The organism is Cognatilysobacter bugurensis, assembly GCF_014652095.1.
Classification (GTDB): Bacteria; Pseudomonadota; Gammaproteobacteria; order Xanthomonadales; family Xanthomonadaceae; genus Cognatilysobacter; species Cognatilysobacter bugurensis.
In genome coordinates this window covers 396,494-440,856 of sequence record NZ_BMYD01000003.1, presented here as the reverse complement: position 1 = coordinate 440,856, position 44,363 = coordinate 396,494, and the positions used below count along the sequence as shown (strand labels likewise).

General features: G+C 66.2%; 35 protein-coding genes and 1 pseudogene (1 of these 36 cut by a window edge). 16 read left to right on the top strand and 20 right to left on the bottom strand.

The window, feature by feature from the left end; translation table 11 throughout:
- On the top strand, positions 1–1,098 hold a 1,098-nt coding region (locus IE075_RS15855), incomplete at its 5' end, for a flagellin N-terminal helical domain-containing protein (protein ID WP_189456633.1).
- A gap of 703 nt (positions 1,099–1,801) precedes the next feature.
- Here the strand turns inward: IE075_RS15855 and IE075_RS11470 are convergent.
- Positions 1,802–3,211: a serine hydrolase domain-containing protein gene (locus tag IE075_RS11470; RefSeq protein WP_189456631.1), complete on the bottom strand. Its 1,410-nt coding sequence runs from the start codon at positions 3,209–3,211 to the stop codon at positions 1,802–1,804.
- A 422-nt stretch (positions 3,212–3,633) separates the two neighbouring features.
- On the opposite strand from IE075_RS11470, the gene IE075_RS11465 reads away from it, so the two are divergent.
- The gene (locus IE075_RS11465; protein WP_229792478.1) at positions 3,634–4,740 is read left to right on the top strand and encodes a serine hydrolase domain-containing protein; all 1,107 of its coding nucleotides are present in this window, start codon (positions 3,634–3,636) and stop codon (positions 4,738–4,740) included.
- Between the two features lie 162 nt (positions 4,741–4,902).
- Here IE075_RS11465 and IE075_RS11460 read toward each other — a convergent pair whose 3' ends face one another.
- From IE075_RS11460 to IE075_RS11445, 4 genes are all read right to left on the bottom strand, one after another.
- Positions 4,903–7,107: an ATP-binding protein gene (locus IE075_RS11460; RefSeq protein ID WP_229792477.1), complete on the bottom strand. Its 2,205-nt coding sequence runs from the start codon at positions 7,105–7,107 to the stop codon at positions 4,903–4,905.
- A 64-nt stretch (positions 7,108–7,171) separates the two neighbouring features.
- A complete protein-coding gene (locus tag IE075_RS11455; protein WP_189456628.1) occupies positions 7,172–7,753 on the bottom strand; it encodes a YfiR family protein in 582 nt (193 codons plus the stop codon).
- A 35-nt stretch (positions 7,754–7,788) separates the two neighbouring features.
- A complete protein-coding gene (locus tag IE075_RS11450) occupies positions 7,789–9,672 on the bottom strand; it encodes a TOL_0244 family TonB-dependent receptor (protein WP_189456626.1) in 1,884 nt (627 codons plus the stop codon).
- A gap of 400 nt (positions 9,673–10,072) precedes the next feature.
- A complete protein-coding gene (locus IE075_RS11445) occupies positions 10,073–10,444 on the bottom strand; it encodes a hypothetical protein (RefSeq protein ID WP_189456624.1) in 372 nt (123 codons plus the stop codon).
- A gap of 108 nt (positions 10,445–10,552) precedes the next feature.
- Between IE075_RS11445 and IE075_RS11440 the strand changes: the two genes are divergently transcribed.
- Positions 10,553–11,500 (top strand): DUF72 domain-containing protein, encoded by a 948-nt coding sequence (locus tag IE075_RS11440; protein ID WP_189456622.1) that lies wholly within the window; start codon positions 10,553–10,555, stop codon positions 11,498–11,500.
- 134 nt (positions 11,501–11,634) lie between these two features.
- Here the strand turns inward: IE075_RS11440 and IE075_RS11435 are convergent, their stop codons facing one another.
- From IE075_RS11435 to IE075_RS11425, 3 genes are read right to left on the bottom strand one after another with little or no spacing between them, the layout of a single operon-like run.
- Positions 11,635–12,663: an ABC transporter ATP-binding protein gene (locus tag IE075_RS11435; RefSeq protein ID WP_189456620.1), complete on the bottom strand. Its 1,029-nt coding sequence runs from the start codon at positions 12,661–12,663 to the stop codon at positions 11,635–11,637.
- The gene (locus IE075_RS11430) at positions 12,653–14,233 is read right to left on the bottom strand and encodes an ABC transporter permease (RefSeq protein ID WP_229792476.1); all 1,581 of its coding nucleotides are present in this window, start codon (positions 14,231–14,233) and stop codon (positions 12,653–12,655) included. Before IE075_RS11430 ends, IE075_RS11435 begins: the two co-directional genes overlap by 11 nt.
- Before the next feature lie 28 nt (positions 14,234–14,261).
- A complete protein-coding gene (locus IE075_RS11425; RefSeq protein ID WP_189456617.1) occupies positions 14,262–15,314 on the bottom strand; it encodes an extracellular solute-binding protein in 1,053 nt (350 codons plus the stop codon).
- A 637-nt stretch (positions 15,315–15,951) separates the two neighbouring features.
- Between IE075_RS11425 and IE075_RS15880 the strand changes: the two genes are divergently transcribed.
- Positions 15,952–16,506, top strand: a complete 555-nt coding sequence (locus IE075_RS15880; RefSeq protein WP_189456615.1) for a LysM and BON domain-containing protein — start codon at positions 15,952–15,954, stop codon at positions 16,504–16,506.
- 587 nt (positions 16,507–17,093) lie between these two features.
- On the top strand, positions 17,094–17,408 hold the full coding sequence (locus tag IE075_RS11415; protein ID WP_189456613.1) for a hypothetical protein: 315 nt from the start codon (positions 17,094–17,096) through the stop codon (positions 17,406–17,408).
- 209 nt (positions 17,409–17,617) lie between these two features.
- Here IE075_RS11415 and IE075_RS11410 read toward each other — a convergent pair whose 3' ends face one another.
- Together IE075_RS11410 and IE075_RS11405 are read right to left on the bottom strand one after the other, a co-directional pair.
- Entirely contained in the window at positions 17,618–20,020 is a 2,403-nt protein-coding gene (locus IE075_RS11410; RefSeq protein ID WP_189456611.1) for a PAS domain-containing hybrid sensor histidine kinase/response regulator, read from the bottom strand.
- 250 nt (positions 20,021–20,270) lie between these two features.
- Entirely contained in the window at positions 20,271–21,560 is a 1,290-nt protein-coding gene (locus IE075_RS11405; RefSeq protein WP_189456609.1) for an RsbRD N-terminal domain-containing protein, read from the bottom strand.
- Positions 21,561–21,826: 266 nt separating this feature from the next.
- Between IE075_RS11405 and IE075_RS11400 the strand changes: the two genes are divergently transcribed.
- On the top strand, positions 21,827–22,288 hold the full coding sequence (locus tag IE075_RS11400) for a hypothetical protein (RefSeq protein WP_229792475.1): 462 nt from the start codon (positions 21,827–21,829) through the stop codon (positions 22,286–22,288).
- Positions 22,289–22,556: 268 nt separating this feature from the next.
- Positions 22,557–23,099, top strand: coding sequence for a GAF domain-containing protein (locus tag IE075_RS11395; protein ID WP_189456606.1), 543 nt, complete (start codon positions 22,557–22,559; stop codon positions 23,097–23,099).
- A gap of 798 nt (positions 23,100–23,897) precedes the next feature.
- Here IE075_RS11395 and IE075_RS11390 read toward each other — a convergent pair.
- Positions 23,898–24,200, bottom strand: a complete 303-nt coding sequence (locus tag IE075_RS11390) for a type II toxin-antitoxin system HicB family antitoxin (protein ID WP_189456603.1) — start codon at positions 24,198–24,200, stop codon at positions 23,898–23,900.
- Positions 24,201–24,360: 160 nt separating this feature from the next.
- Between IE075_RS11390 and IE075_RS11385 the strand changes: the two genes are divergently transcribed.
- Positions 24,361–24,600, top strand: coding sequence for a hypothetical protein (locus IE075_RS11385; RefSeq protein ID WP_189456600.1), 240 nt, complete (start codon positions 24,361–24,363; stop codon positions 24,598–24,600).
- Between the two features lie 517 nt (positions 24,601–25,117).
- Here the strand turns inward: IE075_RS11385 and IE075_RS11380 are convergent.
- Together IE075_RS11380 and IE075_RS11375 are read right to left on the bottom strand one after the other, a co-directional pair.
- Positions 25,118–25,579 (bottom strand): hypothetical protein, encoded by a 462-nt coding sequence (locus tag IE075_RS11380; protein WP_189456599.1) that lies wholly within the window; start codon positions 25,577–25,579, stop codon positions 25,118–25,120.
- A 343-nt stretch (positions 25,580–25,922) separates the two neighbouring features.
- Complete coding sequence (locus tag IE075_RS11375) at positions 25,923–26,228, bottom strand: hypothetical protein (protein WP_189456597.1); 306 nt, start codon at positions 26,226–26,228, stop codon at positions 25,923–25,925.
- Between the two features lie 129 nt (positions 26,229–26,357).
- Here IE075_RS11375 and IE075_RS11370 point away from each other — a divergent pair, with 129 nt between their 5' ends.
- The 3 genes from IE075_RS11370 (at position 26,358) to IE075_RS15795 (ending at position 28,188) form a co-directional block, all read left to right on the top strand.
- Positions 26,358–27,254, top strand: a complete 897-nt coding sequence (locus IE075_RS11370; RefSeq protein ID WP_229792474.1) for an alpha/beta hydrolase — start codon at positions 26,358–26,360, stop codon at positions 27,252–27,254.
- Positions 27,255–27,425: 171 nt separating this feature from the next.
- A complete protein-coding gene (locus IE075_RS15800; protein ID WP_268244933.1) occupies positions 27,426–27,899 on the top strand; it encodes a prolipoprotein diacylglyceryl transferase in 474 nt (157 codons plus the stop codon).
- Between the two features lie 40 nt (positions 27,900–27,939).
- Positions 27,940–28,188 carry a prolipoprotein diacylglyceryl transferase family protein gene (locus IE075_RS15795; protein ID WP_268244932.1) on the top strand — a complete coding sequence of 83 codons (249 nt, stop codon included), beginning with the start codon at positions 27,940–27,942 and terminating at the stop codon, positions 28,186–28,188.
- A 120-nt stretch (positions 28,189–28,308) separates the two neighbouring features.
- Here the strand turns inward: IE075_RS15795 and IE075_RS11360 are convergent, their stop codons facing one another.
- Both IE075_RS11360 and IE075_RS11355 read right to left on the bottom strand, forming a co-directional pair.
- A complete protein-coding gene (locus IE075_RS11360; protein ID WP_189456595.1) occupies positions 28,309–32,319 on the bottom strand; it encodes a PAS domain-containing protein in 4,011 nt (1,336 codons plus the stop codon).
- Positions 32,320–32,935: 616 nt separating this feature from the next.
- On the bottom strand, positions 32,936–33,178 hold the full coding sequence (locus IE075_RS11355) for a DUF6582 domain-containing protein (protein WP_189456594.1): 243 nt from the start codon (positions 33,176–33,178) through the stop codon (positions 32,936–32,938).
- A 270-nt stretch (positions 33,179–33,448) separates the two neighbouring features.
- On the opposite strand from IE075_RS11355, the gene IE075_RS11350 reads away from it, so the two are divergent.
- Together IE075_RS11350 and IE075_RS11345 are read left to right on the top strand one after the other, a co-directional pair.
- On the top strand, positions 33,449–34,381 hold the full coding sequence (locus tag IE075_RS11350; protein WP_189456592.1) for a DUF389 domain-containing protein: 933 nt from the start codon (positions 33,449–33,451) through the stop codon (positions 34,379–34,381).
- 225 nt (positions 34,382–34,606) lie between these two features.
- Positions 34,607–35,377: a formate/nitrite transporter family protein gene (locus IE075_RS11345; RefSeq protein ID WP_189456590.1), complete on the top strand. Its 771-nt coding sequence runs from the start codon at positions 34,607–34,609 to the stop codon at positions 35,375–35,377.
- A gap of 174 nt (positions 35,378–35,551) precedes the next feature.
- On the opposite strand, the pseudogene IE075_RS11340 reads toward IE075_RS11345, so the two are convergent.
- A pseudogene (locus IE075_RS11340) lies at positions 35,552–36,135 on the bottom strand (methyl-accepting chemotaxis protein); the annotation flags it as partial.
- 283 nt (positions 36,136–36,418) lie between these two features.
- Here IE075_RS11340 and IE075_RS11330 point away from each other — a divergent pair.
- The gene (locus IE075_RS11330; protein WP_189456588.1) at positions 36,419–37,900 is read left to right on the top strand and encodes a tyrosinase family protein; all 1,482 of its coding nucleotides are present in this window, start codon (positions 36,419–36,421) and stop codon (positions 37,898–37,900) included.
- A 542-nt stretch (positions 37,901–38,442) separates the two neighbouring features.
- Here the strand turns inward: IE075_RS11330 and IE075_RS11325 are convergent.
- From IE075_RS11325 to IE075_RS11310, 4 genes are all read right to left on the bottom strand, one after another.
- Positions 38,443–39,291: a YsnF/AvaK domain-containing protein gene (locus IE075_RS11325; RefSeq protein WP_189456586.1), complete on the bottom strand. Its 849-nt coding sequence runs from the start codon at positions 39,289–39,291 to the stop codon at positions 38,443–38,445.
- A 265-nt stretch (positions 39,292–39,556) separates the two neighbouring features.
- Positions 39,557–39,838 (bottom strand): WGxxGxxG family protein, encoded by a 282-nt coding sequence (locus tag IE075_RS11320; protein WP_189456584.1) that lies wholly within the window; start codon positions 39,836–39,838, stop codon positions 39,557–39,559.
- A 134-nt stretch (positions 39,839–39,972) separates the two neighbouring features.
- A complete protein-coding gene (locus IE075_RS11315; protein WP_189456582.1) occupies positions 39,973–40,356 on the bottom strand; it encodes a DUF2382 domain-containing protein in 384 nt (127 codons plus the stop codon).
- A 305-nt stretch (positions 40,357–40,661) separates the two neighbouring features.
- On the bottom strand, positions 40,662–42,623 hold the full coding sequence (locus tag IE075_RS11310) for a hybrid sensor histidine kinase/response regulator (protein ID WP_229792473.1): 1,962 nt from the start codon (positions 42,621–42,623) through the stop codon (positions 40,662–40,664).
- 429 nt (positions 42,624–43,052) lie between these two features.
- On the opposite strand from IE075_RS11310, the gene IE075_RS11305 reads away from it, so the two are divergent.
- Positions 43,053–43,409, top strand: coding sequence for a hypothetical protein (locus IE075_RS11305; RefSeq protein ID WP_189456580.1), 357 nt, complete (start codon positions 43,053–43,055; stop codon positions 43,407–43,409).
- Between the two features lie 69 nt (positions 43,410–43,478).
- A protein-coding gene (locus tag IE075_RS11300; RefSeq protein ID WP_189456578.1) for a hybrid sensor histidine kinase/response regulator crosses the window boundary here: on the top strand, positions 43,479–44,363 show its 5' portion. Its footprint extends 621 nt past the window's final position; the window shows 885 of its 1,506 coding nt (coding positions 1–885); it begins with the start codon at positions 43,479–43,481; the stop codon falls past the right edge of the window.

Here is a 44,363-nt window from a genome sequence, read left to right as displayed (position 1 = left end):
ATCCGCGGCATCAACCAGGCCGCCCGCAACGCGAACGACGGCATCTCGCTGGCCCAGACCGCCGAAGGCGCCCTGGGTGAAGTGTCCAACAACCTGCAGCGCATCCGCGAGCTGGCCGTGCAGTCGCGTAACGCGACGAACTCGGCCGACGATCGCCTCGCCCTGCAAAAGGAAGTCACGCAGCTGAAGTCGGAAATCGACCGCGTTGCCAACCAGACCTCGTTCAACGGCACCAAGCTGCTCGACGGTTCGTTCACGTCGCAGGCGTTCCAGGTTGGCGCTAACCAGGGCCAGACGATCACGGTCGAGGGCATCGCCGATGCCAACGTCGCCGCGCTCGGCAGCTGGACCTCGGTGACCACCCAGGGCTTTACCGCGCAACGCGTGGTCAACGTCGGTGCCATCACCGCATCGGTCTCGGACGGCGACAACGTCGACGGCGACGGCAACGGCGCAACCGGCGTGGACCTTGGCCCCGGGTCGTTCACGCTCAACGGCGAGACGATCAGCTTCCGACGCCTCGGCGAGCAGAGCAGCGACACGGTCCTGAAGGCGCAGCGTCTGGAGGACATTGCCGCCGCCATCAACGCGAATTCGAACCTCGCCGCCGCCGGCATCACCGCCAGCTACGACGGCAGCACGCCGGGCAGCGAAACGCTGACGATCGACTCGGGGTCCGCCTCCACTGCCGACATCACCATCTCGGGTGCGAACACCGCGGAAACCGGACTGGCGAACGTAACTACGGCGGATGCGCCCGGTACCGTTCCGGGCACGGCGCAGACGGGCTTCGCCAATCTGGACATCTCGACGATCAACGGCGCCGACAACGCGATCCTCGCGATGGACGCAGCGCTGAACTCGGTCAACGGTGCCCGCGCCGACCTCGGTGCGATGCAGAACCGCTTCTCCTCGGTGGTCAGCAACCTCAACACCACCTCCGAGAACCTGACCGCTTCGCGCAGCCGTATCCGCGACGCCGACTATGCGAAGGAAACCGCCGAGCTGGCGCGTACGCAGATCCTCTCGCAGGCCGGCACCGCGATGCTCGCGCAGGCCAACCAGGCGACCCAGGGCGTGCTGAGCCTGCTCCGCTGAGCCCTACTCCATTGAGGCACGAGTCCGTTCGACCTGGTGGTTTTGCGAAAGGTGTACCGTCGGACAATGTTGGCGCACAACGAATGTCCAACCATAACGACTGGCGGTCGCGACAGCTGCGCCCGGATCATCTCGTGCAGATTCCTCACGCTAGCATCGACATCGCGCGGCACGGGCCTTCGTCGCTGAAACCATAGCCCGCCCGGTCGTAGGCGCATAACCGTGCCTTGCCCTGCAGGATGGGAAGGACGCGATACCAAGTGGATGAAACCGCATGCGTTCCTGCTTCGAACAGGACTGTCCGGTTGTCTTGCCCTGAACACCTCAGGTTAAGCCTGCGACCGTCGCGAAGGAGCACCTGTTGGGCGGCGCGCGCATAACTTTCCGGAATCGGCTCGGGGAGAGGCGCAGCCGTGGCTCGACCCGAGAAGAGAGTGAGGATGAGCAGTGGCGCGAGGGCGACCCATGAATTGTTCGACCGGCGTCTCCTTCAGTCGGGTCGCGTACGGGACGCGGCGCCCGCATCGCTGCTTGAGGGCGATGCTCCGGGACGACATCTCTAGGTACGAGACATGGCGCACTCGCCGCCTCGGGCTGGAAGCACGCCTCTACGGCACCTGCCTGTCCGACGCCCGCTGCCGGCCAGAAGCGGACGGAGTACAGCTGCAGCGATCCGGAGCACAGATTGGCGACCGTGCAGAAGCTACAAGCGCTGAGTTCCAGCCGGCTTGTCTACCCGCGGCGCGAGATCGCCCACTCCTTCGCCATCCGCGAAGAACCGCATCGCGACAAGCGCACCGGCCTCGTCCCGCTCGAGCGTGAAGTAGGTAAAGCTGCCCTGGTAGTAGAACGTGTCGCTCCCCACGGGAATCAGCGGCAACGGCTCGCTTCCGCTGCGCTGTGCGGTCAGCACGCCGTCTACCACCCGAAGCGTCCTGGTCGATTCATCATCGACGCGATAGACCCCTTCGTAGACGCGGAGCGCATCCGAGCCGAGCTCGACCGGCACGACCAGCGGGTAAGGCTTACCGATCGCCGCAGCAGCAAGACGGCGCGCAACCGTGTCAGGGTGGCCTCGGTCGCCGGGGCTGTCGCTGTTGTGCAAGACGACCACCGTCGTCTGCGAATCAGGCAGGTACAGCAGTCGCGACATGTAGCCGTACATGCGCCCGCTGTGCTCAAGCACCTCCTGACCGCGAACAGAACCACGGCCAATGCCGAACCCGTAGTCGCCTTCCTTGCCGCGGCCGGTCGGCGTAACCATCCGGTTGTAGGTCGTGGGCTTCAGCACGCGGCCGCTGTGCAGAGCGCGATTCCAGTCCGCGAGGTCATCGACGGTCGATGCCAGTGCGCCCGCGGCATGGGCCTGCGTCAGGTGGAATTGGACAGAGGGCGCGACCGGTCTGCCGTCCACATGCGTGTATCCGGCAACCACAGCCGGGGCGATCGTCGCATCGGCCGCGTACCCCGTGTCATCGAGGCCATGCGGATCAAGCAGCGCGTCTTCCACGTACGCGTGCCACGGCTTGTGCGTCACTGCCTCGATTACGGCGCCGACGAGCACATAGCCGGAATTGTTGTACTTCCAACCGGCGCCGGGCTGGAAGTCGGGCGTGTGGTGCTTGAAGTAATCGACCAGCTGTTGCGTCGTGAGCTCGCGGCTGACGGCGCCCTCCATCGCGCCTTCGATGGCGGTGAAGTTCTTGATGCCTGAGGTGTGGTCGAGCAACTGCTCGATCGTAATCGCGTCGCCGCCCGGATAGTCCGGCAGGTACTTCGAAAGGGGATCGCCCAGCGCGACCTTGCCTTCGTCGGCGAGCGTCAGCAATGCGGCGGCCGCGAACTGCTTGGTCACCGACGCGATCTGGAACGTGGAGTCCGCTGTGAGTGGCACATCCGCCTCGACATTCGCCTCTCCGCGTGCGCCGCGGAACAAGACCTTGTCGCCCTTCACGACGAGCACAGCCGCACCCGGGCCATCAGCGGGGTACGCCTGTCCGAGCAGCGACTCGGCATAAGCGCCGAAATCCTCCACAGCGGGTTCCGCGGCCCAGGTGGACGTGGAGAGCGCCGACACCAGTGCGAGCGTGGTCAAACGAGGGAAATTCTTCACATCCTGTTCCTTGGGACCGGCACTGCCGTGACCCTGCCGCAGCCTAGCGACCCCAGCGGAGCTGGCACGTGCCAGAGGTCAGTGCAGATCCGCTTCGGGTCGGGTAGCGGATATCTTTCCTGCCCCGCTGCCTTGGGGATCCGCTGCAAGTGCAGCGGCAAGCAGAGTTCGGTCGATCACAACTACCCGGCAGAGCTCTCGCATGTCGGGGAGGCGCAGATCCAGCACTCCCGATCGCTCGACGGACCGCTAACGCAGCCTTTCGTACGCTTCCCTGTCGCGGATATCTGCGTCTTCGACCGAACTGCCTGCGGTCATCTCCGAGACCGCGCATTGCTTCGCAGCGGTGCGTGCATACACGGGCCATATCCATGCGACCTGCGCCACCGATTACCCGTGCCTTCGACGCGAGTGCCCCGCACATGACGCCACTGAAAACCGCGGGCTTGCTGATCTCATTGCTCGCCGTGCTGCCTGCCTGCGCCCGGCAGCCAGCCGCGGACACCACGATGCATACGGAACGTGTCGGCGAGACGATCGCGCGACAGGTCACGGCCGCGCCCGAAACGACCTCCGGCAGGAGGGTGCAGCCAGGCCCCGAACTAGAGGCGGTACTGGCGGGTGCCAGTTCCATCGTGCAGCTCAAAGCGGTGGCGGTCTCCCAAGGCGGGCGCATCGTGGGCACCCGCGGCTTTCGCGGCAGCACGGTGGACAGCCCCACCAACATCAAGTCGGCGTCGAAGACCGTGCTCTCAGCGCTAGCGGGCATCGCCATCGACAAGGGCGTACTGCAAGGCACGGAGCAGCGCGTGGCGGAGGTGCTTGAGCGGGACCTGCCCGCCAACCCGGACCCGCGCCTGCGCAAGATCACCGTGAGCCATCTGCTTTCGATGCAGGCTGGACTCGAGTCGACGTCGGGCGTGAACTATGGTCGCTGGGTCAGCAGCCCGAACTGGGTGCGCGACTCGCTGTCGCGCCCGTTCGTTGCCGAGCCCGGCGGTGCGATGGTGTATTCCACCGGCACCAGCCACCTGCTCTCGGCCATGCTGGCGCGTGCGAGTGGGCGCAGCACGCTGGCACTGGCCCGCGAGTGGTTGGGTCCCCAGGAAGGATTTGCGGTCACGGCGTGGGACCGCGACCCGCAGGGCGTGCACCTAGGCGGCAACAACATGGCCATGAGCACCCGTTCGCTGCTGGCGTTCGGCGAGCTGTACCGCAGCGGTGGCGTCGCCCGCGACGGCACACGACTGCTCAGCGAATCCTGGATCGAGCAATCCTGGCAGCCGCGCACCGCGTCGCGCTATACCGGCGATGGCTATGGCTACGGCTGGTTCCTTCGCGAGCTCGGCGGTCAGCAAGTGCGCTACGCCTGGGGTTACGGCGGGCAGATGCTCTACGTGGTGCCGGCGCTGGACCTGGTGGTGGCGATGACGTCGGACGACAGCAGCGCCTCGGCCAGGACGGGGCACCGCGACGACCTGCATGGCCTGCTGGTCGACATCATGGAGAGCGCCACGCCGGTCGACTAGGGCACGGCCCCGGGGCGCCGCCTGTCCGCTTCGGGTAAGAAGCGGAACCATGCCCTGCTCTGCAGTGTCTGCGTCTCGGCGAGTCCGCTTCCGGCCAATAGCCGACATGGACGACTCGCCTGTAGGCCGGACGGGAGCACCAGCTGGGCTACCTATTCGGCGTCATGGGGCGACGACCGCGGCGCCGCCGAACTGCTCGATGATTACTGCCAACACACTCGGATCGAGCGGCTTGACCAAGTGGTGGTGAAAGCCCGCAGCCATCGTCGCGGCTCGGTCTTCGGCCTGTCCGTAACCCGTGGCCGCAACGAACAATGCGTCATCGGTAGCGGTATTCAGGCGCAGCTGGCTCAGCAGCTCGATGCCGGTCATGTCGGGCAGGCCAATGTCCAGGATGTACATGTCGAACGTCTGGCCAGTGGCGAGCGCCAACGCGTGGGCACCGTCGTACGCGACATGGACGTCGTGACCCATCACCGACAGCCATTGAACGAGCGAGTCGGCTGCATCGACATTGTCATCGACAACCAATACGCGCCGCTGCAGTTGGTTCAGTGCAAGGGCCGGCATTGGGTGTGGAGTCCCGGTCCGGGGCACGATGGTCGGCAACGTCATCGCGAAACAGCTGCCCTGGCCCAGGCCAGCGCTGCTTGCGACGATCGTCCCGCCATGGCGGGTGACAAGCGCATGGACAAGTGCGAGACCAATGCCGAGCCCACCCTGTGAACGGTCCGGTGTCCGCTCGCCCTGCACGAATAGATCGAACACGCGGGGAAGCAGCGCGCTGTTCATGCCAATGCCGGAGTCTTCAACGGAGATCGTTGCTGACATCTGCTCAGGGCGGAGCGCGATCGCGACCTTGCCGCCGGCAGGCGTGTACTTCGCTGCATTGTTCAACAGGTTCGCGACCGACTGAATCAGGCGCGTGCGGTCGCCCGCAACCCACACTTCCGAGTGTGGCGTGTCGACCGTCAGGGTGTGCCCGCGGGTGTCCATTAGCGGGCGGGCCTGTTCGAGCGCGGCGTGCACGACGTCTCTCAGCTCGACGTTCGCTCGTTCGATGTCGATCAGTCCGCGTGTGACGCGCGAAACATCGAGCAGGTCATCCACCAGCGACGACATATGCCGGACCTGGCGACCGATCACCTGACTGGCGCTCCGGACCTTGCCCGGGTCGTGGGAGAGATGCTCGAGTAACGCACTCGCCGTGGCAATCGGCGCAAGCGGGTTCCGCAGTTCATGCGCGAGCATCGCCAAAAACTCATCCTTTCGACGGTCGGCGTCGCGCAGGCGCTCCTCGCTCTCGCGCAGGGCGCGCTCGTTCGCCTTGCGTGTGGTGACGTCGATTGCCGTACCGATGACCCGGACGCATCGGCCATTCGCATCGAACACCGCGCGTCCCTTCGCCGCGACCCAGCGGATGACACCGTCATCCCGGCCGACGGTGCGGTAGTCGACGTCGTAGACCGCACGCCGCACGGGGTCGGCCGCGCTCGCGAACGCAGCGGTCACGCTCTCGCGGTCTTCTGGATGCAGCCCTTGGTAGAAATCGTCCATGGTGACCGGACGCTCAGCGGCGATGCCGAACATCGCCTTGACCCGTGGTGGCCAGAACAGCGTGTTGGCAACCAGATCCACGTCCCACAGGCCGATGTCCGCTGCCTCGGTGGCCAGTTCGAGTTGCTCTTTCGACTCCTCGGCGCGGAGCTGCGCCGCAAGCAGCGCTTCCTGCTGCCGTTCGATGTGCCGCAGCATTTCGTTGAACGCTGCGCTCAGGCGCCCGAGCTCGTCGTCGTCCTGCACGGGCACGCGGGTGGAGTAATCTCCGGTATCCCGCACATGCTGAGCCGCACGTTCGAGCCGCACGATCGGCTCCGTGAGCAGCGGCTGCAGCCGTCGGCCGATCCATACCGCAAACAGCATCGCCAAGAGCGATAACAGCGCGGTCTGCAGCGCGCCCATCAGCGCTTCACGCCGCAGCGCAGTGTCGCGCACCTCAATTTGCAGGCGGCCGTGCAGTCCAGCCCGGTCGTGAACTGGCATGACGAGCACAAAGCCGCCGGGTACCGACCAGCGGCCTGCGCGGTAATTTTTCGGCAGCGGCGCCGGTTCACCACTCGGGTCGAAGGCCGCAAGCAGCCCGCCGTGACGGTCGATCAGGTAGGCCCGCTGGAGGCCTTGGACCGCGCGCAGCGCCTCCAGGGTCTCGCGTGCGAGCTCACGGTCGCCGAAGGCAAACGCGGCACTGGAATACGTCGCCACGATCTCAGCCTGCGAAGCGACCGTGGCAGCGCTCTGCTGCTGCAGATGGCGGTAGTTGCGCACTCCCGCCCACCCGGAGACGACCGCAACGGCGACGCCGCTCACGATGGCAATGATCCACGTGGCTTTCGCCGCGAGCGTCCTCAGGCGCCGCAGGGGGTTCCGCATGTCAGGGGCCAGTCGCGGGACGCGCGAGCGTCAAAAGGCGGGCGCTGATGTCCAGCGACGAGGCCCTGACGGCCGGCGCGTTGACTGCGAACCGCACGTGCCCTCCGTCGAGATACATGCCGAACATGCCCCCCGACGAGACGAAGTCCTGACCAGGCCCAACGGTGAGCACCGGGCGACCCGCCATCGCTGTGGCGGCCGTGCGCGACCAGGCACGGTGACTGCTGCCGACGTAAAGCACGTCGGAGGCCGCGGCTGCCTGCTGGAGTGCACGCACAGCCGCCGGCTCGCTCGGGGGAATCGATGCCAGAGGCAGCAACCGGACGCTCAGGCGCCTGCCGTTGATCGCACCTGCCCGCGTCGCAAGGTCACGCAGCGCGCTCACGTTCTGCGCGGTGCCGAGCACTGAAATGACGAGCGGCCCGTCGCCCGCCTGGGGCCAGCGTGAATAGCGTACGAAGTTCATGACGTATGCCGCGTGGACACGCATTTCGTCCTCGGTGGCGCCATAAGCTCGGCGCGCGCCTGGCCATGCGGACACGACGATCAGCAACGTCCACGCAGCGCGCTGCACCCAGCGCATGGCGCCGGAAGTGGGTTGCACGGGCGTGCTGGATGTCACCAGTCCATCCGAACGTCGACGAACGCAGAGCGGCCGAAGACGCTCTGCGCCAAGCCGTTGGCGGGCTCGATTTCCGCATGCTGCTCGTCGAGCAGGTTGCGCGCGCCGACGCCGAGTTCGAAGCCGTCCGTCGGCCGATAGCTCCAGCGGGCGTCGAGCTGCACATAACCGGGCACGCGCGGTGCGGGCAGCGCGCTCACATGGCGTGCGAACGCCGAAAGCTGGTGGTGCGCGCCCATGCGCCGCGTCATGCGGAGAATCGCCTGATGCTCCGGATCGTTGCCCTGGTCGGTCAGCGTGGCTGCGCCGCTGAAGCCGGGGCGATACTGACGATGCTGGCGGAGCTCCAGCACTCCGGCCGCCACTTCCCAAGTGCTGGTGATGCGGGCCGTCGCCCACGCCTCGCCGCCCCATGTGCGTGCTGTGGCGCCATTGGAGACGTTGACCCCGCCTTCGGGCGCGGGACGGCCGCCACGGAGGTAGTCATACCAGTGATGGAAACCCGCAAACGAGACCGACAGCCAGTCGAACGGCTGCGCCCGGTACCCGAGCTCGACCACCTGCGCCGTTTCTGAGCGGAAGTCCGGGCCGCCCCGAATGAAATACGGCTCGGTCGCCGGGAAGAAGAAATCACGGTCGAACCGGGATGGAGACCGCACCGCTCTCGATGCCGCCGCCCACATGAGGCTGCCTGCATCCGACGTGTATGCCAGGCGCAGCGTCGGCAGTACTTCGACGCCGGTGTAGACGTTGGAATCCAGCCGGACGCCGAGCTGAGTCACCAGGCGCGGCGTCAGTGCGATCTCGTCCTGGACGAACAGATGCGCCCATGCAAGATCACGTCGATCCGGTTGCAGCCTCGCCAGTAGCCCCCGGCTGCTCTCATCGCGCGCGTGGCGGTAGCCCGCGCCCCAGGTCAGGCGATGCGCCCCCGTCTGCAGGGTACGAACCGCTTCGAGCGAAGCGATGCGCATCCGGTCGTCGATCACGAGCGGATCCGTGCGGTGGACCTGATCGACGTAGCCCTGCACCAGCCACTGTGCCTCGGGCGCCGTCCGATGCGTCCAGCGCACCGTCAGGTTATGGCCTTCCGCCCGCAGCGCACCGAACGCACGCTCAGCGGCGCGGGCGCGAAAAACATCGCCCTGCACCCTGAGCTCGGAATCGCCGGCTGCCCAGTCACCGCGGAAGCCCGCCTGGTCCTGTGCCCAGGTGTCCGCGATCGGCTGTCCTGAAGCCGTTGACGTCGCATCCATTTCGCGGCGCTTGCCGTACAGGCGCACTGCACCTTCAGCACCCGCGCGCACGGTATGCCCGGCTTCGATCCCGCGCCCCTCGTCACCCGCCCAGCCCGCGACATAGCCACCGAGCGATTCGCGGACGGGCCGGGTGACAATGTTGATCACACCATTGACCGCGTTCGCGCCCCATGCGGCCGCGCCCGGACCGCTGACCACCTCGATTCGGTCGATGTCGGCGATCGCGACGTCCTGCATGTCCCACAGCACGCCCGCAAACAACGGGGTGTAGATCGGCCGGCCGTCGACCAGCACCAGCATCTTGTTGCTGAGCGACGTCTTCATGCCGCGTGCGGTGACCGCGTAACCGGCAGCGTTGATCTGCGCAACGTGCAAGTTGGGCGCGAGCCGCAGCGCCTCCGGCAGCGTGCGGATACCGAACGCACGGATCTGCTCGCCATGGATCACGTAGATCGACGCCGGGGTATCGGCCAGACGCGAGGCACGCCGTGAGGTCGCCGTCACCTCGACCTGACCCAACTGTTCCAGGCTCAGTCCGAGCAATGCGTCGGCCGGATCGGTGCCCGTAGCCGCCGTGGCGCCGACCGCAAGCGCGACCCCAAGAAAAACAGAACCCAACATGGACGCGCCTGATCGCCGTAACCCATCTAGTTTACCGTCGCGCTACACGTTTTCTTTACAAACTGCTGAAGCGCGTGGACGCGTCTCTGGTTCAGCTTGGTAGCCAGTGGTCGCGGGCTCTCGCTATCCATCAGGCCGCTCATGCAGTCCGGAAATATGCGCTTCGGGTCGGCAACGGACATCGGCCTGATGCAAACCTCAGTTGCACCCGACGCCGACTGTCCGCCCGATCGATGGCAGCCACGCTGCGATCGACCGCCGCACGAGCGCGGCGCGGATCGAGAGTTCCGTAGTCGCGAGACTGCACGGCGAAGAACACGGCCCGAATCGCTGACGCGTTCGCATCAGCCGATCGCGCTGGCCCGGACGAGTGAACACCCCCGCTCCGCCGGCCCGACGCTCAGGCCGCCGTTGCCTGCTCCGGGCCCGCGCCATCGCGCTCGTCCTGCCGAAGCTCCGTATCGAACAACGCACGGGCGCGGCGGCGGGCGCGGGCTTCCGCGGCCGGGCCGAGCAGCGCGACCGTTGCGCGGGTCACGAACGGCACCGGCGCCGGCACTTCGAGCCGGACGGCGACGGCGTACAGGCGCTCGACCAAGCGGTCGGGCTTGTCGGTCCGAACGTCCACCGCCGCGACGCCATCGAGCGGCGTGGCGGCGAGGTAGCCGGCGGCGTAATCCGGCGGCGCGCCGTCCAGAACCCGTGCGGTGCGCCGAATGCCGGCGCGGGCGTCCGTCACGCCTTTCTCGAAAAGCTCGGGGTCGATCGGCACGGGCGCGCTCCTGGTTGAGGACGTGCAGAGATGGGGTCGAAGTGCGCTCGAGCCAATAGGCCCGCCGGCCCTCGCGCCGCCTTGGCACGGCGTCGCTACCCTGCCCGCATGGAGAAGATCCGCATCGGCACCGCGAGCTGGACCGACCCGAGCCTGATCAAGTCGGGCCTGTTCTACCCCAAGGGGGTCAACAGCGCCGAGGAGCGGCTGCGCTTCTACGCGGCGAACTTCCCGGTCGTGGAGGTCGACTCCAGCTATTACGCGCTGCCGAGCTCGAAGAACTCCGATCTTTGGATCGAGCGCACGCCGGACGACTTCACGTTCAACATCAAGGCCTTCCGCCTGCTCACCGGCCACCAGACGCCCGCGAGCGCGCTGCCCAAGGACATCGCCGAGGAGCTTGCGCCCCATTTCGCCGAGAAGAGGAACATCTACTACACGGATGTTCCTGACAGCCTGCGCGACGAGCTGTGGAAGCGCTACGAGCGCGGCATCCGCCCTCTGCGGGCCGGCGGCAAGCTCACTGCGGTGCATTTCCAATTCGCGCCGTGGGTGACGCCTTCGCCCGACTGGAAGCGGCACCTGGAGGAGTGCGTCGGGCGTCTCGGCGACTACCTGCTCGCGTTCGAGTTCCGGAACAAGGCCTGGTACGGATCGAAGGAAAAGGACGAGGAGACGCTTGCGATGGAACGTGACCTGGGCGTCGCGCACGTGACCGTCGACGAGCCGCAGACCAAAAAGGGCCACAACATTCCGCAGGTGTGGGCCGTCGCGTCACCCGAGCTCGTGATCGTGCGACTGCACGGTCGAAACCATGAAACCTGGGACGCGAAGGACGCCAAGGCGGCAAGCGAGCGGTTCAATTACGACTACACCGACAAGGAGCTGAAGGACCTCGGCAAGAAGATCCGCAAGATTGCGGTCGAAGCGCCGGCGCAGGTCATCTTCAACAACAACTACGGCGATCAGGGCCAGCGCAACGCAAAGTCGCTGATGAAGATCCTCGGCAAGCATGCCGAGCAGCGCGAGCCGCCTGACGATCCGACGCTCCTGTAGACCGCAGCTCCGCGCTCGGGCGTCGCGTAACCGCGCTAGGAACGTTCGCGACTACAAAATGTTGGTGCGTTTATCGCCGCTCCGCATCGTCGCTTGGATGTGCCGGAGCGCATCGATACCCCGACTTATTCGCGTCAGGCGAATGCCACGAGCGGACCTTCAAGTGCGATCGCAACCGACGCGCCCTCGGCAGGCGCGCTGGAGCGATGCAGCAGCGCTTTAAGCTCCTGCCCGTCAGCCAGGCGCAGCACGCACAGGAAGGACTCGCCGCGGAACCGGCGTTCGATCACCTGCGCGGTGCAGGTTCCGCCGGACATGACGCGCACGTTCTCCGGTCGCACCAGCACCTCGACTGCGGTGCCCACCGGCCACGCGCCGCCTTTGAACGTTGTCTCGCCGACCGCGCAGCGCACGCGCCCGTTCGCGATGATCGTGCCGGGCAGCAGCGTGCCCTCGCCCACGAAGCCCGCCACGAAGCGCGAGGCCGGGCTGTCGTACAGCGCCGAGACATCGCCCCACTGCTGCAGGCGCCCCTCGCCGACGAGGCCGATCACGTCGGCCATCGCGAACGCCTCGCTCTGCGAATGCGTGACCAGCAACGCGGTGGTGCCGGTGCGCTTGAGCGCGGCGCGCACGTCGCGGGCAAGCCGGTCGCGCAGCTCGGGGTCCAGGCTCGCGAACGGCTCGTCGAACAGCAGCATGCGCGGCTCGGGCGCGAGCGCGCGGGCCAGCGCGATGCGCTGCTGCTGCCCACCGGAGAGCCGGTGTGGATAGCGGTCCGCCTCGTCGGCCAGCCCCACGAGCGCGAGCATCTCCGTCGCGCGCGCGTGCGCTTGCCGTGCCGGGCTGCGGAACAGTCCGAGCCGGACGTTCTCGCGCGCGGTGAGGTGCGGCAGCAGTGCGTGATCCTGGAACACCATGCCGATCCGCCGCTGCTCCGGCGGCAGGTGGGTGCCGGGCCTCGACAACGCCATGCCTTCGGCCAGGATCGCGCCGCGCGCGAGCGGCTCGAAGCCGGCGATCGCGCGCAGCAGTGTCGTCTTGCCGCTGCCCGACGGGCCGAGCAGGCAACCGATCTGCCCGGGCTCCAAGCCGAAAGACACATCGTCGAGCACGATGCGCCCGCCGTAGCCCACCGCCGCGCGATCGACCTCAAGGCGCATCCTGCCTCCGACGCGTCAACAGCATCACCGGGACCAGGCCCGCCAGCACGATCGCGAGCGACGGCAGCGCAGCGCGCGCCCACTCGCCTTCGTTGGTCAGTTCGAACACGCGCGTGGCGAGCGTGTCCCAGCCAAACGGCCGCATCATCAGCGTGATCGGCATCTCCTTCATCACGTCGACGAACACGAGCAGGCCCGCCGCTGCGAAACTGCCGCGCAGCAGCGGCCACTGGACGTGGCGCAACTGCCGCGGACCGGTCACGCCCAGGCTGCGGCTCGCATCGACGAGGCCCGGGCGGATCCGCAGCAGGCCACCGGCCACCGGCGCGTGCGCCACGGCCAGGAAGCGGATGCCGTAGCCGACCAGCAGCAGCGCAAGGCCGCCCTGCCACATCGCATCCATGCCGGTTTCGTTCGCGAGCCAGGTCGAAAACCGCGCCACTGGAACATAAAGCCCAACCGCGAGCAGTGCGCCCGGCAGGCCGTAGCCGAGCGTGGCCAGGCGCGTGACCGCGGTGCTTGCCAGTCCGGGCCGGTTACGCGCGGCCATCGCGATGACGAACGCGGCGGCGGCGGTCAGCGCGGCGGCAACCGTGGCCAGGCCCAGCGCATTGGTCACTGATTCCACGTAGCGCGCATCCAGCTCAGCGAGGTGGCGTACCGCATTCCAGAGCAGGCGTGCGGCCGGAACCGCAAAGGCGATTGTCACCACCAGTGCGCACAGCCCGCTCGCAAGCCAGGCATAGCGACCGAGTCGCAGCCGGGTCGATTCGACATGGCCGACCGTCGCGAATGATTGCCGCCGACGGAGCGCGGCCTCGATCACGACCAGCGCGATCACGAACACGAGCATGACTGCTGCGATCTGCAGTGCGGTGTCAGGGGAAAAAAGCGCAAACCACGCCTTGTAGATCGCGGTGGTAAACGTGTCGTAGTTGAATGCCGCGACGGTGCCAAAATCCGCAAGCGTTTCCATGAGCACCAGCAGCGTGCCGCCGGCGACCCAGGGCCGCGCCAGCGGCAGGCTCGTCGAAACGAATGCGCGCAACGGGCTCATGCCGAGCGAACGCGCGACCTCGAGCGCACGACTGCCCTGGCTTGCGAACGCCTCGCGGGCGACGAGATACACGTACGGATACAGCGCGCATGTCAGCACCGCGATCAGCCCCGCACGCGAGCGGAACGGCAGCTCGGGCGCGCCCAGTTCCCGCAGCAGCGTGCCGACGGGACCTGCATAGTCGAACAGCTCGATGAACACCGTCGCCAGCACATAGCCCGGAAAGACGAGCGGGAGCACCAGCAACCACGCAAATACACGCCGCCCCGGGAAATCGCACAGGGCCACGAGCGCGGCGAGCACCGTTCCAAGCGCCGCGCTCGCAACGCCCACGCCCAGCAACAACCAAGCCGTGTTGCGGCCCACGAGCGGCAGCACGTGCGTGAGCAGGTGGTCGAGCGTGGCCGGATCGGGCCGGGCGAGTGCGGCAAACGCCGACAGCAGCGGCACCAGGCTCGGCAGCGACAGCGCGACAGCGAGCCACAACCACGGTGCCCGGCCGGGGCCGGGCACCGTGAATCGCGTCAGTCCGGGAGCGGGATCAGCGGTAGCCGGCACGGTCCATCAGCTTGACCGCCTCGGCCTGCAGGCGGCCGGCTTCGGACACGTTGATCACGTCGGCCTTATAGTCGCCCCAACCTTCGACGAGCGGCGCGGCCTCGATCTTCGGGTTGGCGGGATATTCCATGTTTTCGTTCGCGTACAGCGCCTGCGCCTTCTCGGACGAGAGCCACTCGATGAACGCGCGCGCCGCCTCGGGGTTGTCCGAATGCTTGGTCACGCCGGCGCCCGACACGTTGACGTGCACGCCGCGGTCGCCCTGGTTCGGCCAGAACGGCTTGACCGCGAGCTCCGGCTTGTCGCGCTGCTGACGACCGAGGTAGTAGCTGTTCACGATGCCGACGCTGCAGCGCCCGGCCTCGATCGCCTCGATCACCGCCACGTCGTTCGCGAACGGCGGCGCGGCCAGGTTCTCGACCCAGCCCTTCACCACCTGCTCGGTGCGCTCCGGCCCGAGCGTCGCGATCATCGTCGCGACGAGGCTCTGGTTGTACTCGGACTTGCTCGTGCGCATGCACAGCTTGCCGCGCCACTTCGGGTCAGCCAGGTCCTCATAGGTCGACAGCTGCGTCGCCGGGACCGCCTTCGGATCGTGCACGATCGTGCGCGCCCGGACCGACAGGCCCACCCAACGGTTTTCCGGATCGCGCAGATTCGCCGGGACGTTGGCCTGCAGCGTCGGCGAGTCGATCGGCTGCAGCAGGCCCAGATTGGCGGCCTGCCAGAGATTGCCCGCGTCGACCGTGATCAGCACATCGGCCTGCGTGCGATCGCCTTCGGCGCGCAGGCGCTCCATCAGCGGGGGCGCCTTGTCCGTCAGGTAGGTGACCTTGGTGCCGGTCTCCTTCGTGTATTGATCGAACAGCGGCTTGACCAGCTGCTCGTTGCGCGAGGTGTAGACGACCAGTTCTTGCGCCGCGGCCGGGGCGGCCGGCTTCGCGTCGGCAGCAGCCGGCTGCGCTTCGGGCTCGGCCTGCTTGCCGCAGGCGGCGGTCAGGACAAGGAGCGAGACAGCCAGGACGGAAAATCGCATTTGCAAGCCTCTTTTAATTCGGTTTGGGGTTCGGGCCCGGGCCCATGAGCGCCCGGCCGCCCTCTTGGCACCCGTCATGCCGGGTCGGCAAGCCGGATGAAGCACTTCGGACGCGTGGGGCGCCCCGCCCAGGGCCGTCCGTGCCGCGTGGGCCGAACTTGGCCCTCCAGCTCATGCCCGGCCGCCGATCTACGGCATAGACAGGCGCCTTCCGTCGCGGGCTGGACGCGTATTGCATCGGCCCCGTACGGGCCGGCGCGATACGCGTGGAGCAAGAACGCCGCCATGATCCGGTCGCCGGGCGCAGGGGTCAAATGAAACCGGTTCGCATCTGCCCGACGACTCGATCGACTCACCGGGGTTGCGCCCCGCGGGCCGTTCGCCGTCCCGTCGCGACGGCGTTTGACCGCGTCTTGGCGACCTCCTGCCGCAAGAGGGCCAGACGTTCGATAACGAAGCGCCGCGCGACGCAGCCTCTTGCGTCGAGGAGGTCTTTGAGCGCCGCCGACCGCGACGCGCTCGTCGACCCGGCAGACGGGCGACCCTCATCTGCGCGACCACTGCGTTGCCCGCGCCTCTTGATGAGGAGGTCACGAGTCGTCTGCGAGGTTGACCGCCCGATCAGACAGGGATTCCCATGAGCATCATCGATTTCGTGAAGGGCGCCGGCGAAAAGATCTTCAAGCCCGGAGAAGCACGGCGGGAAACCGCCATCGAAAAACACCTTGCCCGCTACGGAATCACCGGGATCAGCGTCGAAGTCGATGGCGACAAGGCGACGCTGACCGGGGTCGCGAAGGACACCGCAACCCGTGAGAAGGCGGTCCTCATCGCGGGCAACATCGAGGGCATCGGCAGCGTCGATGACCGGCTCCGCGTCGCGCCGCAGGCGGCAAAGCCCGCCGCCGCGACCGGAACAGCGGCTGCCGCCCCCACCGGCCAGGCCCCGAAACCTGCCGCTGCGGCGCCTGCCGCCCCAGTTGCGGCCACCTCTGCAAGCGCCGATACGGGTGAGCAGTGGAGCTCCCGCACGTACACCGTGAAGTCCGGCGACACGTTGTCGAAGATCGCCAAGGAGATGTACGGAGAGGCGAGCAAGTACCCGCAGATCTTCGAGGCCAACAAGCCGATGCTCGAGGATCCCGACAAGATCTATCCGGGCCAGGTCCTGCGCATTCCGCCGGAGGAATGAGCCGGTCGTAGCCCCTGCCAGGATCCAGCAGGTGCGAGCCGCGGCGAACTCGCTCCGAGTTCCAGCCGGAGCCGGAGCGGGGCCTCGCGCGAACTTCGAAAGCTGGCACTGCCGGCGTTTACGCCGATTGCGCTGAGCACGTTCTGACGCGCCGAGCAAAAGGCAGCGAGCGACACGCACCCAAACCGAAGCGTCGAAGCAATCCCGGGTCACGGGTGCTCGCTTCGCGTCGCCGCAACCTGAGGCATTTTTTCTGAACGCTTAGGGCGCCTGGCGCAGATGAGTCAATCTGCTCCAGTGAAGTCCGCTTAATCAGGCCCCGGGGATTCCCTCGGGGCTTTTTTGCGCCGGATGCCCAGCATCAGGACATTGCGAGCAGCAACGCTGCCACTACCGAACCCGAAGCCCACAAGCCCCGTATCCATCGTCGGTCAAGCTCATCGATTCAGCCCTAACAAGCGACACGCCATTCTGCGCGTGTGTCGGTTGCAAGATTGATACGTTTTTCATGCGTTCCGACGATGTGCCCAAAAGGTCCCGTGTTCATCACGGGACCTTTTTTATTGCAGCGCCGGAGCACGACCGTCATGAGCAAGGCACTTCCGTTCGAACTGCTGGTGTGTGTGCAAAACCTCGACTTCTGGGCAACCACCGAATTGGTGCCCGGCTGCGATCGCCTACAGGTCCTGGCGGTCTTTGAGGAACTGGCGGGCCGCGCCCGCGCATTGTCTGCCCCGGAGCACGACGCTTGGCTCGAGGAACGGCTGCTCGCGACCCGAAGACGAATTGACCGGCGCATCCAGCCCAGACCGCTGGACGGAGGCACGGTCTCGGCGAGCGCAAAAGCACATGCGGTCGAGCGCCGCAGGTCGAACGCACCGGGCGGCGGCTTGCACCCGTAATTGCACTGCACGCGTAACCGCGTTGAGACCGGACCTGCTGGCGGGCATGCAGCCGTTGAGTCTCGCGGGCCATCCCAGTTCCAGCGCATCTTGTTGCTCAGCGCTCGGTTCATGCACGCGCGCGAGCTGACCGGTCAAAACAACCGAGCGTCGTCTTGCATTACCGGCCGCCGACTTTGGCCGCGGCAGCCTGCATGGTCGATGACGCCCTAGCTCGATTCGACGCTTCGCAGCACGGCGCCAAGCGCCACGGGATCGACCGGCTTCACCAGATGGTGGTCAAACCCCGCCTCGCTCGTGTTTTTCCGGTCCGTTTCCTGGCCATAGCCTGTGACGGCCACCAGCGTGGCCTTGGCGGTGGCGGCATTGCGCCGCAGCGCTCGCGCCAATTCGTTGCCGTCCATGTCCGGCAGGCCGATGTCGAGCAAGCACACATCGGGCCGCTCCACCGTCGCCCGCGCCAGTGCCTGCCTCGAGCTGTACTCGGTTATGGCCGTATGGCCCCATGCTTCGACAAGCAGCGCCAACATGCCGGCCGCGTCCTCGTTGTCGTCCACGATCAGTATCCGCAGGGGACGACCATCCGCACGTTCATGGTCGGCACCCCCGTTGCGCTCAGCGCTTGAAAGCCGTTCGAGCCGCGGCAGGCACACCGTGAACCGGCTGCCTCGGCCGAGGCCCTCGCTGCAGGCGCGGACGCTCCCGCCGTGAAGTTCGACCAGGCTCTTGACGAGGGCCAGGCCGATGCCCAGCCCGCCCTGGGTGCGGTCGGCCGTTCGCTCCGCCTGCGCAAACAGCTCGAACGCGTGCTCCGTCACGTCGTCCGGCATGCCAATGCCGTCATCCACGACCGTCAACGACACCTGCTCGTCCTCCACCTCCATCAAGACCGCGACGTGACCGCCCTCAGGCGTGAACTTGGCCGCGTTGCCGAGCAGGTTGGCGAGCACCTGCACCAGACGCTTGTGGTCGCCCCGCACGTGCGCGTTCTGAGGCGCGAGATGCACGTTCAAATGATGACGCCGGGCTTCGACGAGTGGCCGAACCTGCTCGACCGCGTCCGCGACGACGCGCTTGATGTTCACCTCGGTCTTCTCGAGGACGACGAGACCGCGCGTGACACGTGACACATCGAGCAGATCGTCGACGAGGCTCGTCATGTGCCGCACCTGCCGCGAGATGACGGCGCTGGCTTTCCTGACGGTGCCCAGGTCCGTCGACCCCATCGACAGCACATCAGCGGCCGCACGAATCGGCGCGAGTGGGTTGCGAAGTTCGTGGGCCAGCATCGCGAGAAACTCGTCCTTGCGCCGGTCGGCGGCCCGCAACTGCTCGTGGGCCTGCTGGGCCTCGGTGATGTCGGTGTTGGTGCCGAACCAACGGACGATGTCGCCTGCGGAATCGCGCAAGGGCGACGCCAGCACGTAGAACGCCCGGTACTGGCCGTCGTTGGCGCGGATGCGCACGGTCACTTCATACGGCGTGCCACAGGCCAGCGCAGCCGTCCACGCTGTGACCGTAGGCTCGAGGTCATCGGGGTGGATGACAGGCTGCCACCCCCAACCGCGCATCTCCGCCTCGGTGGTGCCGGTGAACTCATACCAGCGGTCGTTGTACCAGTAGACGTCGCCGTCGGGATTCGCCATCCACGCCAGCACGGGAATGTTGTTCGCCAGCTGCAAAAGCCTCTGCTCGCTTTCGCGCAGTGCTTCGAGTGCGTTGACGGTGTCCGTTACGTCAGTTCCTTCCGCGAAAATGCCCGATACGTGTCCTTCGTGGTCGCGAGTCGGCTGATACACGAAGTCGAAGAAACGATCTTCCAGCCCACTTTCAGGGTCGCGTTCCAGCCTGACGTGGACGCCCCGACCCACGTAGGGCTCACCCGTGCGGTACACCCGGTCCAGCAGTTCGAAGAACCCCTGCCCTTCCAGCTCCGGCATCGCCTTGCGGACCGGCTTGCCGATCAGGTCACGGTGGCCGACCAGCTGCGCGTACGCCTGGTTGGCGCGCTCGAACACGTGGTCGGGCCCCTTCAGCACAGCGATGAAGCTCGGCGCTTGATCGAACAGCGCCTGAAACCTTTCGCGTTCGGCGTCCACGATCCGCGCCATCGCCTCGTGGAGCTGCGGCCGGCTGACTTTGGCTTCACTGAATGACAAGTGGGCGGCGTCGGCCAGAGCGCCCTGGCCCGCGGCCTGATCGGCTCGGTAGAGCTCCGTTACATCGATGGGGTTCTGTGCAACGAAGGCGACATTGCCCTCGGCATCCATCACCGGCGTATGGACCACGCTCCAGTACTTATGGTCGAACGCGACGCCATTGGAGCCTTCGCGCGGCACCGCGTAGCGCAGCAGCGGGCTGGTGTGCGCCTTGCCTGTCGCGATGCACGCCTGGATCGAGTCGCGAACCGCGGTGATGTTGGTCGAGGCTGGATCCGCCGGATTAGGGGGAAACGCCTCGAAAATATGCTTGCCGACGATGTCGTCGGCGGAAGCACCGGTCGCCCGAAGGTAGGCGGGATTCGCGCCGATGATGACGCAGTCGGTGGCGATCAAAAGATACGGATACGGCGAGGCGGCAAACAGCGCTTCGAAGTCAGGACGCGTCGTCATCCAACGAGTATGCCCGTCGGCGCGAATTGACCGTCAAGGTCGCCGAGCCGCTGGGCGGCCTCATAGTCTCCCGAGCCGGTTTTCTTCGGGAGCGACTCTCAGCGGGGCCTGATCGGCGCCGCTCGTGCCCTGCGCGGTTCTGACCGCGCTTTACCGCCGCACGCACATCGATCGTGGAAGCAGGGTCGGCAGGAGCGGCTGCCAAGTGTGAACTGCAGTCTCCGAGCGCGCCGCGGGGGCACGCTGCACCTCAGCTGTGCGCAGCAGGTGTGGAATACGCCAGCGGCAGCGTGGCGCGGTAGCGGACCCGCTCTCCCTGCGCCTCGAGCTCCAGGCTGGCGCTGAGGATCGAGCACAGCTGCTTGGCGATCAGCAGGTCGATGCCGTCGTCTTCGGCGGCCGCGATCTCACCGTTCTGGAGGGCGTGCTGCCGCCCCGCCGAAGCACGCCCCTCTATCTCCTGCGCAGCTTCCGTCGATACCGCCAAGGCGAGACCCACGGCAGGCACTGATGTTTCGGGCGCAGGAACGAGTGCCCGCTCGACCTCGACCTGCCACCTCGGGCTCGAGGCCGGGTCGAACGACCAGCGCACCGCAATGCCCCCGTCTCCGGGTGTCTGCAACGCGCACAGCACCAGGTGCCGCGTGAGGCGCCGCACGCGTTCGGGATCGCCCTCGACCACGAAGCTTTCAGGCCCGCGCCACGTCAGCTCAGCGCCTTCCTGTGCGACCACGTGCCGCAACCCTTCGCAAAGCAGTTCGAGCGCGGAGCCTGCATCGAAGCTCGTCACTTCGCGGACTTCCTGCCCAGCCTCCAGCTCGGCCAGCGTCACCATCGACTTCAGGGCCTGCTCCAGCCCACGCAGGCCGTCCTCGGACAGCTTGCGCAACTCATAGGCCTGGTCCCACGCCATCGCGTCGGTGCTGAGCGCCGTGCTCGTCATGACGAGCTGCAGATCGTTGCGCATGGTCGCAACGATGCCTTCAAGCAGCCGTCCGCGCCCACTCGTGAAGCCACGAATCTGCTCGAGCACCCGAGTGAGCTCCGTGGCTCGCGTCTGCGCCTCGGCACGCTCGAGGTTGTGGTACTCGAGCGCGCTGAGGGTCTGCTGCTCGTTCAGCAGCTGCGCCCACACCGCGCTCGCGGCGCGATGGATCTCGCGCTGTGGCGCGCCGTCTTCGAGCGGGCACGACTGCATCTGGTCGACCACGACCGCATTGAAGTGGCCCCATTCGCGCACCACGCCTCGCAGCGAGTACCCCTGCAGCCAACGCGCACGGGCGTGCAAGACGGCGAGCGCCTGCTCGTCACTCCCGGCGGCCGTGGACGGATCCGGCCAGTCGCGCAGTGAACGGATGAGGGCATCGAGCACATCGGGGAAGTGGTCATCGAACTGTCGGATCGACCACTCGGACGTCGAGTCGAGCGTGGGGTCTGCCGTCACGGCGTCCCGCCACAGCTCCAGCACCGCAGACCGGCGCGCCTCGAGGCTCGCGGCAATGCGGTTGAGTCCGGTTTTGAGCACGTCACAGCCGGTCATGGGCGCCTTGCGGTCCTGAGGTTCAATGCCGAGCGTTCCAGTTTAGGCCTCGTCGTTCACGAAACGGCGGCCGGCGAGCGGTCAGGGGTGCGTTGCCTCGACACCGGCTGAAACTTGCCATTCCATTAACTCAGCGGTTCGAACGGCCGCTTATGGGTGAAATGCCCATCTGATTCAACCACGCCCTTCTCACATGGATGTCTAGCCTCTATCCCATGGTCAGTTCATCGCCCCCGTCCGTAATCGCCGAGGATGCGAGCCGCTTCATGCTCGGGTTCGCCAAGGCGCAAAGCCTCGAGGCGGCGCTCGCAGACGCCCCCACCCCCGCGACCGAAAAACTGAGCACCCTCGGCCTGCTCTGGGGCGTCGTCCGTGCACATGCCAGGGCGCATCGATCCGACGAGGGGATCGCCTTCGAGGCCGCCAAGAAGATGTTGGCGGGCATGCGCAACGGGAGCGATGCCTTGCGCACCTTGGTTGCCCACCTCGCGGACGAGCAATTCCAGGCGTGGGCGGAACTCGGTGAAATGGCAGTGGAGCGCTCTGCCGAGGTCAATGACCCGATGCCCGCGCTGCTCGACTTGGCCGCAACGTATCGTGAAAGCAGGTGCGGCGAAGTCACTCAGGCCCGTGAGTTCATGCCCATGCCCGGCGCACAGGTGCTGGCAGCGTGCGGCGCGGTTTCGCCCCTGGCGGAGTGGGATCCGCCATCAAAGCTCAAGCATTAGTCCGCTGGCCAATGGATCGCGGATGCTGGCCATGAGCGCGGACGGATGTGCACCGGGTCGCCCGCGGACCTGATGGTTTGCCAGCGAGAGGACAAGGTCACATGCCGCGGCTGAGATCTTTTCTCAGCCCGCATGCCGATGAGCGCGCCGATTTGCGGCCCTCGTCGCATTTGCATGGCGAGCGGCGTCTTTAGCCCGCCGCTGGAGCGTCGTTACCGAGTGCAGAGCGGTCGCGTCCGCGAGCGTGTATACCGCCATCGGAGACGACATGCTGAATCCAGCGCTGCCAACGAACGAATCCCAGCGCCTCGAAGCCGTGAAGGCAACCGGCCTGCTCGGCCCGGGCCTCATCGAGGCATTGCAGCCGTACGTGCGCATCGCCCGCAGCCTGTGCGACGCGCCGATCGCCGCGATATCGCTCATCGATCAGGACCGGCAATGGTTCAAGGCAATGGACGGGCTGGAGGTGGAAGGGACGCCGCGGCGCTTCTCGTTCTGCGCGCACACGATTCTGCAAAAGGGCGCGTTCTACGTGCCGGATGCCACGCAGGACGAGCGATTCGCCGACAACCCGCTCGTCGTCAATGCCCCCGGCATCCGGTTTTACGCAGGCTGCCCGCTGTTCCTTCAGGGCGATCTGGGCGCGGGCGCACTGCTAGTCATTGATCGCAAACCTCGGATGCTCAGCGGCGACACGATCATGCGGCTGCGCGATCTCGCAGACCTCGTGCAGCGCGACCTGTCGGCCCGACTGTCAAACGCGCTCGACGCAACCCGATCGGGGCCCGCAGTTGCACCGCAGCCGGCCTGAGCGATCTGGTTCGGCACCTGCTCGAAGCGGTGCCATTTGAAAAGCTCACCCGCGCCACCCGCGCCACCCGCACACGACAGCTCGTTCAGACCGGGCGATAGTTTGAAATGCCCAGTGGCGAGCCACGTCTTGTCTTCGCCGGATAACACCGACCCGTGCAAGCTCATAGTGTCCGTTAGCAACCGCCGCTTCTACCGGACCGCTGCTCTCGCGGTACGCGATCTGATCAGGTCTGATACGGAGGCTGGAGTCGTTGAGCACGGTCCCCGCTGCTCGGAAAAGCGGCGTGGTTTTTCGGCGTTTTCTTTGTGGGACTCGGGGCAGTCACGGCGCTGCCGGCAATGCTCGAGACTGGCAGCACCGACTCCGCCGAACTCGGCCGGGCGGCGGGCCGGTCGATCGGGCTTGCAGCGACCGCTCTACTTCGGCGTGAAGCGTTTCGGGTGGGTCCTTAGGGACTCCGCAGCGCGCCGAGGCTGAGGCGGCGCGGCTGCGGTCGACACGGGCAGCGCGAGCGGCTTAGCGCCTGCGCTCCGGGCGCCGACCCCACCCCATTTCAAATGCGGCCAATGTCCACATAAGCGCAATGATCGCAACGAGCACGGTAGCAACGGCTTTTACTTCGAACGGAGTCATGGGCGGTCATCGAGTCGTGAGTGGGCGTCGTCACCCGGAATCACGTAGACCGCAACAAAAGCGGCATGCAGCCCTTTACCGGCAGTTAAGTGCGGCATTAGCCACGCCGCACATTTGCGGCAGGTTGCTCGCCGCTTGCGCTGGCACGACGGCGCCGGAAGGTCAGCAGGTTTCGGTCGCCTCGACCGTGATCGACACGCATGCAGAGATCGCCATGCATGACGAGAGGTCGACGCTGATCCAGAAACCGTCCAACGCATCGGCCATGCGCGGCAGCGCGCCGAACGGAGTCGCGAAGGGCAGCGTCCAATGGCGCTGGGCGTCCGCGTGGCGTCTCACCGTCGCCACGATGGCGGGCGGTAACGCGGCAAGCGAGTGCGCCTGGGCGAGGCAGTCCGGAAAGTCCGGCAACTCCGCGCGGTAGCGCTTATCGGCATCGCGTGTGACGAACGCATAGTAGTGCATGAGGTAACGCAGCCTATGCGAAAAGTAAGCTCAACCGTGAGCGAAGCTTAGCAACCGCGATGCGCCTTTGGCAGTGCATTTGTTCAGCACGTCGTTGCTACCGTCCGCCCTCCCGCGTCGTGCCCATCCATCGGGCGGTGACGTGCGCTTGGGCGGCATCATGGAAATCAAGGTATTCGCGACTGAGGGCGGTGCGCTCGTCCTGCTTCCGTTCGATACGGACGTCTCAGATCAGCTCTTGGAAATCGGTGCGCTGCAGCGCATTGGCGAGGGCTCTGTTCCGGATGCATCTTTGAGCCCCGAACTGATCGCTGTGCTTTCTACCGGCAGTCCCGCCATGGCCCAACCACCGGATGTGGAGCCGGTCCTGCGTGCAGTTGCCATGCATGCGGCCGTATAGAGAACGCGGCCTATCGGAATGACAACGCGTGCGAGCGTCCGCTCAGGCGCGACCGGGCGGTTGAAACCGCGCGATGCGAAATACCACTCAAGCTTGGCTGCGATGCAGCCGCTGACCCGCGCGCTGATTCCCGCCATTTCCAACGATGCGCTCTGTCGGGTGTCTCGACAGACGATCGAGCGCACGCTCTTGATCTAGCGATACCGCGCGCAAACCGGAGGCGCCGGAGCATCTGCGCACGCCCGGCGTGGCGTCGCTTACGCCGTCGTACCCGGACCGCGGTCGACCGGGCGGCGCGGCACGGTGTCGATCCGCGAGCGCCTCAAAGAACGCGTAGATCGGGCTGATCCTGGCACCGCGATGGCGGCCGGCCGTGCGGCTTCTCCAACCTGTCGGACCGCTGCTTCGACAGAACACATGCGCGCTTTGCCCAAGGGCCAGCCTCGACGTCCCGTCGGCCTGGGCTCGTGCACCAAGCGCGCGCCGAGCACCGCAAGCTCGCGCGCCGAACTCGCATTCAGCGCTGTGCGTGCCACCCCGAGCCGGCGCTCATGGGCGGCGCGCGCCTCGCCCGCTCCTCGAGCAACCCGACGCCCGGCATCGGCATGGCGCCCGAGTGTGGAAACGCCCGGTCGTGGGTCGTCTCGCGGTACTCGTGCGCGAGCTCAAGAAGCGCGGGCATGGGGTCGTTCACTTCGGCGGCGCTGTGGACCGCCATTTCGCCCAGCTCGGCCCAGGCCTGGAACTCTTCGGCATTGCGGTGCTCGCGGATCCAGCCCAGCAACGCCTGTCCGCCCGGAACCCTCGACAAGATGGCGGCCGCGGCTTCCAGCGCGACGGTTTCGCCGCAGCGCAACGCGCGCGCATGGGCCAAAGTCACGCCCCACAGCAGCCCAAGCGTGCTGTAGCGCTCGGGCTCCGGCGTGGGGGCACACGAGAGCACTGCTTCGAGGCTCTGGGCCTTCGCGAACGCGACCATGAAGCGGCTGGCCTGTTCGGCTACGACCTCACTGTGCGACACGCTTCCCATACAAAGAACTTAGTCCTGTCGGTGCACGCCGCAGGTGACAAAACCGCGGCGCTTGCGCTGTTCAGCACCGACGGCCACTGCTGAGTTAACCGTCGAGTTAGCAAGCTAAGTTGTTCAGCCGCTGACGAGCCCGCTTTCGTTCACTGTCGATCGATCGCGGGTCAGCCGCGCCACCCGATTCCCACGAGCTTGCGCACGTGCCACGGCAGCATGCCCTGCGGGGCCTCGCCGGTTGCCTTCTCGCTGTGGTGGCAGTACAGACCGGCCGCAGTGAGGCGCAGGCCGATCGCGGTCAGCGCAAGCGGGAATCACCTGCTGTCCTCGAATACGGTTTTGGGACAGGTGGATCAGAGAGCCGAACACGCCGAACGCGCCAAGCGCCGAGCGCCGCGAACACGCGACGCGACAGCGCGGCGCCGATCGTGATCAACAGCAGGTTGATACACAGGTGGACGATCTTTCTGATCATCCAACGCCGTTTTGCGCCCGAGTCATAACCAAAGACAGCGGTCGCGGCGGCGCGGAAAGCCGCGGGTCGGCGTGTCACCATCTGCGTGCGCATTTTCACGGGCCGACGGTCCGGCGTGGATGCGGCCATCAGCAAACACCCTCGAGACGAGACCCCTGTGTGCATAGAACGCTTTTGATCGCGGCCCTGGCAATGACCGTGTGTACGGCCCAAGCAGTTGAACCGAGCGATGTAGCGCCGCATGCGAACACTGCAAACATGTGGAGCCCGCCAGCGGGGCTGAAGCAACTTCGTCTCTGGCCTGGCGCCTCCCCGGACATGCCCGCTGGGGCTCAGCCGGCGGAAGTGATGTTTCAGGTGAACAAGGTGCCGGGCTTTCACTACACCGGCATCTCCGAGGTCACGGTCCCGACGATGACCGTCTTTAGCCCTGTTGATCGACGCACCGACGCGGCAATAGTCGTGTTCCCCGGTGGTGGCTTCCGGCTGCTCGCGATCGATCTTGAAGGCACGGAAATATGCGACTGGATCACGAGCCAGGGCATCACCTGCGTATTGCTCAAGTACCGCGTCCCAAAGAGCAACCACTACTGGGATCGAGAGCAGAAACGCCACATCACGCCGGCAGTGCCGTTTGCACTCCAGGACGCACAAAGGGCGATCAAGCTCGTCCGGGCGAACGCCGCTCGGTTCAACGTAGACCCGTCGAAAATCGGGGTGCTGGGCATGTCGGCGGGCGCGTATCTGGTGGCGCAGACGAGCACGATTTCCGAGGCCGCATATCGCCCAGTCGACGCGGCGGACAGCCAGAGCAGCGTGCCGGACTTTGCGATTGCCCTGTACCCGGGGCATCTGTGCCGCTCGGGCGGGGTGCTTGATCCGAGCTTGAAGCTCACCGAGAACACGCCGCCCACGTTTCTTCTCGCGGCCTGGGACGACCCGGTCAACAAGATCTGCAACACCACCGTCTACGCCAACGCGCTTGCGAATGCCGGCGCCCGCGCCGAGGTGCATGTGTTCGCGCAGGGCAAGCACGCATTTGGCCTGAGGCATCAGGAGTTGCCGATTGCAGCATGGCCTTCTCTTGTCGAGACGTGGTTGAACGCGATCGACGTGTTGGCGACACCGAGCACGATGCGTCGCGACGAGAAGTGACATTGCATCCAGTGCCAAAATCCAGGACGAATGTCGGCCTCGCCCTTATGGCGGAAGAACGTCGGCGTCTCACCAGCACCGCTCCACGTCATCGGTGACGTCGGATGGCGCATTGCCCCGACGCGCCGGACTAGACTTCGATAAAGCACGTCCTGTGCGTGGCGGAAATTCATGGTGATTCACTGGGCGGTCGATCCTGTGCTGCTTCGTCTCGGGCCCTGGTCGGTGAGCTGGTACGGCATTCTGTTCGTGGGCGCGTTCCTGCTCGGACAGGCAGTGCTGAGCCGGATATTCAGAGGGCAAGGCATCGCCGCCGGGCACGCCGAGCGTCTGCTGCTCCACTCGCTCGTGGGCGCCATCGTCGGTGCCCGATTGGCCCATGTGCTGTTCTACGACCCGGCGTTTTACCTCGCGAACCCGGTCGACATCCTCAAGACCTGGGAAGGCGGCCTGGCCAGTCACGGCGGTGTCGCGGGATTGGTGATCGGGCTGGCATTTGCGGGCCGTCGTGCGCGGCCGTCGATTTCCCTGCTCTGGGTCGCGGACTGCGTCGCCATCCCTGCCGCGATTGGTGCGGCGATGATCCGCATCGCGAACTTCATCAACTCCGAGATCGTGGGCGTCCCGACGTCTCCAGCTCTATGAGGCCGCCGCGTATCTTGCAATCGCATGCGCGCTTACCGGCGTGTATCGCCATCGGGGCGTGGCACCGACGGGCCTGCTCACCGGCCTCCTTCTCACGCTGATCTTCCTGGCTCGGATCGCCCTGGAGTTCTTCAAGGTTCCGCAGGCTGCCTATGAAAGCAGTTTCGCACTGAGTGTCGGTCAGTACCTGAGCCTGCCGTTCGTGGCGATCGGGCTCGCGCTGGTATGGCGGAGCCTGCGGTCGCTTTCCACACCGGGCTCGCTCGGGCGTTCCCACGGTACTGTCTGACTCTCACGTTCGCGATCAGCGCGGCCGGCGAGGGATCGAACAAGCTCGCGTTCTGACGCCCGGCGTGGAATCGAGCTCTGCCGCGTCCGCTTCGGGTCGAAGCGGACCCTACGATTCCTGCTATCGAGGCCTCACCGAGGCCAAAAGCCGGCTCAGCACGACCGGATCAATGGGTTTGACCAGATGGTGGTCGAAGCCGGCCGCTGCCGTGCTCTTGCGATCAGAGTCCTGACCGTATCCCGTCACCGCAATCAGTACGGTGTGCTGCATCTCAGGACGGGCTCGCAGCCGGCGCGCGAGTTCGTTGCCGTCCATGTCCGGAAGCCCGATGTCGAGCAGGCACACGTCGGGCCGCTCCGCCAGCGCACGCTCCAGCCCCTGGCGCGATCCATGCTCGGTCATGCCCGTGTGGCCCGACACCTCGAGAAACATCTCGAGCATGCTCGCGGCGTCCTGGTTGTCATCGACGATCAACACTCGCAGCTTGTCGGACGCACCGTGCGGAACGCCGTCGTCCGTGTCATGGGTGCGGGCCGGCCCGGTGGTCGGCCTCGGCAGGCACACGGTGAACTGGCTGCCCAGGCCGGGGCCTGCGCTGGTGGCCGACACCGAGCCGCCGTGCAATTCCACGAGGCTCTTGACCAGCGCCAGCCCGATGCCGAGCCCACCCTGGCTGCGATCGGAGGTCTGTTCGGCTTGGGAGAACAGCGCAAACGCGCGGCGGGTCATGTCGGGCGACATGCCGATGCCGTCGTCGGACACGATCACTCGGACGCGCTCGTCTTCGACCTCGATCGTGAGCGCGATGTGGCCGCCTTCCGGGGTGTACTTCGCGGCGTTGTTGAGCAGGTTGGTCAACACCTGCACCAGACGCTTCGGATCGCCCGACACGTCGGCATTGCCGGGCGGCAGTTGCACCGTCAGGTGATGACGCCGCGCCTCGATCAGCGGGCGAACCTGTTCGACCGCGGTCGACGCAGCCCACTTGAGGTTCACCGCTTCTTTCTCGAGCACCGCCAGGCCGCGGGTCACGCGTGATACGTCGAGCAGGTCGTCGACGAGGCTGGTCATGTGCTTGACCTGGCGCGAAATGATCGCGCTCGTCTTGCGGATGCGCGCCTCGTCGATCGACTGCATTGAAAGCACGTCAGCCGCGGCGCGGATCGGCGCGAGCGGGTTGCGCAGTTCGTGCGCGAGCATCGCGAGGAACTCGTCCCGGCGGCGGACCGCGTCGTTGAGCTCCTGCTCGATCCGCTTGCGATCGGTGATATCGCGGAAGAACACCACGAGCCCCCCGCTCGAGATCCGGTACGCGCGGATCTCGACCCAATGCGGGTCTTCTTCAGGCAGTTCGTGGAGGTATTCGAACGTTTCGTATGCGCCCGTTGCCATGACGCGCCGGTACATCGAAGCCAGCGGGGTGCCCACGGTCTCGGGCAATGCCTCCCAATGGTTGTGCCCGATCATCTCGGAGCGCGTGCGTCGCGCGATCCTTGCGCCAATGTCATTGACGTCGATGATCGTCCAGTCGGCACCGAAGATCGCAAAGCCCTCTTCCATGCTGTCGAAGATCGCGCGGCTCAGGTCGCGCTCGGCGCGCAGCTCGGCTTCGGCCCGCCCGGCCTCGACCGCCAGCCATGTCCGCTCCGCCACGTCCTGGACGATTTCGATTTCTTCATCCGACCACCGCCGGGGCCTGTCGCTGTGCACGCCGAGGATGACTCTGAACTCGCCCGCCAGGACGACCGGCACCAACAGGTCCGCTCGCGTGCCGATCGCCTGGTAGGCCACCGTGCTGTCCGCCGTACGCGGGTCCTGCGCGACGTCGTGGTTGGCCACCACGAGCCCGGCGCGGAGCTCGGCGATCATGGCCGGTCCGAAGTCGTCCATCGTCTTGGTGTGGCCTGCCACGCTGGCGGTGCCCGGGGCGGTCCAGTCCCGGCGCATGAAGATCGTCCCGGCGCGGTCGTTCACTTCCGCGTAGAGGACGCGAATCGCACCGAGATGGCGGCCGAGCAGCTCGCCTACGCCGTCGATGATGGTGTCGGACGTTCGCAGCTGACGCAGGCGCTCCGAGAGGTCGAGCTGGAACGCCTGGCGCGCGAGCAGCCGGCGCAGCCCTTCCTCGGCCTGCTTGCGCTCGGTGACGTCGGTCACCGAGCCGATCATCGCGACGACGCGCCGGCCGTCCTCGTCACCTTCGAAAATCGCGGTGCCGAGCGAATTGGTCCAGACCACGCGGCCGTCCGCATGCACCCAGCGGAACTCTTCGGAATAGCGGCCCGGTCCTTCGGGGTTGATCGCTCCAACCAGGGCGGCCTGCAGCGAGGGCCAATCCTCCGGGTGAATGCGTTGCTGCAGGTCTGAGAGCTCGAACGCCTCTTGCCTGGGATCGAGACCGCAGGTCTCGCGGCAGCGGGTATCGGCCGTCACGAGGCCGGTCGACGCGTCCCAGCGCCAGGTGCCGAGTTGCGCGACTTCGATCGCCAGCGCGCTGCGCTGCTCCGACAGCCGGAGCGCATCCTCCGTCGCCTTGCGCGCGGTGATATCGACGCTGGTGCCGACCAGGCCGATGACGTTCCCGTCCGCGTTTCGCAGCGGGGCTTTTGTCGACCACCAGGTGGCGGGCGTGCCGTCCGCCAAGCACACGGCTTCTTCAGCCTGGCGAACGACGCCGGACTCCATGACCTGTCGATCGCGCTGCATCAGCACGGCGGCTTCGCGGGGGTCGGCCAGCAGTTCCACGTCGGTCCGCCCGATGACCTGACCGGGCGGACCGCCGAGCACGTCAGCCGTGCCCCGGTTCACGATCATGTACCGGCCCTCGAGATCCTTTGCGTACACCGCACCCGGGACCGCCTCGATGAAGGTGGTCAGCAGTGACGTGGCGGTATCGCGCTCGGCCTCGGCGCGTCGTCGGTCCTCGATGTCCAACATGACCCCGGGGAAGCGGACCGGCACGCCCGCCTCGTCCGACTCGACACGGCCGCTCGCCTCGACCCAGCGGTACTCGCCCCCGCGTACGACCCGATACTGGCAGCGGTAGCGCCCGCGTCGTTCGATCGCGACTTCGACTGCGCGCCGGACGGCTTCTTGGTCGTCCGCGTGGATCGATCCAAACGCGTATGCAAGCGGAGCGCCTTTTTTCAGCACCGTCGCATCGAGCCCGAAGCTCAGGGCGAACTGCTCGTCGCCGACGACGAGGTCGTTCTGGATGTCCCACACCCAAGTGCCGAGAATCGCGCCCGCTTCGAGAGCGAGCTGCATCCGTTCCAGAGAGGCATCCGCCTCCTGCTTGAGCCGCTTGGCCTGCGTGATGTCGCGAAACAGCGACGCGAGGCCGTCCCCAACGGGAAAGGCGCGCACCTCGAACCAGACCTCGCGCCCGTCGGAAAACTGATAGAGGTGCTCGGCAGAGCGGGGCCGCTGCTCAGCGATAACCCGGCGATACAACGCGCCGACCACGCCCTCGTATGTGCCCGGGAACAGCTCCCAATGGTTCCGGCCGACCATCTGTTCCCGGGTCAGCCCGACGATATGAAGGGCCGCCGGATTGACTTCGAGAATCGTGAAGTCCCGATCGAACAGGCTGAAGCCTTCGTCCATGTTCTCGAGCACACCGCGGTGATGCGCTTCGCTCTGCGCAAGCCCACGCTCGGCAAGGATTTGCGCGGTGATCTCGTTGCACGCGCAGAAAAAGCCGCCGATCTCGCCTCGCTCGTCGCGAACGGGGGTGTAGAAGAACGAGAAGTGGGTTTCCTCGCGGTAGCCGCGCCGCTCCATCCACAGTTCGATGTGATCCATCTGGACCGGCGTGCCGGCGTACGCGTCCTGCACGATCGGCAGAAGGTCACCCCGGATTTCGTGCCACACCTCCAGGAAGTCCCGACCCAGCGCATCGGAGTGCTTGTTTCCCAACACGTCGGCGTATGCATCGTTGTAGATCAGCGTCCGGGACTCGCCCCAAGCGACGAACATGGGCTGGTTCGATGCGAGGATGATCGGCACAAGGGTCTTCAGCGCCGAGTCCCATGCGTTCGGCTCGCCGAGCGCAGACGTCGCCCACGGATAGTCGCGGCATCGCGCCGCCATCGGGGTATCCGCGGAAAACAGGAACGGGGTGCGCTTCATGCGTGAGCTGCTCTCGGGCCGACATCGATGGAGCGGCGATCTCGCCACTGCGCGGCCGCCTCGCGTTCAGCCGGGTGCGGTGGCCGAGCGGCCGGCTATTGTGATGCGTCGGCCGTGCTGGGGCACGTATCCGGCATCAGCGCCAGGCCGGGGCTCGACTGGAGCGACGGCGCGCCAATCGGTCCGAGCCCATGACCGAAGGCGCGCCGTGCGGGCGGCCTGCGGGAGGTGGAACCATTGAAGCGAGCGCTACCAGCGCCGCGATACCGGGCGTTGCAAGGTATTGCCTCCGCGAATCCGCGCAGCAGCCGGCCGCGTTTGCCCTGCCGCGCCGTCCTGCGTGCCCCGCCTCCACACGGCAGTCGACACCGCTTGAGGCGAACGCCGCGCCCGACTGCAGGAAGGCGGCTCGACCGGCGCGGGCCGGATTGAAAGAGCTTGCCCAGCGAGCCCGACATCCGTTGACTGCACGCAGCTGACTCCAAGAAGCGATCGGGGTTGGCCCGTGATGCGCGCGATCACAAGGCAGATCGAGCGCATGCTCGAGCCTGGCAGGCGATTGCCGCGTGGCGAGTCGCGCTCCCGGCGACCTTGCGAACGCAGCGGGCCACGCAGATCAGTCGTCTCCGAGGTCCCGCCAGTCGTCCACGCTCACATCGACGTCGAAGCGCGCGGCCGCCTCCTTGATGCGCTGCCATGCCTCGTCGCGCTCACCGTCCGTCACGCCCTTGACCTGGTTGAATCGCCCGATCGCGCTGCGCACGTGCCCGGCGTCCTCGATGGGCTCCTTGCGCTGCTTCGGAAAGGCGAATTTCCGGTCTTGCAGGTTGTCGCGCTCTTCGGTGTTGAGCTCGGACATCGAGATTCTCGGTTGTTGTGAGCGTGCCCGTTATCCCGCGTCACCGGTTAAGAGCGCGTGCCGCGCCCGTCCAGCCCGGCCTTTCAAACTTCAACTGCGCGACCCGGGTCGCTCTCGCTTCGGCATTGCCAAACCTGTGCGCTCGGGCCAGGAACGGCGCGCTTCGACGCCCCTCGTTCCGGCGCTGCAACCGTTCAGCGCGCAGCGCCTTCAGGACCACAGAGGGTTCACTCCGATCAAGGCCCAATCAGGGCCCGTAGGAGGAATCGCATGCCACGTACCGTCGAGATCAGCCTGCCAAGCGGCCGCACCGCGAAGTTGCTCGAAAACGTGCGCGTGCTCGACGAGGTGATCGGCATCCGCGTGCAGTCGGGCGTTTCGGTGAAGCCGCCGGGCGATGTCGTCGCGGTCACGATCACCGACCGCTCGCTGCCGCTGCTGATGGAACTGCTCGACCGCCTCGAGCTGACGTCCAGCGATGCGTCGTCGGTCAGCACCAGCCGGCCCGACAGCATCATCTCGGTTCCCGAGAGCGTCCCGATCTCCAGCGATTACAGCCGCGCCAGCTGGGAAGAGCTGGAGAGCATGCTCAACAAAGAAAGCGGGATGAACTTCAGCTCGATGGCGAACATGGCGATCGCGGGATTGATCGCCGCCGCGGGCATCCTGACCAACAGCCTCCACGTCGTGGTGGGCGCGATGGTGATCGCGCCAGGCTTCGCGCCGATCGCACGCATCTCGATGGGCGCGGTCAGCGGCTGCACGGCGTGGCGCCGGGGCGTGCGCGACACGTTCAGGGCATACCTCGCGCTGATCCTCGGCGCCACGATCGGCACGTGGCTCGTCGCGGCACTGGGCCACACCCCGGAGTCCCCCAAGAGCACGTACTTTGCTGGCACCACGCTGCTGGACTACTGGACCGGCCTGACAGCCGCCTCGCTGCTCACCAGCACCGCGGCGGCCGTGTCGGGCGGGATCCTGCTGTCGAAAATGCGCTCGACGCTGACGGCGGGCGTGATGATCGCGCTCGCGCTGATTCCGGCAGCCACCCTCATCGGCATCGGCTTCGCGAGCGGCCGGTTGGACCTCGCCGCACAGGGCGCACTGCGATTGGTCGTCGAAGTCGCCATCGTTGCGTTGATGACGTTGCTCGTGTTCGGGCTCAAGCGGTGGCGGGTCGAGCGGCGTCGGTCTTCGATGTAAAGCGGCGTGTCTGGAATCGCGGCCTAAGGGGCCCCACCACCACGGGCAGCAGGCAGCTCGCGCGCGGGCGCAGTGCCCCGATCGGCCCACTTGATTGCCGATTGCACGTTCGCGTCGTTCCCGGTCGATTCCGACTGCCTCAGTCCATTCGCCGAGGGACACCGGCGGTTGTCACCGGCCGTTGAGCGGCTTTCGAAGAACCTGTGCTTATTTGCAGAGGTGGAGATGAGCGTCGCACCGACACCGGGCGAGATCTTCAAGCGCGCATCGCGCGAGGGCCGCCGCCGGATTGGCCAATCACTGCTGGAGCTGACGGCGACGGGCTTTATCGCGGGGTTCACCACCGTGTTCGGCATCGCCGCGATGGGCGTCGCCCATTCGGCGTTCCTGCCCGCAGGACGCGAGCTCGCGCAACTTGCGGGCGCTGCCGCGTTTGCATTGGGCGTAGTCCTGCTGGTGGTGCAGCGGGCCGAGTTGTTCAGCGAGAACTTCTTCGACCCGCTCGCGTCCGTGTTCGACGACGGCCACGCGGGACTCGCTGGCGGCGTCGCACGCCTGTGGGCGCTGACGTTCGTGTTCAACGCGCTGGGCGGGGCCATTCTCGCCTGGCTGATCACCGTCGAAGGCGTACTGCCGCACGGCGCGCGCGAATCGCTCGCACGCATTGCCGAAGATATCGCCGGGCGCGGGCACCTGGCCGCGTTCGTTTCGGCGGTCATCGGCGGCGCGCTGGTGGCGTCGCTGTCCTACGCCCTGCTTGGCGCCGACAGCGTGTTCGCCCGCATCGTCATGGCGTGGATCGTGGGCTTCCTGCTTGCGTCCGGCCCGTTCGACCATGTCGTGGTCACTGCGTTGCACCTCGTCGTGGGCGTGCTGGCAGGGGCGACGGTCGACACCATGCGGATCGCAGAGATCGTAGGCGTCGACATCCTCGGCAACCTCGTGGGCGGGGTCGGCCTGGTCACCCTGAGCCACGTGGCGCAGGCGAAGGGCTGACCTCAATACGATCGCTGGCGGCGGTCCCCAGGGCGCGTTATGCGGCGTTCGCAGGGTGTGCGCCCGATGTGCGCCCGGCCGAAAAACGCGCCGTGCATTCATCGACCCGCGCAGCGCTCCGTGCTCCGCCTCGTCGGACCGGCTGGCTGAGGTCACCGCCCGTTGCATTGCAGATCACGCCCGCAGACGGCTGAGGGCGACGGGTGCCAGGACGCGCCGCGTGCGCGCCGAGCTTGCCGGAGGCCGTCCGCGGCGGGTGAAGCGGCAATCGGGTGGGGTGCTTGGCAGCGATCGGCGCCGCTGCCGCTGACCGGCCGCGCCGTTTGCCAGCTTGAAAACGGCGGCGGGCCGAACCAGTTGCTCGGCCTGCTGCTCCAACGCACGCACTGAGGCGGTCGCCTCGTCCACCAATGCGGCGTTCTGTTGTGTGCCCTCATCCATGTGGGTCACTGCCTGGTTGATCTGCTCGATGCCCGCGCTTTGTTCGGCCGAGGCCGCGGCGATGTCGGACATGATTCCGGCGATGCGCCGTACGCTCTTGACGATGCCCGTCATGGTTTCGCCCGCCTGCGTCACGAGCGCCGTGCCGTCGCCGACCTTGAGCGAGGACGCCGCAATGAGTTGCTTGAGGTCCTCCGATGCCGCCGCCGAGGAATGCGCGCGAGCGCTCGCACGTCGCTGGCAACCACCGCGAATCCGCGGCCCTGCTCACCCGCCCGCGCGGCTTCCACCGCAGCATTGAGTGCTAGGACGTTCGACGGCGGGCGGCTGATTCCGGCGCCAGGTTCGGGCGCCCGACCCTGCCCGCCTGCGGGTGGTGGGGGCGCTGTCGCGGGCCTACCGCGTCGCAGCCGTTGTGCAGTGCCCAGTCAGCCGGGGCGGCCAAATGGCCTCTTGTAAGGCTTGGCTACCCGCGTGGGAATTTCGGTAAGCGCACTGACCTGATCGCGGTGTTCGATCCGTCTTATGAGTGACCGCCATGGAGCTCTGGCGGCGACCGCGTGGCTGGATGCCCAACGCCCGACACCCGAGACCACCGCCATGCAGTCACCGTCCCGCCGCAACTTCGTCCGCGGTCTAGCCACCGTTCCGTTCGGCCTGTGGCTGGCCAGCAATGCCTATGCGAGCACCCACCACATTCGCTACGACATCGCCACGCCCGAGGGGCAGGAGATGCTCAAGGTGTTCGCGGAGGCAGTGAAGCTGATGAAGGCGCGCAGCGAGGCCGACCCGCGCAGCTGGACCTGGCAGTGGTACACGCACTTCGTCGCCGGCAATACGACGAAAACGAATGAGCTCACGCGCGTCTTCGGCGACACCGCCAGCCCGATGCGCGCACTGGCCGACGAGATGTGGAACACCTGCCAGTCGCACGCGGGCCAGAACGCGAACAACTTCCTGCCCTGGCACCGCATCTACGTCTGGTACATGGAACAGATCGTGCGCGACCTCACCGGCCGCCCCGATTTCACCCTGCCGTACTGGAACTACACCTCGCACGACCCGGCCAAGCGCGGCGTTGTGCCGGCGCAGTTCCGCATGGCCACCGATCCGGTCTTCGGCTCGCTTTATCGATCCAACCGCACCAGCCTCGCGAACACCGGCAAGCCGATCCACCAGGCGCAGCCGACCGACTCGATGGACATCAGTGCTGCGATGGCGGCCGCCAATTACAGCACCGTCGGGGAAGTGCAGGGTTTCTGCCGGGCGATCGATTCGGGCATTCACGGCCAGATCCACGTGCTGACCGGCACCACCTCGAACATGGGCAAGATCTCGTATGCGGCGCAGGACCCACTGTTCTGGGTGCACCACGCCAACGTCGACCGCCTATGGGCGAGCTGGAACCGCAACGGCGGCCTGAACCCGAGTTCGGGCACCTGGCAGGACCGCTCCTTCGTCTTCGTCGACCGGGTCGGCCAGCGCGTGTTGGGCAAGCTGCGTGATTTCTTCGACTGCGGTGTGCTCGGCTACGGCTACGACCGCCTGGTGGCGTCGAACGGCCACGAGGACGGCACGATGTCGACCTTCAGCGCGCGCAGCGCAGCGTCGGGACCGGCGACGCGCGTGCCGGAGCGCATCGCGTCGGCGGCGTCGGTGGAGCTGGGCGCACGCCCGGTCCGGACGCAGCTCAAACTCGGCCAGGGCAAGCCGCTCACTGCACTCGATCCGTCGGGCCGACGCCGCACCTACCTCGTGGTCAAAGACCTGCACACCTGGGCGCAGCCGGAAGTGCTGTACCACCTGTACCTCACGCCACGCGGCAGCGGCCCGGCTCGCGCGCTGCACGTCGGCACGATCAACTTCTTCGACGCCGAGTTCCACGACCATGGCACTCCGAAGCTCGACGAAGCGCTCGGCGAGAACTTCTACAGCTTCGATGTAACGCCGGTGCTGCAGCAGCTCGCGAGGAACGGTGCCATGCGCCCCGATGCGCCGCTGGAGCTCACGGTGGCGCCCGGCGGCAGTCCGGCAGCGGGCGCGAAGCCGCTGGTCGGCAGCATCGGACTCGTGTGGCAGTGACATCGCGAATGCGGCGACCGCGCGCGGATCAGTGCGCTGCCTACGTATTTCGACGCTAAACCAGAAAGCACGAACGCTCGAAGTCTCAGGGCGCATGGCTCGTGCATCAGTCGTGCGCGCCGGAACGACCTGAGCACCCCGTGCCTGCAGCCGACGATTTGCCCAGTGCATTGCGGGATCGCTTGCTGAGATCCGAGGCGGCATCACCGGCCGCCCCGGCAGGCCTGACCGGCAGGTGGGTGACTGATTCGCTATGCAGCGGATTTGCATTCCGTCCAGCGAGCATCGCTTCCCAGTGCTGTCTGGGTCATGCGTCTCGCGGGCTGCATATGTTTGCTTTTCGCCGATAGCGGCCGAGGGCACCTCGAGCAAGGGCCGTCAGCCCCGAGTCATATCGCTCACCGCTTCTACAGCGGCGCCGCGAGTTCGGCTGGCTGTAAGTGCATCGCTCGGCCCAATCAGCTGGGCACGAAAAACCCCGCCACGGGGCGGGGTTGTATTTCGTTGCGCGTTACCTGCTGAGCTTGCAGCAGGCGTAGCGGTCAGCGCACGCCCGGGCGGGGCCCATCGCCGGGCTTGCCCCGCAGTCGCTCGGCATTCGCGGCATCGAGTTGCTCGACGTCCACGTCAGTTCTGCGGATCGTGTCGTTGATCGTCTCCGTATGCTCGACGGCCTTTTTGCCAATGCTGATTTCTTCAACAACACGGGCCTGCTTGTCGATCACGGCTTCCTCGTGCGTCTCGCGGACCTCGATGGTCTTGTCGCCTGCGTCGAAGCCCTGCAGGTCCGCCGCCGTCGCAATGCGATCGACCGGGCGGCGCTCGATTACGGCCTTTTCGTCACGAAGCGTGATCTGCTCGCTCACCGGGGTCTCGACGATATGGCGCCGAACACGCACACCGCCCGCCTGAACTTGGCGCTTGCCGACGCGCAGCTCTTCCTGCAATACCTTGAGCGTCTCTCGGTCCTTGGCGATCTCATCCGGCGTGAAGTCGCGCGCGCCAGCCTTGTAACCGTCGTAGCCGGAGGAGCGCCACGCCTGAACTCGCTCGTCCAGGTCCACTGACCCGGCATTCTCGAGGATGCGTTCGACTTCAGCCGCTTTGTCCTCGTGGTCAAGATGCACCGTCACGACGCTCGACCCGCGTCGCACCGCCTCGGCATAGTGTCCGCTCAGTTCGTGCGCGTCGTTATCGTGGTCGCCGCCACCGAACAGCTTCGAAAAGAAACCGTGATGCTCGTCGGAGCGGCCGCTGGACGACGCGTCCAGGCCAGAACCGTGGTGATGCGCGCGAATACGTTCCTGTTCAATACCGAGCGCTCGGATCTGCTGCACTGCGTTTTCCGCAACAGTGCGATCATCAAAAATGCCGATCAGGTTGACTGCCATCTGTGCTCTCCTTCAATCGAAGGGCGCAGGAATAGCAATGCAAAAGTGACGGGTCTATCGATGAGCTAGGTTGGGCGTTCAGTTCGGCGGGCCTTCGCTTCGCGGACGGTGACGGCCAAGCGCCGCTTGTTGGGCTTCGCGCTTTGCTCTTTATTGGAGCGCGCTCGCCGCGGGACGCTTAGACATGCACCCCCATGAAAAAAAAACGCAGCGGTTTGCACCGCTGCGCATGTTCGACTTGGGCTCGGGGTGCGACGCGCTGACGTCAGCGACGAGCTCCGGGCGCATTGTCGTTGTGGACGACGCGCGTCTCATCCTTGTTCTTGCGAAGCAGGCCCAACAGGCCCAGCAAACCAAGCAGTCCCCACGGGAAGTCGTTGTCCTCTTCGACCTCGACGGCCTCGTATCTGCGGTCCTGCGCGTCTGCGGCGACAGGCGCGGCCGTATCCGCAGTCGGCTCGGCTGTCTGGGCAGCCACCGGCATCGAGAATGCGCCGGCCAGCAGGGCGGCGGTGGCGGCGACGGTCAGCGATTTACGTACCTTCATACGGTGCTCCGAGTTGCTTGCGAGGGATTCGCGTGCTGAACCTAGGCAGGGGCATGTCGTGGGTGCGTTACCAGCCGCGAGCATTCATTCACGCGGCGGCCTGCATTGCGCTGCCGACATAGACGGCCGTCAGTTCAGTCCGTGGGCGGCGCGTCACTGTTTTCAGGCGGGGTGCGCTCAAAGGAGACGGACTCGCGGCGCAGTGTCACCTCGCCCGTGGCACGTGCCTGCGTCGTCCGGCGAGTGACATGCAGCTCTTCGACCAGCACCCATTGTCGAACGAGCCGCTCCTCGTGCACGGGAATGATCAGCGTGTCGCCGTCTTCGCGAGTGGGGACGGGCTCATCCACCACTCGGTCTACAGGCACGCGGCGCACGGCGACGGCGTCGCGATGCAGCGACAGCTCGATCGGCTCGAGGTGCTCCTCGACGTGCTTGCGAATCCGCACGCCACCGCTGTCGACGGTGCGGGTGTGGACGTGCAGGTTTTCTTCGACGATGGGGATGCGCTTATCCATGGGTACTCCGAAGGCGGCGGGGTGATCGGGCCGCCGGTCCGCCGGCGTCGATCGACGGGGACACCCTGCCGTGCAGCAGGTGAGCGCGCTATGCATGAGGCAGAGCTTCCTCGCCAGGCCCGGTTGCGCGTCGCGGTGGAGCGCAGGCCCGGCACTGTGCGTCGAGCGACGCACTGGCTCTTCGCCGGTCGGGGCCTGGTCGTTCCCGTCCGTCCTTCTTGAGCTGCCACCTAAGGGGCGGGAAAGCCGTGACCCGAGATAGCCGAGGCCGGCTTCCGACCCGAAGCGGACATCGTCAGCCCCGTCTATCGCGCCTTTTCCGCAGCTAGAATCCGGGTCAGCACAAGTGGATCAATCGGCTTGACCAGGTGATGGTCGAAGCCGGCTGCTGCCGTGCTCTGGCGATCGGAATCCTGTCCGTACCCCGTCACGGCGATGAGAACGGTTTGCTCCATCTCCGGCCTTTCCCGCAGCCGCCGCGCCAGCTCATTGCCATCCATGTCGGGAAGGCCGATGTCGAGCAGGCACACATCGGGTTGGTCGGCCAGTGCGCGTTCCAGTCCCTGCCGCGATCCGTGCTCCGTCATCACCGTGTGTCCGGAGGCCGCCAGGAACATCTCCAACATGGTGGCCGCGTCCTGGTTGTCGTCGACGATCAGCACGCGCAGCTTTCTGGATGGGGCATCGCGCGTCCCGTCGTCCACGTCACGTGCCCGGCTCGGTTCGCCGCGTTGCCTAGGCAGGCAGACGGTGAACTGGCTGCCCGCGCCGGCCCCTGCGCTGGTGGCCGTCACCGTACCCGCGTGCAGCTCCACCAGGCTCTTGACCAGCGCCAGCCCGATGCCGAGACCGCCCTGACTGCGGTCCGACGCCCGCTCAGCCTGGGAAAACAGCGCAAACGCTCGGCGAGCCATGTCGGTCGACATGCCGATACCGTCGTCCGCGACGGTAATCGAGACCTTCTCGTCCTCGGCCTCGATCGTCAGCACGATGTGGCCGCCTTCGGGCGTGAACTTGGCGGCGTTGTTGAGCAGGTTGGTCAGCACCTGCACGAGGCGCTTCGGATCGCCCGAGACGTCTGCATTGCCGGGCGGTGATTGCAAGGTCAGATGGTGCTTGCGGGCTTCGATCAGCGGGCGAACCTGTTCGATCGCGGTGGACGCGGCCCACTTCAGGCTGACCCGCTCTTTCTCAAGCACCACCAGGCCCCGCGTGACGCGTGAGACGTCGAGCAGATCGTCGACCAGGCTAGTCATATGCTTGACCTGACGCGAAATGATCTCGCTCGTCCTCCTGATCCGCGACTCGTCGGTGGACGGCATCGCAAGCACGTCCGCGGCTGCGCGGATCGGTGCCAGCGGGTTGCGCAGCTCGTGGGCGAGCATCGCGAGGAACTCGTCCTTGCGCTGGTTGGCCTCCCGTAACTCCTGCTCGGCCAGCTTTCTGTCCGTGACGTCACGGTAGAGGGCCGCCAGGCCGTCACCGACTGGAAACGCGCGCAGCTCGAACCAGACCTCGCGGCCGTCCGGGAAGCTGTAGAGGTGCTCCAGCAGAAGCGGTCGCTGCTCGGCGAGAACCCGCTGGTAGAGCGCCCCGACGACGCCGTCCCGAGTGCCCGGGAAAAGCTCCCAATGGTTCTGGCCGACCATCTGCTCGCGGGTCAGCCCGACCAATCGCAGGGCCGTCGGGTTTACCTCGAGAATCGTGAAGTCGCGATCGAAGAGGGTGAACCCTTCGTCCATGTTCTCCAGGACGCCGCGATGGTGGGCCTCGCTCTGCGCAATCCGCCGCTCTGCGAAAACCTGCGCGGTGGTTTCGTTGCACGCGCAGAAGAAGCCGCCAATATCCCCTTGCTCGTCCCGGACAGGGGAATAGAAGAACGAGAAGTGAGTTTCCTCGCGGTACCCGCGCCGCTCCAGCCACACCTCGATCTCGTCCATCTGGACAGGGATGCCGTTGTACGCCTGCTGCACGATCGGGAGGATGTCGTCGCTGATTTCGTGGAGGACATCCAGAAGATCCTTGCCCAGCGCGTCAGGATGTTTATCTGCAAGGATCGCGGCATACGCATCGTTGTAGATGAGCGTCCGGGAATCGCCCCAGGCGACAAACATCGGCTGGTTGGACGCCAGGATGATCGGCACCAGGGTCTGCAAAGCCGAGTCCCACGTATGCGGTTCCCCGAGCGCTGACGTCGCCCACGGATATTCACGGCAACGTGCCGCCATAGAGGTGCCCGCGGAGAACAGGAACGAAGTGCGGTTCATCTGGGCAGTCGATTCCAAGCTGGCACCGATGGTAGCGGCTCCACTGCGATTGCCCAGTTCCTTGCGCAAATGGACCGCGACGGCGGAGGAAGTCTGGCCGAGCCGGAAGACCCCGCACGCGCGGGTGTCCTGCTTGATGGGTACGCCGATATCGGCGCATCAGCGTTCCGGCCGCCGCTGACCAGCTTGCCGTTGTTGATCAGCCAAGGTCCACCTGCGATGCGATGCGGACGTTCCAAGGAGGTCCATCCGTTTGTGCCCAGCCCGCGCTGCAACCCGGTGAGGCGCCAAGGAGCCCGCTCTCCCTGTCCCCAAAAATCGACGATCCGACCGGCGCCCCTGACGGCGGAGGCGACGCCTACTCGCTAAGATGGCAGGTTCAAAGCACCCACTGGGCACACGATGGTCTGGCCTGTAGACGGCGGAGAGATGGGTGCGCGCATCCGGCAGTTTGACTGGGGATCGACCCCGCTCGGACCGATCGAGCATTGGCCCCAGAGCGTTAAGACCGCCGTCGACTTCATGCTTGCCGCTCCCCAGGCGGTATTCGTGTTCTGGGGCTCGGACCATCTCCTTCTATTCAATGATGCCAGCCTGCCCATCCTGGGCGAGAAGCAGGAGTGGGCGCTCGGCCAGCCGTTCGGACTGGTCTGGAGCGAGATCTGGGAAGACTTCCGACCTCTGATGGAAGAGGTCATGGCCGGGAAGTCGCTTTACTTTGAAGACCAGGCCATTCCCGTTACTGGCCGACCGGCACGCCCGATCGGCTGGTTCACCTACTCCTAAACCCCACTACGTGACGAGTCAGGGCGCATCCAGGGTGTTTTTTGCGTCGGCACCGAAACCACTGAAAAGGTGATTGCCGACAAGTCGCTGGTCGAATCCATGGACGAGGGCTTCGTTGTATTCCAGACCCTCTATGACGAAGGACGCGCTTACGACTTCCGTTACCTTGCGACCAACCCAGCGTTCGAGGCGCAGAGCGGAGTTACAGGCGCTCTCGGCCGCACGTTCAGGGATGTTTTTCCGGACATCGAACGTAGCTGGATCGAGACATTCGCCCAGGTGATGAGCACGGGCCGCAGCGCCCGATTTACACAGGGGGCGGCTTCGCAAGGCAAGTGGTATGACTGCTTCGCATTCCGCTACGGCGCCGAGGACAGCACGCGCCTGGGCGTACTGTTTCGCGACGTCACGCAGGCGCGGCTCATCGAGCAGGAGCTAGCCGATGTAAGCAGGCGAAAAGACGAGTTCCTGGCGATGTTGGCGCATGAGCTGCGCAACCCGCTGGCACCCATCGCGGCAGGTGCCAGCCTGTTGGAGATGGTCAGCGGCGACGCGGAGCGCGTGAAGAAAACTGGCGCGGTCATCGCCCGTCAGGTGCGCCACATGACAAGTCTCGTGGACGATTTGCTCGACGTATCGAGGGTGACGCGCGGGGAGGTCAACCTCAACCTGTCGGAGGTGGACCTTCATCAGGTGTTGCTCGAGTCCATCGAACAGGTGCGTCCGCTGTTGAAGGCGCGACGGCATGAGTTCAGTCTGGACGCGCCGCCGCTGGCGGCTTTGGTCGACGGCGATCCGAAACGACTGGTGCAAACCTTTAGCAACCTGCTGACCAATGCAGCCAAGTACACGCCCGAGGGCGGCGGCATCAGTGTGTCGATGCGCGTGGCGCAGGAAACGGTTGAGGTTTCGGTGACTGACACGGGGCCGGGCATGTCGCCTGAGCTGCTCAAG

Excerpts from the sequence above, each read along its gene's own strand:
- IE075_RS11465 (WP_229792478.1), top strand. The coding sequence starts at position 3,634 with ATGACGCCACTGAAAACCGCGGGCTTGCTGATCTCATTGCTCGCCGTG.
- IE075_RS11455 (WP_189456628.1), bottom strand. The coding sequence starts at position 7,753 with ATGCGCTGGGTGCAGCGCGCTGCGTGGACGTTGCTGATCGTCGTGTCC.
- IE075_RS11450 (WP_189456626.1), bottom strand. The coding sequence starts at position 9,672 with ATGTTGGGTTCTGTTTTTCTTGGGGTCGCGCTTGCGGTCGGCGCCACG.
- IE075_RS11440 (WP_189456622.1), top strand. The coding sequence starts at position 10,553 with ATGGAGAAGATCCGCATCGGCACCGCGAGCTGGACCGACCCGAGCCTG.
- IE075_RS11435 (WP_189456620.1), bottom strand. The coding sequence starts at position 12,663 with ATGCGCCTTGAGGTCGATCGCGCGGCGGTGGGCTACGGCGGGCGCATC.
- IE075_RS11425 (WP_189456617.1), bottom strand. The coding sequence starts at position 15,314 with ATGCGATTTTCCGTCCTGGCTGTCTCGCTCCTTGTCCTGACCGCCGCC.
- IE075_RS15880 (WP_189456615.1), top strand. The coding sequence starts at position 15,952 with ATGAGCATCATCGATTTCGTGAAGGGCGCCGGCGAAAAGATCTTCAAG.
- IE075_RS11415 (WP_189456613.1), top strand. The coding sequence starts at position 17,094 with ATGAGCAAGGCACTTCCGTTCGAACTGCTGGTGTGTGTGCAAAACCTC.
- IE075_RS11410 (WP_189456611.1), bottom strand. The coding sequence starts at position 20,020 with ATGACGACGCGTCCTGACTTCGAAGCGCTGTTTGCCGCCTCGCCGTAT.
- IE075_RS11405 (WP_189456609.1), bottom strand. The coding sequence starts at position 21,560 with ATGACCGGCTGTGACGTGCTCAAAACCGGACTCAACCGCATTGCCGCG.
- IE075_RS11400 (WP_229792475.1), top strand. The coding sequence starts at position 21,827 with ATGCTCGGGTTCGCCAAGGCGCAAAGCCTCGAGGCGGCGCTCGCAGAC.
- IE075_RS11395 (WP_189456606.1), top strand. The coding sequence starts at position 22,557 with ATGCTGAATCCAGCGCTGCCAACGAACGAATCCCAGCGCCTCGAAGCC.
- IE075_RS11390 (WP_189456603.1), bottom strand. The coding sequence starts at position 24,200 with ATGCACTACTATGCGTTCGTCACACGCGATGCCGATAAGCGCTACCGC.
- IE075_RS11385 (WP_189456600.1), top strand. The coding sequence starts at position 24,361 with ATGGAAATCAAGGTATTCGCGACTGAGGGCGGTGCGCTCGTCCTGCTT.
- IE075_RS11380 (WP_189456599.1), bottom strand. The coding sequence starts at position 25,579 with ATGGTCGCGTTCGCGAAGGCCCAGAGCCTCGAAGCAGTGCTCTCGTGT.
- IE075_RS11375 (WP_189456597.1), bottom strand. The coding sequence starts at position 26,228 with ATGGCCGCATCCACGCCGGACCGTCGGCCCGTGAAAATGCGCACGCAG.
- IE075_RS11370 (WP_229792474.1), top strand. The coding sequence starts at position 26,358 with ATGTGGAGCCCGCCAGCGGGGCTGAAGCAACTTCGTCTCTGGCCTGGC.
- IE075_RS15800 (WP_268244933.1), top strand. The coding sequence starts at position 27,426 with ATGGTGATTCACTGGGCGGTCGATCCTGTGCTGCTTCGTCTCGGGCCC.
- IE075_RS11360 (WP_189456595.1), bottom strand. The coding sequence starts at position 32,319 with ATGAAGCGCACCCCGTTCCTGTTTTCCGCGGATACCCCGATGGCGGCG.
- IE075_RS11355 (WP_189456594.1), bottom strand. The coding sequence starts at position 33,178 with ATGTCCGAGCTCAACACCGAAGAGCGCGACAACCTGCAAGACCGGAAA.
- IE075_RS11350 (WP_189456592.1), top strand. The coding sequence starts at position 33,449 with ATGCCACGTACCGTCGAGATCAGCCTGCCAAGCGGCCGCACCGCGAAG.
- IE075_RS11345 (WP_189456590.1), top strand. The coding sequence starts at position 34,607 with ATGAGCGTCGCACCGACACCGGGCGAGATCTTCAAGCGCGCATCGCGC.
- IE075_RS11330 (WP_189456588.1), top strand. The coding sequence starts at position 36,419 with ATGCAGTCACCGTCCCGCCGCAACTTCGTCCGCGGTCTAGCCACCGTT.
- IE075_RS11325 (WP_189456586.1), bottom strand. The coding sequence starts at position 39,291 with ATGGCAGTCAACCTGATCGGCATTTTTGATGATCGCACTGTTGCGGAA.
- IE075_RS11320 (WP_189456584.1), bottom strand. The coding sequence starts at position 39,838 with ATGAAGGTACGTAAATCGCTGACCGTCGCCGCCACCGCCGCCCTGCTG.
- IE075_RS11315 (WP_189456582.1), bottom strand. The coding sequence starts at position 40,356 with ATGGATAAGCGCATCCCCATCGTCGAAGAAAACCTGCACGTCCACACC.
- IE075_RS11310 (WP_229792473.1), bottom strand. The coding sequence starts at position 42,623 with ATGAACCGCACTTCGTTCCTGTTCTCCGCGGGCACCTCTATGGCGGCA.
- IE075_RS11305 (WP_189456580.1), top strand. The coding sequence starts at position 43,053 with ATGGGTGCGCGCATCCGGCAGTTTGACTGGGGATCGACCCCGCTCGGA.